General features: G+C 36.0%; 59 protein-coding genes and 1 riboswitch (1 of these 60 running past the window's edge). Of the genes, 24 read left to right on the top strand and 35 right to left on the bottom strand.

The features are described from left to right. Window positions 1-258 carry the 5' portion of a 5-(carboxyamino)imidazole ribonucleotide mutase gene (gene purE, locus CQ046_RS16310; RefSeq protein ID WP_105703297.1) on the bottom strand. 246 nt of this gene lie to the left of the window's left edge, so only the first 258 of its 504 coding nucleotides appear in the window; its start codon is at window positions 256-258; its stop codon lies beyond the left edge, outside the window. 237 nt (window positions 259-495) lie between these two features. Here purE and CQ046_RS16305 point away from each other — a divergent pair, with 237 nt between their 5' ends. Further along, window positions 496-1401, top strand: a complete 906-nt coding sequence (locus CQ046_RS16305) for a DMT family transporter (protein WP_105703296.1) — start codon at window positions 496-498, stop codon at window positions 1399-1401. Window positions 1402-1455: 54 nt separating this feature from the next. On the opposite strand, the gene CQ046_RS16300 is transcribed toward CQ046_RS16305, so the two are convergent. Further along, window positions 1456-2385 carry an alpha/beta hydrolase gene (locus CQ046_RS16300; RefSeq protein ID WP_105703295.1) on the bottom strand — a complete coding sequence of 310 codons (930 nt, stop codon included), beginning with the start codon at window positions 2383-2385 and terminating at the stop codon, window positions 1456-1458. 155 nt (window positions 2386-2540) lie between these two features. Between CQ046_RS16300 and CQ046_RS16295 the strand changes: the two genes are divergently transcribed. Together CQ046_RS16295 and CQ046_RS16290 are read left to right on the top strand one after the other, a co-directional pair. After that, entirely contained in the window at window positions 2541-3107 is a 567-nt protein-coding gene (locus tag CQ046_RS16295) for a hypothetical protein (RefSeq protein WP_105703294.1), read from the top strand. Between the two features lie 6 nt (window positions 3108-3113). Further along, window positions 3114-5237, top strand: a complete 2124-nt coding sequence (locus tag CQ046_RS16290; protein WP_105703293.1) for a cation:proton antiporter — start codon at window positions 3114-3116, stop codon at window positions 5235-5237. Window positions 5238-5555: 318 nt separating this feature from the next. Here CQ046_RS16290 and CQ046_RS16285 read toward each other — a convergent pair whose 3' ends face one another. Together CQ046_RS16285 and CQ046_RS16280 are read right to left on the bottom strand one after the other, a co-directional pair. Then, window positions 5556-6668 (bottom strand): 5-(carboxyamino)imidazole ribonucleotide synthase, encoded by a 1113-nt coding sequence (locus CQ046_RS16285; protein WP_105703292.1) that lies wholly within the window; start codon window positions 6666-6668, stop codon window positions 5556-5558. A 25-nt stretch (window positions 6669-6693) separates the two neighbouring features. After that, window positions 6694-7245, bottom strand: a complete 552-nt coding sequence (locus CQ046_RS16280; RefSeq protein ID WP_105703324.1) for a DUF1543 domain-containing protein — start codon at window positions 7243-7245, stop codon at window positions 6694-6696. Between the two features lie 97 nt (window positions 7246-7342). Here CQ046_RS16280 and CQ046_RS16275 point away from each other — a divergent pair, with 97 nt between their 5' ends. After that, window positions 7343-8173: a sulfite exporter TauE/SafE family protein gene (locus tag CQ046_RS16275; RefSeq protein WP_105703291.1), complete on the top strand. Its 831-nt coding sequence runs from the start codon at window positions 7343-7345 to the stop codon at window positions 8171-8173. Next, window positions 8173-8556 carry a DUF1634 domain-containing protein gene (locus tag CQ046_RS16270; protein ID WP_034699869.1) on the top strand — a complete coding sequence of 128 codons (384 nt, stop codon included), beginning with the start codon at window positions 8173-8175 and terminating at the stop codon, window positions 8554-8556. The genes CQ046_RS16275 and CQ046_RS16270 overlap by 1 nt, the downstream gene beginning before the upstream one ends. A gap of 6 nt (window positions 8557-8562) precedes the next feature. Here CQ046_RS16270 and CQ046_RS16265 read toward each other — a convergent pair whose 3' ends face one another. Both CQ046_RS16265 and CQ046_RS16260 read right to left on the bottom strand, forming a co-directional pair. Next, window positions 8563-8940 carry a VOC family protein gene (locus CQ046_RS16265; protein ID WP_105703290.1) on the bottom strand — a complete coding sequence of 126 codons (378 nt, stop codon included), beginning with the start codon at window positions 8938-8940 and terminating at the stop codon, window positions 8563-8565. Window positions 8941-8975: 35 nt separating this feature from the next. Then, the gene (locus CQ046_RS16260; RefSeq protein WP_105703289.1) at window positions 8976-9416 is read right to left on the bottom strand and encodes a nuclear transport factor 2 family protein; all 441 of its coding nucleotides are present in this window, start codon (window positions 9414-9416) and stop codon (window positions 8976-8978) included. A gap of 106 nt (window positions 9417-9522) precedes the next feature. Between CQ046_RS16260 and CQ046_RS16255 the strand changes: the two genes are divergently transcribed. After that, a complete protein-coding gene (locus CQ046_RS16255) occupies window positions 9523-10605 on the top strand; it encodes an endonuclease/exonuclease/phosphatase family protein (RefSeq protein ID WP_105703288.1) in 1083 nt (360 codons plus the stop codon). 43 nt (window positions 10606-10648) lie between these two features. Here the strand turns inward: CQ046_RS16255 and CQ046_RS16250 are convergent, their stop codons facing one another. The 10 genes from CQ046_RS16250 to CQ046_RS16205 all read right to left on the bottom strand — a co-directional run bounded on the left by CQ046_RS16250 (window position 10649) and on the right by CQ046_RS16205 (window position 20475). After that, window positions 10649-11707, bottom strand: coding sequence for a diphosphomevalonate/mevalonate 3,5-bisphosphate decarboxylase family protein (locus CQ046_RS16250; RefSeq protein ID WP_105703287.1), 1059 nt, complete (start codon window positions 11705-11707; stop codon window positions 10649-10651). 21 nt (window positions 11708-11728) lie between these two features. Continuing rightward, window positions 11729-13498 (bottom strand): AMP-dependent synthetase/ligase, encoded by a 1770-nt coding sequence (locus tag CQ046_RS16245; RefSeq protein ID WP_105703286.1) that lies wholly within the window; start codon window positions 13496-13498, stop codon window positions 11729-11731. Next, on the bottom strand, window positions 13495-14508 hold the full coding sequence (locus CQ046_RS16240) for an NAD-dependent epimerase/dehydratase family protein (RefSeq protein ID WP_105703285.1): 1014 nt from the start codon (window positions 14506-14508) through the stop codon (window positions 13495-13497). The genes CQ046_RS16245 and CQ046_RS16240 overlap by 4 nt, the downstream gene beginning before the upstream one ends. Before the next feature lie 257 nt (window positions 14509-14765). Then, the gene (locus CQ046_RS16235) at window positions 14766-15770 is read right to left on the bottom strand and encodes an MvdD family ATP-grasp ribosomal peptide maturase (protein WP_105703284.1); all 1005 of its coding nucleotides are present in this window, start codon (window positions 15768-15770) and stop codon (window positions 14766-14768) included. Beyond that, a complete protein-coding gene (locus CQ046_RS16230; protein WP_105703283.1) occupies window positions 15763-16719 on the bottom strand; it encodes an MvdC family ATP-grasp ribosomal peptide maturase in 957 nt (318 codons plus the stop codon). The genes CQ046_RS16235 and CQ046_RS16230 overlap by 8 nt, the downstream gene beginning before the upstream one ends. A 72-nt stretch (window positions 16720-16791) precedes the next feature. Beyond that, the gene (locus CQ046_RS16225) at window positions 16792-17019 is read right to left on the bottom strand and encodes a microviridin/marinostatin family tricyclic proteinase inhibitor (protein WP_105703282.1); all 228 of its coding nucleotides are present in this window, start codon (window positions 17017-17019) and stop codon (window positions 16792-16794) included. Between the two features lie 47 nt (window positions 17020-17066). Further along, the gene (locus CQ046_RS16220; RefSeq protein ID WP_105703281.1) at window positions 17067-17306 is read right to left on the bottom strand and encodes a microviridin/marinostatin family tricyclic proteinase inhibitor; all 240 of its coding nucleotides are present in this window, start codon (window positions 17304-17306) and stop codon (window positions 17067-17069) included. A 115-nt stretch (window positions 17307-17421) separates the two neighbouring features. After that, window positions 17422-18201, bottom strand: coding sequence for an alpha/beta fold hydrolase (locus CQ046_RS16215; RefSeq protein ID WP_105703280.1), 780 nt, complete (start codon window positions 18199-18201; stop codon window positions 17422-17424). 108 nt (window positions 18202-18309) lie between these two features. Beyond that, window positions 18310-19029, bottom strand: a complete 720-nt coding sequence (locus CQ046_RS16210; RefSeq protein ID WP_105703279.1) for a pyridoxine 5'-phosphate synthase — start codon at window positions 19027-19029, stop codon at window positions 18310-18312. Between the two features lie 177 nt (window positions 19030-19206). Next, a complete protein-coding gene (locus tag CQ046_RS16205; RefSeq protein ID WP_105703278.1) occupies window positions 19207-20475 on the bottom strand; it encodes a mechanosensitive ion channel family protein in 1269 nt (422 codons plus the stop codon). Window positions 20476-20808: 333 nt separating this feature from the next. Here CQ046_RS16205 and CQ046_RS16200 point away from each other — a divergent pair, with 333 nt between their 5' ends. Beyond that, on the top strand, window positions 20809-21300 hold the full coding sequence (locus CQ046_RS16200; protein WP_105703277.1) for a DUF456 domain-containing protein: 492 nt from the start codon (window positions 20809-20811) through the stop codon (window positions 21298-21300). 16 nt (window positions 21301-21316) lie between these two features. Then, window positions 21317-21826, top strand: coding sequence for a hypothetical protein (locus tag CQ046_RS16195; protein WP_105703276.1), 510 nt, complete (start codon window positions 21317-21319; stop codon window positions 21824-21826). Here the strand turns inward: CQ046_RS16195 and CQ046_RS16190 are convergent. The 3 genes from CQ046_RS16190 to CQ046_RS16170 form a co-directional block, all read right to left on the bottom strand. Further along, window positions 21813-22454, bottom strand: coding sequence for a uracil-DNA glycosylase (locus CQ046_RS16190; protein ID WP_105703275.1), 642 nt, complete (start codon window positions 22452-22454; stop codon window positions 21813-21815). The two genes, CQ046_RS16195 and CQ046_RS16190, sit on opposite strands and share 14 nt — an antisense overlap. 281 nt (window positions 22455-22735) lie before the next feature. Beyond that, window positions 22736-23299 (bottom strand): acyltransferase family protein, encoded by a 564-nt coding sequence (locus CQ046_RS24060; RefSeq protein ID WP_410493689.1) that lies wholly within the window; start codon window positions 23297-23299, stop codon window positions 22736-22738. A gap of 679 nt (window positions 23300-23978) precedes the next feature. Then, window positions 23979-24488, bottom strand: coding sequence for a GNAT family N-acetyltransferase (locus CQ046_RS16170; RefSeq protein ID WP_105703271.1), 510 nt, complete (start codon window positions 24486-24488; stop codon window positions 23979-23981). Window positions 24489-24647: 159 nt separating this feature from the next. Between CQ046_RS16170 and CQ046_RS16165 the strand changes: the two genes are divergently transcribed. After that, window positions 24648-26795 (top strand): endonuclease MutS2, encoded by a 2148-nt coding sequence (locus CQ046_RS16165; protein WP_105703270.1) that lies wholly within the window; start codon window positions 24648-24650, stop codon window positions 26793-26795. Window positions 26796-26891: 96 nt separating this feature from the next. On the opposite strand, the gene CQ046_RS16160 is transcribed toward CQ046_RS16165, so the two are convergent. Further along, a complete protein-coding gene (locus tag CQ046_RS16160) occupies window positions 26892-27587 on the bottom strand; it encodes a hypothetical protein (RefSeq protein ID WP_105703269.1) in 696 nt (231 codons plus the stop codon). Between the two features lie 304 nt (window positions 27588-27891). Here CQ046_RS16160 and CQ046_RS16155 point away from each other — a divergent pair, with 304 nt between their 5' ends. After that, complete coding sequence (locus tag CQ046_RS16155) at window positions 27892-28692, top strand: hypothetical protein (protein ID WP_105703268.1); 801 nt, start codon at window positions 27892-27894, stop codon at window positions 28690-28692. A 34-nt stretch (window positions 28693-28726) separates the two neighbouring features. Further along, window positions 28727-28907: riboswitch (cobalamin riboswitch) on the top strand. A gap of 116 nt (window positions 28908-29023) precedes the next feature. Further along, window positions 29024-29407, top strand: a complete 384-nt coding sequence (locus tag CQ046_RS16150) for an acyl-CoA thioesterase (protein ID WP_105703267.1) — start codon at window positions 29024-29026, stop codon at window positions 29405-29407. 52 nt (window positions 29408-29459) lie between these two features. Here the strand turns inward: CQ046_RS16150 and CQ046_RS16145 are convergent, their stop codons facing one another. Next, window positions 29460-30056 (bottom strand): HD domain-containing protein, encoded by a 597-nt coding sequence (locus CQ046_RS16145; protein ID WP_105703266.1) that lies wholly within the window; start codon window positions 30054-30056, stop codon window positions 29460-29462. 1 nt (window position 30057) lies between these two features. Then, on the bottom strand, window positions 30058-30759 hold the full coding sequence (locus CQ046_RS16140) for an XAC2610-related protein (protein ID WP_105703265.1): 702 nt from the start codon (window positions 30757-30759) through the stop codon (window positions 30058-30060). Window positions 30760-31278: 519 nt separating this feature from the next. Here CQ046_RS16140 and CQ046_RS16135 point away from each other — a divergent pair. The 5 genes from CQ046_RS16135 to CQ046_RS16115 all read left to right on the top strand — a co-directional run bounded on the left by CQ046_RS16135 (window position 31279) and on the right by CQ046_RS16115 (window position 35849). Further along, entirely contained in the window at window positions 31279-31608 is a 330-nt protein-coding gene (locus CQ046_RS16135) for a PadR family transcriptional regulator (protein WP_002977573.1), read from the top strand. A gap of 11 nt (window positions 31609-31619) precedes the next feature. Further along, a complete protein-coding gene (locus CQ046_RS16130; RefSeq protein WP_105703264.1) occupies window positions 31620-33341 on the top strand; it encodes a PspC domain-containing protein in 1722 nt (573 codons plus the stop codon). A 316-nt stretch (window positions 33342-33657) separates the two neighbouring features. After that, the gene (locus CQ046_RS16125; RefSeq protein WP_105703263.1) at window positions 33658-34254 is read left to right on the top strand and encodes a 1-acyl-sn-glycerol-3-phosphate acyltransferase; all 597 of its coding nucleotides are present in this window, start codon (window positions 33658-33660) and stop codon (window positions 34252-34254) included. Window positions 34255-34296: 42 nt separating this feature from the next. Continuing rightward, the gene (locus CQ046_RS16120; RefSeq protein WP_047378514.1) at window positions 34297-34725 is read left to right on the top strand and encodes a PaaI family thioesterase; all 429 of its coding nucleotides are present in this window, start codon (window positions 34297-34299) and stop codon (window positions 34723-34725) included. 155 nt (window positions 34726-34880) lie between these two features. After that, complete coding sequence (locus tag CQ046_RS16115; protein WP_105703262.1) at window positions 34881-35849, top strand: chorismate-binding protein; 969 nt, start codon at window positions 34881-34883, stop codon at window positions 35847-35849. Window positions 35850-36389: 540 nt separating this feature from the next. On the opposite strand, the gene CQ046_RS16110 is transcribed toward CQ046_RS16115, so the two are convergent. From CQ046_RS16110 to CQ046_RS16065, 10 genes are all read right to left on the bottom strand, one after another. After that, window positions 36390-36590 (bottom strand): hypothetical protein, encoded by a 201-nt coding sequence (locus tag CQ046_RS16110; protein WP_105703261.1) that lies wholly within the window; start codon window positions 36588-36590, stop codon window positions 36390-36392. 5 nt (window positions 36591-36595) lie between these two features. Further along, window positions 36596-37198: a MarC family protein gene (locus CQ046_RS16105; RefSeq protein ID WP_105703260.1), complete on the bottom strand. Its 603-nt coding sequence runs from the start codon at window positions 37196-37198 to the stop codon at window positions 36596-36598. A 44-nt stretch (window positions 37199-37242) separates the two neighbouring features. Beyond that, window positions 37243-38958, bottom strand: coding sequence for a BatD family protein (locus CQ046_RS16100; RefSeq protein WP_228406977.1), 1716 nt, complete (start codon window positions 38956-38958; stop codon window positions 37243-37245). A 23-nt stretch (window positions 38959-38981) separates the two neighbouring features. Next, window positions 38982-39725: a tetratricopeptide repeat protein gene (locus tag CQ046_RS16095; RefSeq protein WP_105703258.1), complete on the bottom strand. Its 744-nt coding sequence runs from the start codon at window positions 39723-39725 to the stop codon at window positions 38982-38984. 99 nt (window positions 39726-39824) lie between these two features. Continuing rightward, on the bottom strand, window positions 39825-40832 hold the full coding sequence (locus CQ046_RS16090) for a vWA domain-containing protein (RefSeq protein WP_105703257.1): 1008 nt from the start codon (window positions 40830-40832) through the stop codon (window positions 39825-39827). After that, a complete protein-coding gene (locus CQ046_RS16085) occupies window positions 40832-41824 on the bottom strand; it encodes a VWA domain-containing protein (protein ID WP_105703256.1) in 993 nt (330 codons plus the stop codon). The genes CQ046_RS16090 and CQ046_RS16085 overlap by 1 nt, the downstream gene beginning before the upstream one ends. Next, window positions 41817-42713, bottom strand: a complete 897-nt coding sequence (locus CQ046_RS16080; RefSeq protein ID WP_105703255.1) for a BatD family protein — start codon at window positions 42711-42713, stop codon at window positions 41817-41819. The genes CQ046_RS16085 and CQ046_RS16080 overlap by 8 nt, the downstream gene beginning before the upstream one ends. A 58-nt stretch (window positions 42714-42771) precedes the next feature. After that, window positions 42772-43635, bottom strand: coding sequence for a DUF58 domain-containing protein (locus CQ046_RS16075; RefSeq protein WP_105703254.1), 864 nt, complete (start codon window positions 43633-43635; stop codon window positions 42772-42774). Between the two features lie 53 nt (window positions 43636-43688). Further along, a complete protein-coding gene (locus tag CQ046_RS16070; protein WP_105703253.1) occupies window positions 43689-44147 on the bottom strand; it encodes a GNAT family N-acetyltransferase in 459 nt (152 codons plus the stop codon). Continuing rightward, window positions 44147-45151, bottom strand: coding sequence for an AAA family ATPase (locus tag CQ046_RS16065; RefSeq protein WP_089690154.1), 1005 nt, complete (start codon window positions 45149-45151; stop codon window positions 44147-44149). Before CQ046_RS16065 ends, CQ046_RS16070 begins: the two co-directional genes overlap by 1 nt. A 251-nt stretch (window positions 45152-45402) precedes the next feature. Here CQ046_RS16065 and CQ046_RS16060 point away from each other — a divergent pair, with 251 nt between their 5' ends. From CQ046_RS16060 to CQ046_RS16030, 6 genes are all read left to right on the top strand, one after another. Next, entirely contained in the window at window positions 45403-45876 is a 474-nt protein-coding gene (locus CQ046_RS16060; protein WP_089690152.1) for a DinB family protein, read from the top strand. A gap of 103 nt (window positions 45877-45979) precedes the next feature. Further along, a complete protein-coding gene (rlmB, locus tag CQ046_RS16055; RefSeq protein ID WP_105703252.1) occupies window positions 45980-46738 on the top strand; it encodes a 23S rRNA (guanosine(2251)-2'-O)-methyltransferase RlmB in 759 nt (252 codons plus the stop codon). A gap of 211 nt (window positions 46739-46949) precedes the next feature. Then, window positions 46950-47999 carry a DUF6263 family protein gene (locus tag CQ046_RS16045; RefSeq protein ID WP_105703251.1) on the top strand — a complete coding sequence of 350 codons (1050 nt, stop codon included), beginning with the start codon at window positions 46950-46952 and terminating at the stop codon, window positions 47997-47999. Between the two features lie 58 nt (window positions 48000-48057). After that, entirely contained in the window at window positions 48058-48288 is a 231-nt protein-coding gene (locus CQ046_RS16040; RefSeq protein ID WP_105703250.1) for a hypothetical protein, read from the top strand. A gap of 30 nt (window positions 48289-48318) precedes the next feature. Then, window positions 48319-50859: a YfhO family protein gene (locus CQ046_RS16035; RefSeq protein ID WP_105703249.1), complete on the top strand. Its 2541-nt coding sequence runs from the start codon at window positions 48319-48321 to the stop codon at window positions 50857-50859. Window positions 50860-50932: 73 nt separating this feature from the next. After that, window positions 50933-52225, top strand: coding sequence for a glycosyl transferase family 1 (locus CQ046_RS16030; RefSeq protein ID WP_105703248.1), 1293 nt, complete (start codon window positions 50933-50935; stop codon window positions 52223-52225). A 54-nt stretch (window positions 52226-52279) separates the two neighbouring features. Here CQ046_RS16030 and CQ046_RS16025 read toward each other — a convergent pair whose 3' ends face one another. After that, entirely contained in the window at window positions 52280-52939 is a 660-nt protein-coding gene (locus CQ046_RS16025) for a hypothetical protein (RefSeq protein ID WP_105703247.1), read from the bottom strand. Between the two features lie 113 nt (window positions 52940-53052). Between CQ046_RS16025 and CQ046_RS16020 the strand changes: the two genes are divergently transcribed. Continuing rightward, window positions 53053-54018 carry a YpdA family putative bacillithiol disulfide reductase gene (locus tag CQ046_RS16020; RefSeq protein ID WP_105703246.1) on the top strand — a complete coding sequence of 322 codons (966 nt, stop codon included), beginning with the start codon at window positions 53053-53055 and terminating at the stop codon, window positions 54016-54018. A gap of 93 nt (window positions 54019-54111) precedes the next feature. Here CQ046_RS16020 and CQ046_RS16015 read toward each other — a convergent pair whose 3' ends face one another. Both CQ046_RS16015 and CQ046_RS16010 read right to left on the bottom strand, forming a co-directional pair. After that, window positions 54112-55293, bottom strand: a complete 1182-nt coding sequence (locus CQ046_RS16015; RefSeq protein ID WP_105703245.1) for an MFS transporter — start codon at window positions 55291-55293, stop codon at window positions 54112-54114. A gap of 163 nt (window positions 55294-55456) precedes the next feature. After that, complete coding sequence (locus CQ046_RS16010) at window positions 55457-57130, bottom strand: glutamine--tRNA ligase/YqeY domain fusion protein (RefSeq protein WP_105703244.1); 1674 nt, start codon at window positions 57128-57130, stop codon at window positions 55457-55459. A 152-nt stretch (window positions 57131-57282) separates the two neighbouring features. On the opposite strand from CQ046_RS16010, the gene CQ046_RS16000 reads away from it, so the two are divergent. Beyond that, on the top strand, window positions 57283-57615 hold the full coding sequence (locus CQ046_RS16000) for a hypothetical protein (RefSeq protein ID WP_105703242.1): 333 nt from the start codon (window positions 57283-57285) through the stop codon (window positions 57613-57615). The last annotated feature ends 56 nt before the right edge of the window (window positions 57616-57671 follow it).

The following is a 57671-nucleotide window of genomic DNA, read 5'->3' as shown; positions in this document are numbered from 1 at the left end:
CAAAATCGGAACTCCAATTACCGGAAGTGTCGTACAGCTTGCCACCATTCCCGGAAGATGTGCTGCTCCTCCTGCTCCTGCTACAATTACCTTCAAACCTCTTTCGTGAGCTGTCTTTGCGTATTCGAACATTCTTTCCGGTGTTCTGTGCGCTGAAACTACAGTTAATTCGTAAGGGATATCAAGGCTTTTAAGAAAATTTGCAGCCTGTTCCATGATCGGCAGATCACTCTGACTGCCCATAATAATTCCTACCATCTTCAATTTATTAGATCTTCAAAGATAAAAAATAAAGCTGGAAGTTGGAAGAAGGAAGCTGGAAGTTCTTTTAAACTCAAACAAATATTTAGGTTTAAACTAACCTTACCATCATCCATTCAACTGGCAACTGGCAACCATTCCTGCCTCAATCTGTATCATCAAAAATTGAAACAACTGTACCCATCATAATTATTTCAAAACCTCTACATTTGTTTGTTACACTACTTATTGACGTTGAAAGATTATAAACTCATTTTTGCTGTTTTTACCGTTGCCATTGTTTGGGGAACGACCTTTTTAGCGATTCGTGTCGCTGTGGAAACAATCCCTGCATGGTTTGTAGCCGGAATCCGACAGTTTCTGGCTTCTATAATTATGCTTGTTGTTCTTCTTTCGAGAAAGGAATTCAAGTGGATTGGCTGGAAGAGCCTTGGATACCAGATTATTTTCGCTTCCCTGATGCTGGTGGTTGCCAATGGGATGACCACTGTAGCTGAAGAAACAGTTTCCAGCAGTTTGGCTTCACTCATCAGTGCCTGTTCCCCTATCCTTGTATTTCTGGGAAGTGTAGCTGTTGGACTGCAAAAATTTAGTTTGCGGGCACTCAGTGGTGTCTTGCTGTGTTTTAGCGGAATTCTCTTTATTTTTTGGGACGGACTTCAAGATCTTGCCAACCCTGATTACAGAATGGGTATGATCTTCCTTTTCTATGCTATCGCAGGATGGGCTTCCGGAACTATTTTCACCAAGAAATTGAATATTCAAAGCGGAAATATAACATTGAACCTGTTCTATCAGTTCCTGTTTGCAGGAGTGGTTCAGGTTATTTTTGCTTTTCTGTTTTCCGAAAATTATAACTTCGGAAACTGGACTCTTAAAAGTATCTCAGCAATGATATATCTCGCTGTTTTCGGTTCTGTAGCCGCTTTTTTTGCCTTCCATTATGCATTGACGAAAATTTCTCCGGTACAGGTTTCTATCCTTGCTTACATCAATACCATTATTGCCATATTTCTAGGCTGGCTGATTATGGATGAGAAAGTGACATCTAAATTCATCCTTGCTGCTGTAATGATTATTTGTGGTGTTTTTATTATCAATTACAAACCGGAGATGTTTAAAAGACAAAGGGTTGAATAATCGACATTTTTTAACCACAAAAGACACAAAAGTTTTTTAAGCTTCCATAAGAAATCACTGATCACTAGTATAAATCCCATTCACTTTTAACCATTTTAAAAACAACTCCTTCCATTCTCCAGTATTAGTTCCTTTTTTGCCCAATCCCCAGCCATGGCCACCTGATTGAAATAAATGCAATTCGGCAGGAACCTTATGGTCTTTCAACGCCTGATACATCAAAATACTATTTTCCACAGGAGAAATAGGATCATCTTCAGACTGAGCCAGAAAAGTAATAGGAGTTTGAGCATTCACCTGTTTTTCAACAGATAAATTAGCCTGATCCTGCTCATCAGAACCTTTCCCTAATAAAGATTTAAATGAATGAGTCGTATTATTGGGAGGCAGCATAGAAACTACAGGATAGATCATTGCGGTAAAATTGGGTTGGGCAGAAATCAAATCAATATCATCCTGAGGATGATAATAGACCGTATTGAATGTAGATGAAATATATCCTGCAAGATGTCCGCCAGCAGAAAACCCCAATACTCCTATTTTATTAGGATCTATTTTATATTTTCCAGCATTCTTTCTGATAATCCGTAAAGCACGCTGTGCATCTTGAAAAGGGACTGATATGTTTGCCCAACCTTCTTCCGGAAGTCTGTATTGAAGCTCAAAAGCTGTAATTCCCAAAGACTTCAGCCATTCGCTGGCAGGATAACCTTCTGATCCGGATTCAATGTGGGCATACCCACCACCACTGATGACAAGAATAGCTATTCCGTTAGGGTTTTGGGGTTGATGAATGATCAGTTTTGGAGTACTGATATGAGTGATTGAACCTTTGGCAGAAACAATACTTTCACCTCCAGGTCCGGGACCATCCGGAATTTTCTTCCAAAGATTAATGAAAGGCAATTGAGCTTGTGTAAAAAGTCCGTTTTGAGCATAAAGCAGGCTTCCAAAAAATAAAAAAGAGAAAAAAATATTTTTCATTCTATTCAATTTTACTATAAAAATAATATCAATAATCTTACCTAATCTATCCGGCTGTTTTTTAACTTATTAGATATAATTAAAATCAGATCCGCTTCTGTAGGGTTTTGTATTTACTTCATTTTCCTTATATTGTATACTCCAACCGATACAATATGCTGAAAAACACATTTTTTTTATTTCTGACCGCTTCTTTCCTTCTTGTAAGCTGTGATTATAAAGAGAAAGAAAAAAACCTGACAGACAGGGAGAAACAATTATTAGAAAAAGAAAAGATATTCGCGAAGAAAGAATCCGAATATCAGTCGCTTCTGAAAATGAGAGACAGTATTTTTGCCAAAAAAGATTCTGTAGTGATTACTGCTGTATGGCCAACAGAAATTTCCGGCCCATGGAATGGTAAAGTAATCTGTACAGAATCCAACTGCAGTGAATATGCTGTAGGCGACCAACGTACTGATCTTTGGGAATTCGATAATGATTCTACCCAGCCCATCACCAAAATTATCAACAACAATAATCTGGTACGGCTGTATACGGGCAAGTTTGAAAATAATGAAATCAGACTGTCCTTCAAAACCGATTCTACCGCCAAAAAGAATGTAGAAATGAGCGTTCTTCTTAATGATATTTCGGACAACAAGATCAAAGGAACAAGAACCATCACTTCTGATGGCTGTACCGCCAAGTTCTCTGTTGAATTAGTACGTTCCACAAAATAAACACTTATGATTTTACTGAGTATACACAACCTGAGTCTTCCTATAGAAGATCCGGTACTGAAGTTCCTGTTGGTACTGGTCATCATCCTTGCAGCACCATTGCTTCTTAATAAAATTAAAGTTCCACACCTTTTGGGACTTATCATCGCCGGAGCCATTATTGGTCCTAACGGATTCAATGTTTTATCCAGAGACAGCAGTATTGTTGTGACGGGAACCACCGGACTACTTTACATCATGTTCCTTGCCGGACTGGAGATTGATATGGGAGATTTTAAAAAGAACAAATGGAAAAGTCTCACCTTTGGTATTTATACCTTTACCGTCCCTTTTGTACTGGGATATCTGGGAGGATATTATCTTCTCCATTTCTCAATGCTGACTTCCATTCTGTTTGCCAGTCTTTTTTCATCCCACACCCTTATTGCCTATCCGTTGGTGAGTAAGTTGGGAATCGCAAAAAACAAAGCTGTTAATATCACCGTTGGAGGTACCATGATCACAGATATACTTGCGTTATTGGTACTTGCCGTGATTGTGGGGATGTCTCAGGGAGACGTTGGGACAGAATTTTGGGTTAAATTATCGGTCTCTTTTGTGGTTTTTGCTTTGATTGTACTCATTGTATTCCCTATTATAGGCCGTTGGTTTTTCAAAAGAGTGGATGATAAAATATCACAGTATATTTTTGTACTGGTTATGATTTATCTGGCGGCTATGCTGGCTGAACTGGCAGGTGTAGAAGCAATTATCGGGGCATTCTTTGCCGGATTGGCTTTAAACAGACTTATTCCTCACACCTCTTCTTTAATGAACAGAGTTGAGTTTGTAGGAAATGCCATATTTATTCCCTTTTTCCTGATCAGTGTGGGAATGCTAATTGATTTTAAAGTATTTTTCAAAAGCTGGGAAACCTTAGAAGTCGCCGGAATTATGTTGGTAGCGTCTATCGGGGGGAAATATCTTTCTGCGGTGGCTACTCAAAAAACCTTCAGGCTGACCAAAGAAGAAGGAAAACTGATTTTTGGATTAAGCTCTGCTTCAGCAGCGGCAACACTGGCTTCAGTAATGGTAGGATATAACATCATTCTTTCTGAAACTGAAACCGGAGAACCGGTAAGATTATTGAATGAACACGTTCTGAACGGAAGTATTTTACTGATCCTTATTTCGTGTACCATCTCCTCTTTCATTTCTATGGCAAGTGCTCAGAAAATTGCTGAAAGTGACAATGAAGATACCGTTTCAGGAAATACCCATGAGGAAGAAAATATTCTACTGGCCATCAACCATGAGGCCACTGTGGAGAGAATGGTGAATTTGGGAATTCTGATTAAAGCCCATTCCAATACGGAAGATCTTTTTGCCCTGAATGTCATCAATGAAGATAAAAATGAATCTTCGGTGAAGAATGCTGAGAAACTTCTTCATCAGGCAACAGATGCGGCGGCGGCGGCGGATGTTAAATTACAGTCCTTAAAAAGATATGACAATGATGTCATCAACGGGGTCAATAATGTGATTAAAGAACAGAAAATTACAGACCTTATCATAGGATTGGAAGGTGAAAAAGGATTCTCCCCTTCTTTTGTCTATAATCTTTACAACGGCTATCTTCAGAATGATGATGTGAATGTACTGGTTTATCACGCAGCTCAACCTCTTTCCACGATTAAAAAATATGCAGTGATGATTCCCGAAAATGCCCATCAGGAAGCCGGATTCTTCCATGCATTGCTGAGAGTCTGGAATATTGCCAGAAATTCCGGTGCTACAGTTGTTTTTTATGCTCCGGAAAACATTCTTGACATTCTTCAGAAAATCATTAAAAAAGCTAATATAGAAGCAGAATTCATTATCATGAATACATGGCAGGATGGCGAAAGAACCGCTGCCCAGCTGAAAGATGATGAAGCTTTAATTATTCTGATGGCAAAACGAGGTATGAAATCCTATATTCCAAGAATGAGACTGATTCCGGAACTTCTGAACAGGAATCTGAATGATAATAATTATCTTCTGATTTTCCCTTTCTCAGAATACGATAAAAACAGTCCGGAAATACGTTCTGTAGGAAATCATGGGGATTTTGTGGAGATTGGAAATGTGATTCAGAAGATTTTTAAGTAAGAGAAAGCTGGATGCTGGAAGAGGGGTGATGGATGTTATCGATGTGCAAATAATCGCTTTTTCTTAAATCATTAAACCATTCCAGTCAATAGGGTCGGGCTTTAGCCTGATATAAACAACATGCACCCATTTGGCTTTAGCCGAAACCTAAAAATAAGTTTTGGCTAAAGCCAATTGAATTGACAATTACTTGTATACAGGCTCCCTTCAGCTACGCTCAGGATAATAGCCGTTCCTATTGAATTGCTTATAGGACAATATAAAAAGGAGCTGTTTTTAATGTTAAAAACAGCTCTCTTTTTATATTTTAAACTGATATTACTCAGCAATCACTCTTACCATTCCTTTCACCTGTACAAGCTTTTCCATTAGCTCTTCTCTGGAATCTGCAAGGACGTTAATGTGTCCCATTTTTCTTCCCGGTTTGGTTTCTGTTTTCCCGTATAAATGGATATAGGTTTCAGGAAGTTGAAGAACATCTTCCATTCCTTCATAGATTACTTTTCCTTCATATCCTTCTGCACCTACCAAATTCAGCATTCCGCTGTAAGTAATAGCATCGGTATCCGCTAAAGGTAAGTTTTTTACCACACGGTACATCTGCTCAAATTGCGAGTTGGTATTTCCTTCCTGGCTCTGATGTCCCGAATTGTGAAGTCTTGGAGCAGTTTCATTCACCCATATTTTCCCTTCTTTATCAAGGAACAATTCAATAGCGAATAATCCCGGAGAGTTCACTGCATTTAAGAATTTTTCTGTGATAGAATCAATCTGACTCTGTACATCTTCTGTCAAAAGAACCGGACATACATTGAAATCTAAAAGGTTTAGCTTTGGATCAGCAACCATTTCCGTTACCGGGAAAATATTGGTTTCTCCCTTTTCATTTCTTGCAACAATGACAGAAAGTTCTTTCTCAATATCTACCAGACTTTCAATCACAGAAGCTTCTGTCCATAAATGCTGATAGTCTTCTTCTGTTTTGATCACCTGTACTCCTTTTCCGTCATAGCCTCCTGTATTCATTTTCTGAACAAACGGCAATGGCATGATGATCTTCTCATCACTGTTCCACACCACCTGGAATTCCGGGCTTGGAATATTATGAGCTTTATAAAATTCTTTCTGAAGGATCTTTTGCTGGATCGTTTTGATGATATTGGCATTGGGAACAACTCTTATTCCCTGTTGTTCAAGTTCTGCCAATGCCTCAGCATTTACATGTTCAATTTCAATGGTCACAACATCTTTGTCTTTTCCGAAGTTCAAGACTGTTTCGTAGTCATTAAAATTTCCCTGTGTAAAATACGAGATATTATGACACGGTGCATCGGAAGCCGGATCCAGAGTATAAAACTCATCATCATACTTTAGTGCACTTTGTATCAGCATTCTTCCCAGCTGTCCGCCTCCCAGAATTCCTATTTTCATTTTTTATTTTTATTAGATTTATTTCTTATTGAATTTTATCAATTTTTAAATAGCCAAGTCCCATCGGGTTCTCCTGATTTTCTTCCTCTGATTTGTGAAGAATGATAGAATATTTTTCTTTCATGTAAGCAGGAAGAATATCACTTACATTGAAAATATCATCAATATCTACTCCATGCTTATCATCAATATGGCTTACTGCTCCTTCAAATCCCATCGTCTGGTAAAATTCGGTAGCTTTTGCTCTTTTTACAATCTCTCCCATTGTCTGTCCTACCATCAGGTGCTGCTCATGAAATTCTTCAAAAAATCCAGGCTTATACCCTCCTAGATTGAGAAAAAACAGTTGATCTTCAGAAGAATTTTCTCCTTTTTCTACAATCTCCACTTCATATCCGTCAGCGAATTTTACTTCCTGATGACAATCCACATGAATTTTCCCTTCCGCTTCCTTCCAAAACGCCTTCATATCCGGAACAAGATCTTTAAGATTCTCTGCTATTCCGAAGAAAACATCATGTTGCTCAATGTTTCTTCCCTTAGGGGTAGCCCCAAGGATTACATAAAATAATTTCATTCTGTTTTTCATGCATGCAAAAATACGTTAAATTTATATTTTTCAAATGTTTGGCAGACTACTACAATAATTTTATATTTGTAACATTATTTGTAGTATGTCAGAAATCATCATACTCTTCCTTGGAGCAATTTCCGCTGGTCTTTTAGGTTCACTTACTGGTTTAGGAGGAGGAGTTATTATCATTCCTTTATTAACGCTGGGTTTCGGCGTTCCAATGCATTATGCTATCGGTGCTTCGCTCATTTCTGTGATCGGGACCTCATCCGGTGCGGCCGTAGCTTTCGTAAAAGAAGGTTTTACCAATATGAGAATCGGGATGTTTCTCGAAATAGCCACCACAGCAGGAGCTATTGTGGGCGCTCTGGTTTCAGGGATGCTTAACCCAAATACAATCGGAATTATTTTCGCCAGTATCCTTCTTTTAACGGTTATTTTAAATCTTAAGGGTAAACCGGATCACCAGGAACCTTTGGTAAAAGGAAGTTTGGAAGAGAAGCTAAAATTATACGGGACATTCCCGGATAAAGGGATTTTGAAAAGCTATTCTGCAAGAAATACCGTTCCCGGATTTTTGATGATGATGTTTGCCGGCGCCATGTCTGGTCTTCTAGGGATTGGTTCTGGAGCATTGAAGGTATTGGCAATGGACAATATGATGAAACTGCCTTTCAAAGTATCTACAACTACGAGTAATTTTATGATCGGAGTAACGGCAGTAGCCAGTGCACTGATCTATTTCCAGAGAGGAGAAATTATTCCGGTAATTGTAGCTCCGGTATTGATAGGAGTTGTAATCGGAAGTTTTATTGGTTCAAAAACGCTGATGGTATCAAAGACCAAAAAATTAAAAGTATTTTTTGCCATTGTTATTACCATTCTTTCTATTTACATGATGTATAACGGTATCAACAAAAGCTTCAGATAATGAAAAAGAATTTTACAGATGTAGATCTGAACCGCTCCGTAGGAAACCTTCTGAGACTGGGTGTTATTCTTTCTGTGGCAACCTCTCTGATTGGTTTTATCAAGTTATTTTTTGAGGGTTTTAAAATGCCCGAAAAATATACCAGTCTTGTGGTAGGAACCTCTTCCGAAAAAGTATGGGGCCATTTTTGGGATTCTCTGTGCAAAGGAGAAGGTACAGCTATTATTCAGCTGGGAATTCTTTTATTGATCTTCACGCCTCTGATGAGGATTGTTTTTGCTTTAATAGGCTATTTAAAAGAAAAAGACTACGTGTATGTAGTCATTTCTTCTATTGTTTTAGCAATTATGGCAGTGAGTTTCTTTGCAGGCTACGCCCACTAATTTATTTTACATTTCATAAAACTCTAACGGCAGCTGATCCGGATCCTGGGTAAAGAAAAATTCTTTTCCGGTGAATTCATCTATGCGGATTTCTTCACAGTTTAACCCTTTTCCTATCAGTTCATTCCTTTTTTCTGTAACATTTTCCACAGAGAAAGCAAGATGCCTTAAACCACATGCTTCAGGGCGTGACGGACGTTGTGGAGGATCTGGGAAAGAGAATAATTCTATTACATAATGATCCCCGATTGCCAGATCAAGTTTATAGGACTGTCTTTCTTCGCGGTATATTTCACGAATGATATTCAGATTTAGAATTTCTGTATAAAATTTCTTTGAAACAGCATAATCTGAACAGATGATTGCAATATGATGGATTTTCATTTTTTTATTTTAAACTACTTTTAAATTTAACTTTGTTATTGTATTTCTTTACAATTATCTTTTCTTCTTGTATCAATAATATATTGGATTTTCCATTCGTTATTCTGCTTTATTAGCTGAAAACTATTAGCTCCGCAATGTGATAATTTCCCTTTTAAATAAAAAGAATAAGGCGTAAATACACTGGCCAGGTTTCCATCCGTATGAACGGCTTCTACTATAATCCTTTCATCCAGATCTCCTTTTGAAAATTTTGAAACCGAAGCTACAAATTCCTGTATGTTATCACTTTTTACAGTACCGTCTTTAGTGATGGTCTGAAGAACCGCATTCTCCGCAAAAGCGGATTTTACCAACTCAGAGTCTGCATTTTTCATACCAAGGAACAGGTTTCGGATAGATTTTTCAATATCTTTATTCTGCTGACCGAAAGCTGAAATACTGATCAGCAGAAACAGTGCGATAATTTTATTCATAGAATAGATTTAGATAAATAAAAATAGATAAAATAAAATTTAAATTGATTAACAAATTTTAAAAATCATTCTTAAATTGTGATCAAAATTATTTCATAGCTTTTATATGTGGATTATTTATCTGACTTTGGCCATACTTCTTCTGGTCATGACAATACTGCCAAAAATTCAGCATTCTCACTGGATATTCAGAGTTCCTGAATTTGCTAAAATACAGGTTACTTATCTTATCCTTTTCACTTTTATATTAGGTCTTTTTACCGATTCGGAAGAACATGTATGGTATTATCAGGGTCTTCTGCTGGTTTTGTTTGTTCATCACAGCCATACTCTCATCAAATATACCCGTTTTTATCCCGTAAAAAGACATAGACAGCGTCATAAATCTTCTGATAGGCTGCATTTTATTTCTGCCAATGTGTATCAGTTCAATAAAGAGTATGAGAAATTCATTGGACTTGTTAAAAAGCATAATCCTGATTTTTTCATGACTATGGAAAGTAATGGCGACTGGGAAAAGGCAATGCGATCTTTAGAAAAAGAATATGGTTATCAGCATAAGGTAACTCTTGAAAACACCTACGGCATGCATTTCTATTCCAGAATTGAAATCAAAGAAGCAAAGACTCATTATTTCGTAGCTGATGATATTCCAAGTATTGAGGTACATATGAAAACAGCTGATGGTTTTTCTTTTGTTTTCTTTGGAGTTCACCCGCCGCCGCCAAGTCCTACAGAAGAAGAAACATCAAAGGAAAGGGATGGTGATCTTCTAAGCACAGCCAAATGTGTAAAAGACATCAAAAAACCTGTTATTGTAGTGGGAGATTTCAATAATGTTGCATGGTCAAGATCATCTGTGCTTTTCAGAAAAACAAGCCATCTGATAGATCCGAGAATCGGGCATTCTTTTGTTTCTACTTTTCATGCAAAATACCGTCTTTTAAGGTTTCCTATCGATCTGATGTTTCACAGTGAAGATATTTTCATTAAACAGCTGAAGACATTGGAAAATTTTGGTTCAGACCACCTCCCGGTATATTGTGAGTTTTTCATAGATCATCACAATGATGAACAGGAAGAGCTTATAGAAACAGCAACTGCTGAAGAAAAAGCAGAGGCTGAAATCATGATAGAGGAAGGAAAGAAAGAAGATGGAGATCGGGAAACTGTTGTTACTGAGGATTAAAAAAGTGGGCTAAAGCCCACTCCTATTGAATATTTATTCTTATTTAAAATCTCATTATATCCTTCACTACTCCATTCTTTTGAGTGTGCTGTAATAATTCAGCTTCAATAAAGGCTTTGATCTGTTCTTCCGACCCATTATTTGGAAACAGAAGGTGAACATTGGCTCCGGCATCCAGCGTAAAGAATAAAGGAAGACCGGTTTCTCTTCTGAAGTCCCAGATTTTATTAATGACTTCCAATGTACCTGTTTTCATCAGGATAAAAGCAGGATCGCTCATCATCATCATAGCGTGCAGCGTAAGTGCTTCATGTTCTACCAGTTTGATAAAACGTTCCATATCTCCACTCTTCAGTATGTCTTTTATGGGAACGAAATTTTCCCTTGCCTCCTGAAATCTTCTTTCTGCATAGGGATTGGTATTCATTAAGCCATGTCCTACTGTTGAAGAAACACTTTTCTGGCCTTCATGAATTAACAGAACCCAATCATTAAAACTTTTGAAAACCTCATGAACTTCACTATCCGGATACTGTACTCCGAATAGATCTGAACTTCCTTCTACCTCATCACTTTCTCCCCACACAACAAGCCCGTTATATAAGCTTCGGCATGCACTTCCACTTCCTAATCTTGCTAAAAATGAAGCTTTTCTTAAAGATTCTTCTTCAGATGTTTTTTCTGAAAATGAAGCATCCAATGCCATCAGGCATTTTGCAATGGCTCCAAATCCTGAAGCCGAGCTTGCAATCCCGGAACTGTGTGGAAATGTATTCTCTGTTCTGATCATATATTTTCCTTTTAAAATCCATGGAAGGTACTGCTCTATATTTTTGAAATATTTCTCTATTTTCTCAGCAAATTTTACTTCCTCATTTCCAGACAGGAAAGTTTGTACTGAAAAGGGAGCATCCGCTGTAAATTCCATTGATGTATTGGTTTTACAGTGGTTCAAAGTATAACTGATACTAGGATTAGCAGGAATCTGATTGTCATATTTCCCCCAATATTTAATCAGGGCAATATTAGACGGACAGCTTTCTGAAACCGTTTGTGAATGAATATTGAAATTTTCTTTTCCTATAAAATCTTGTGTCGTCATAGTTTAATTTAAGTGTATTATTTAATACATCTTCTCTATAATATCTGCGTATTTTTTGATCACTACATTTCTTTTGACTTTCAATGTAGGAGTAATTTCTCCTGTATTGATATCAAATTCTGCCGGCATTAAAGTGAATTTCTTCACTTTTTCATAGTCTGCCAAGTGATCCTGTAATTCTTTAATTTTTTCTTTGTAAAGGTTGATTACCTCTTCATTTTTTACAGCATCTTCCCAGTTGGTAAAAGGAATATTATTTTTCTTGATATAATCCTGTAAAAACTCGAAATTAGGAACAATTAGCGCTGAAACAAACTGTCTTCCTTCCGCAATCAGCATGATTTGCTGAATGAAATTATTATTGGTCAGAAGGTTTTCGATTTGTTGCGGAGCAATGTATTTTCCGTTGGAAGTTTTCATCAGGTCTTTGATTCTGTCTGTGATAATCAGGTTTCCTTTCTCGTCAAACTTTCCTGCATCACCGGTTTTGAACCATCCGTCTTCTGTAAATACGTTCTGGGTTTCTTCAGGTTTATTGTAATACCCTTTCATGATTCCGTTTCCTCTGGCTTGGATTTCATCATTTTCTCCGATACGCATTTCTACTCCCGGAAGTGGTTTTCCACTCGTGCCATGTTCAAAGTGAGTCAAAGGAAAAAGAGTCAATGTGGCTGTAGTTTCTGTTAATCCATATCCAACGGTTACGTGAATTCCTACTGATTCAAAAAAGCGGGTAACTTCCGGTGACAATGATGCTCCACCACAAGGTAAAAACCAAAGTCTGCCACCCATTTTATCTTTAATTTTGCTGAAAACCAACATATCTGCAACAGATTCTTTGAGTTTTAGCCCAAAAGGAATCGGTTTTTCATTTCTTCTTAGTTCAGAAGTTTCCCATCCGGTTTTAAGCGCCCAGTCAAAGATTTTTTTCTTTAATGATGAACCTTCTTCCGCTTTTTCCAAAACTCCGGCATATACTTTCTGGAAGAATCTTGGTACGGCACACATGGCTGTAGGTTTTACTTCTTCCAGTGCTTTGGCTATGTTTTTCGGGTCTTCCAGGAAATAAACACGAGCACCTCCATAAAGGCTCAATAGACTCCAACTTCTTTCAAAAACATGGCTTAAGGGTAAGAATGCCAGTGAAAGTTCTTCTTCAAAATTTTTAAACTTAAAAAATTCGAAATGAGAGTCGAATGCTTTGATGAAATTTCCGTGGGTAAGCATTACTCCTTTTGGGGTTCCGGTGGTTCCGGAAGTATAAATTAATGTTGCGGTATCATCATTTTCTTTCTTACAGATCTCCAGCTTCGGTGAAGCTTTTGCAATAAAATCTTCAAGATAAAAACTGTTGAATTCTTTCTTGATCCACACTGCTTTTTTGGAAACAATAATTGTTTCCAGGTTGTTTTCTTCTTTATGTAAAAACTCAAGACAGGCGTCATACTGCATCTGATTTCCTACTAAAACAACTTTAGCTCCGGAATCGTTAATGATATGTTCTGCCTGCTCAGCATTATTAGTAGAATAAATAGGTACCGTAATAGCACCAATCGCCATTGAAGCCAAATCCATGATCATCCATTCGGACGAATTATCTGAATAAATAGCAACTTTGTCATTCTCCTGAACTCCGGATTCTTTTAATGCATTGGCTGTTTTAAAAATAATTTCACTGAATTTTTTCCAGCTCAGCTCTTTCCAACCAGCATCTTTCTTTTTAAATCCGATTGCCCCTTTTATAGGATGTTTTTCTACATTTTTAAGGATAATTGCCTCTGCAAGATTCATTTCTTCAGCTTTTTGTCGTTAATATAATTATTCAGGTGAAAGTCTATACTTTCTTTTACTGGAATAAACTGATAGTTCAGCTTTTCTTTGACTTTGTGATTGGAAATGGTGTTGAAAGAAGAAATGGCCTCAATATTTGATTTGGTAACCATTTTCAGTTTCGGGATCAGCCATCCGAAAAGGGTGTTGGCTATTCTTCCGATATTTAATACAGATTGTGAAAGAATTCTGGCATCTTTAAGACCAAGACGGGTTCTGACCTGTTTTGCAAGGTCGGCATATCTGTTATTTTCAGAGACAATAATAAAACGTTCTCCGAAAAGGTTATTGTCCATTAGTCCAATAGCAGTATTGGCGACATCTCTCACGTCAACGTAAGCAGAACCTCCTGAAAAGGTAAAACTATTGTCTTCAAAGGTAGAGAAAAGTTCACCGCTGCTTTGAGTCCAGTTTCCGCTTCCTACAATCATTCCAGGATTGATAATGATAGTATTAAGACCTTCTGCTGAGGCTCTCCATACTTCCATTTCGGATAAATGTTTGGAAATTGCATACGCTGAGTGTTCCAGCTTTGGATTAAAGTCAGATTCCTCATCCAATTCTCCTTTATCATTGTAATTATCAAGAACGGCAACAGAGCTTACATGGAGAAACTTTTTAACATCTGATCCTTCACAGGCAAACAAAAGATTCTCTGTACCTTTGATATTTGTGCGGTACATTTCTTTTTCATCTTTCGGATGGAAGCTTACTTTTGCAGCACAATGATATACCTCATCTACGCCTATCAGCGCAGTTTGCAAAGAATCGAGGTCATCAAAATCTACGTTTACCCATTCAATTTTATTAAAAAAATCGTCAGGATTCTCCGTATAAAAGCTGTATGAATGCTTTACTTCGTTTATATTGCTGCCCGGTCTTTTGGAAGCACGTACATGTTTCCCCTTCTTAAGAAGTTCCAGTACAATTATTCTTCCAAGAATTCCGGTAGCACCCGTTACAAAAATCATTAATTATTTTCTTGATTGCTGACTAAAATATAACAATATTTTCTATCCGGCAATTTTCAGGTTATTGTAAAAATTCACCCGAAAAACTGCTTTTGCAAATTTGCGATTTTTAAAGCATAATTCAGCTTAATTTAACCAATATTATCATTCTGAAAACAATAAATCTGGAAATTTCAACCATAGTACATGATCAAAATTAAAAGTCCTGAAAGCATTTACAGCTTTCAGGACTTTTATGCTCAAAAAGCCTATTATTTTTAAGCTATTACTTCATTATTTCTTCTTGGTGCTTTGTCGCAAAGAACGTCTGCAATGCTTTTGGAAATAAGATTCCCTTCTGTAAGATTATCCAGCCAGAAAAACTCTCCTGCTGCATTGATCTCGATGAAATAATACTCGTCTTCAGGGGAAACAATCATGTCTATCGCTCCGTAATCTACGTTATAGATATCAAGAAGTTCAAGCAGTTTTGATTCTACATCTGCCGGAAGTTCTGTTCTGTTCCATTTATCAATAAGATTAACTCCATCTTTTCTCCAGTCTATTTTGGCATCTTCAGACTGCTGGGAATCTATTTCGAATGCATAGACGTCTCTTCCCACAATGGTAATACGAAGCTCTTTTTTCTTTTGAATCATTTGCTGAAACTGCATAGGACAGTACAATAGAGAATCCAGTTCTTCCAGTTTATCTTCGCGGACAACATTGGTAAATACTACATTTTCTACACCGTCTTCATAAATGGCAAAACCGGTTTGCATTTTAGCCACGACATTTTGATGTTTTAGGATAAATTTTCTGGCTTCCTCAGGACTGTTTGTAAGACAAGTTGCAGGAATAGTCAGCCCTAATTTATCTGCAATTTTCAATTGTTCTTCTTTGCTGTCAAGTCTTCTGTAAACACTTGGTTTCCCTAAAGAATATGCGTCTACCGATTCGAAAAACCCGAAAAGCGTATTTCGAATCTCGCCCATTGCTGCTCCGTAAAATTTAGTATCCATCTCTTCTCTTAATCCTTTTCCAATATTGTAAGCTCTTCTGTACCAGATGGCTGAAATATCGTCCAAACGGTGTTTTGCTTCAGGTGTTTCAAGATAGCTTATCCATTCTCCATCCTGGAAAATAGTGGACAATTTGTTTTGTAAAGGATAAACATCAACATCAAAACGAATGACTTCACAATTATTTTTTTCTATGTATTCTGTTACTTTTTCAATAGAAAAGTTATCTGCGGTATGGGTAATAATTAATATTTTATTCATGGAAATTGATTCTTTTGATAAGGTTATCGGCAATTCTTTCTGCAATGGGAAATTCCAGTTCTTTCTGTAACATTCCCCACTCTCCCTGTGGATTCACTTCAAGGAAATAGTAGGCTCCGTCCCTCCCTTTGATCATATCAATGGCTCCTATATACAATCCCATTTCGTTCATCATAGAAGTGAGATTCGTTTTGACAGCATCCGGAAGTTCATAAACGGACCAAAAATAGCCTTCACGAGCTACTCTCCAATCTACATTTTCGCTGTTATTGATCTTTCCTGTGAAAAATTCACCGTCTACATAGACAATTCTCAGCTCATATTCTTTATCAATATAAGGCTGGAAAATCATTGGACAATACGCAATATCAGAAAGGTGTTCTAAGGATTCCTCTTCAATAACAGTAGTGGAAATCATGTTTTCCCCTGACATTGTTTTGGCTGTTACTCCATGAAGTTTAGCTATGGCTTTTCCCTGACAATATTGATAGAAAAATGTTTTTATTTTTTCATCATCATTAGAAAAGATCGTTTTGGGAATAGTTAAGTTATTTCTCTCTGCTACTTTTAGCTGAAATATCTTATTTCCGTCAATCTTCTTCTCATTTTCATAAGGATTGATCCAGGGAATATCTTCTAAAGCTGTCAGCAGATTGTATCGAAGGCTTCCATATTCTTTCAGGAAGATTCTTTCATAGTCCTGATCCAATTCTTCGGGAGTACTGATTCTCCAAGCTTTTCTGTGCCACACTCCTTTGATGGTATCGGAATGGATGGTATTTCCGGACTCATCCGTTAATTCGAATGAGTCTTCATGAATACTGATTTTCTGAAGATGATTCAGACGGTCAGAATTCAATCTGAAATACGGAATATTTTTAGAGGTCAGGTAGTCGAAAAAAAGATCGATATTATAAAAATCCTGTGAATGGGTGATGCAGAGAATCATTTGCCGGTTGTATTAAAAAGGGAAACTTAAACTTTAAGTTTCCCCTATTATTTTAAAAATATTCTACTGTTTTTATAGCGGAATAATGATTGTATCATCATCACCATCAGATGGATATTTCAGCGTGTGCATCATATCGTCTTTTGGAGAAGTTACAGTATCTACAGCAGGTTTTGTGATCATATCTCTTTCTGGAATTGAGATAATACCTGTTCCTCCTTTTACTGTTTCAGGATCCTTTACCTGTTTTTCTAAGAATGACGCGAAAAACGGCTTCTTCTTTGAGTTGTTGCTTTTCATAATGTTTTAGTTTTGGTTTGATATATAATTTAGCTTAAGCTATATATTTATTCTACTTCTAAAACATCCTCATCTCCGTCAGAAGGATATTTCATCGTTACATTGTCATTATCTGGTGTTGTAACACCGTCTTGAAGAGCGGTTGTTATTTGGTCCTTGATTATTGACGTAATCTGATCTGCAAGTTTGGAAGTTGCAGCTCCTCCTTTTACTGTTTCAGGGTCTTTAACCTGTTTTTCCAAGAATGTCGCGAAAAATGGTTTCTTTTTTGAATTTTTGTTTTCCATAAGTTAATATTTTTATTGTTTTGACAATTCCAAAGTACAAAAATTTCAACTCATGGAGAAATAATATTGATTTTTAATAAAAATTTAACATAATATAAAAAATCAAAGGATAAAATTAATTCAATCCAAGAAACTCCTTAACAACATTTGCAAAATCAATCGGATTTTCGGCCTGTACCCAATGTCCTGCATTTTTTACTGTTACCACCTTAGCTTTAGGGAACTGTTGTTTGATTCCAAATTCGTCCTGTGGCAGGATATAATTGGATTTTGCTCCTGCAATGAATAAAGTTTCACCATCAAAAACACCGAATTTAATAGCATTGGAAACAAATTCAGTATATTTTTCTGATAATGTTTTAAGATTGAATCTCCAACCCAGTTTTTTATTGTCATCCCAATACAGATTTTTCGTTAAAAACTGTACAGTAGATCTTTCCGGGATATATTGGTTCAAAACTGCTTCTACTTCATTTCTTGAGTTTACAGTATCGAAATCAACAGTTTCAAGCGCTTTGATAATTCCCTGATGGTGAGGTGGATATGCTTTGGGCGAAATATCTACCACAATGAGTTTATCAACACGTTCAGGATATTTTATAGCAAACTGCATTACTGCTTTTCCTCCTAATGAATGTCCTAAAACGTGTGCTTTCTGAATTCCGTAATGATCCATATAGCGGGCAATATCGTCTGCCAGATCATCGTGGGACATAGTATCGGAGTGAAAGCTTCTTCCGTGGTTTCTAAGATCAATCAGATGCACCGGAAGATACTCTCCCAGATCCTTTCCGAAACTTCCCCAGTTGTCAAGCATTCCAAATAATCCGTGAAATACAAGAAGCGGCGTATTTGTAAGATTTTCGCCGAATATTTTTGAATTTAAAATTTCCATTTTTTTAGAAGTTAGAGGTGAGAAATCAGAAGTTAGATAAATCAAGCATAATCTGTTTATGCTATTTTAAATATAATTGAAGTTGACTAACTTCTAGTTTCTTATTAATTACCATTTTGCCAGTCTCTTCAAATAAGCCTGAACAGTATTTTCCAATCCCATATAAAGTGCTTCTGAAACTAAAGCATGCCCGATAGATACTTCCAACAGGTTTGGAATGGTATCTGAAAAGTATTTCAGGTTTTCTAAACTCAAATCATGCCCGGCATTGATTCCCAATCCGAAATTGGTAGCTTCAACTGCGGTATCGTAATAAGGTTTTATAGCCTGTTCTTTATTCGTAAGATAATTTTTTGCGTAAGCTTCGGTATACAATTCAATTCTGTCTGCACCTGTTTTGGCAGCATATTCTACCAGTTCCGGTAAAGGATCAAGAAAAATGGAAGTACGGATACCTGATTTTTTAAATTCTGAAATGATCTCTGTAAGGAAATCAAGGTGTTTTTTTGTATCCCATCCTGCATTGGAAGTAATAGCATCATCAGCATCAGGTACCAAAGTTACCTGCTCCGGCTTCACCTCTAAAACCATATCAATAAAGCTCTGATGAGGGTTTCCTTCAATATTAAACTCAGTCGTAACCAACGGCTTCAGATCATAGACATCTTTTCTTGTGATATGCCTTTCATCAGGTCTTGGATGGATGGTAATCCCCTGTCCTCCGAATTCCTGAATTTTTACAGCAGCTTCTGTAATACTTGGGGTTTCACCTCCTCTTGCATTTCTTAACGTCGCAATTTTATTAATGTTTACGCTTAGTTTTGTCATTTTTTATTTTAGATGTTAGATATGAAATGTCAGAAGCCGGAAGTTTGGGGCTGGAAGTAAATCCAGACTTTGTAATTCTATTGGTCTTCCACATTTATGATCATTTAAAAATTTAATTAAAATTTATATAAAAAGGAGCTTAAACTTCCAGACTTCTTCTTCTGTCTTCCAGCTGTTCTACACCTTAATGCTTACCTGCATCACCTGAAGTTCAAATTCTTTTGAAGCCACCAATAAATGGTCAAAAATATCTGCCTGAATCTGCTCAAAACGTTCCCATTTGGAATCATTGGCAAAACAGTAGACTTCAAGAGGCAGTCCTTGCGGAGTTATATCAAGTTGACGAACCATTCTCGTTCCGTTTTTATCGATGTCCGGATCATTTTCAATATACTTCTGTGCATAATATCTGAAAACACCGATATTGGTAAGCTGCCTGCCATTCACGACCTTATCCTTATGTTCCAGGCTTTCTTTTTCTTTTTTGATCTCTGATGTTCTTTCTTCAAGATAATCTGAAATTAAATTGATTTCCATTAAACGCTCCACATCTTCATCCGTCAGAAATTTAAAAGAATTGATATTAAAGTAAATTGATTTTTTTATCCTTCTCGTATTAGATTCTGACATCACCTGCATGTTCTTGATCTCTGTGGTCATCAGATCATACGTTGGAATGGTAGAAACAGTTTTATCAAAATTGGTGATTTTGGTAGTCAAAAGGTTGATTTCTGTAATATTTCCTTCAATACTGTATTTTGGAATGCTTACCCAGTCTCCTACTTTTAAATTTTTCGAAGTTGCAACGTGAAGTCCTGTTACAAATCCTAAAATGGTATCTCTGAAAACAAGTACCAAAACCGCTGTAATAGCTCCAAGACTTCCTACAATAGTAGTTCCTTTAATCCCGAAAATAACACAAAGTCCTACGACTGTAAATATGAAAAGCCCTAAAATCTTTACAGTTTCTGAAATAGCATTCAGCGCCATAATCTTATAGAAATCCTGTTTGATACTGAAATAATTTCTGAAAGCAGTCAGTGATCTGTACAGCATTCCTGCCAACATTAATACCAATCCCAAATTAATACATCGTATAATAAAAATGGTTGTTTTGGGCAGCGCATTTTCCGGAAATATAGATCCCTGGATACCAGCAACAGCAATTAAAGCTGCAAAATGAGCTACAGAATTGGTGATTTTGGCCTGATAAATAGATTTTAAGATGGGAAATTTCTGTTCATTATGAAATAATCTGAAGACAGAATTGATAATGAACTTAAAAGCAAAGTCAGTAATGAAAAACAGTACAAGAAGTAAGCTCAGTTTTACAATAATATGAAAAACCCAGTCCAGCCCGGTAGGTGAAATCTGGGTAATATAAATGTAAAGCTGCTCGCTCAGCTCCTGTATAAAGTTTTTAGTTTCTTGTAACTGGTCATTCATTACGGCAAATTTATGAAATTAAGAATCATCATTTTACTATTCACAATCAATTTTCATCCCAAAAAAGATTCAAGGGAAGATATTTGATAAAAATTTTTCCAGAATTGAATTATAAAATGTCAAATCTTCTACAATCCCAATTATAAGTAAAAAATTAACCGTAAATGACAATTATCTGTTATTCCACAACTATACCAGCAAAAACATCGGCAAGGCAGGACCCATTCTTGAATGCGTTATCCTAAATTTGTAATAAAATTTTATAACTCAGTTCTCAAAGTGGCTTTTTATAAGGCCACTTTTTTTATATTGCATCTATATTAAAAAAAAAGAATGGATACAACAATTATTAATATTTTCTGTCTTATTCTCTTATTTGTAGGAATACTGGGAACTTTCCTCCCTGTTTTACCCGGTCTTCTACTGAGTATTTGCGGGCTCCTGATCTATAAATTCGGGACTGATGCAGATCTTCCTATGATCTACATCTGGGCTTTTGGAATTCTGACAGCAGCTTCTGTAGTGCTAAGCTATGTAATTCCTGCAAAAACCAACAGAAAATATGGAGGCACCCGTTGGGGAAGTATCGGTTCTGTAGTGGGAACTATTGTGGGAATATTTATTCCAATTCCTTTAGGTTTTCTTGTGGGAATGTTTGCAGGTGTATTTATTGGTGAATTACTTCACGACAGCAAGGATATGAATAAAGCTTTACAATCTACCAAAGGAGCACTTATTGGATTCATTTATGGAACAGGATTCAGTTTTGTAGTAGGAGTGGCAATGTTTTTGGTTGTACTTCTTAATATGTTTAACGTCATTTAATTAAATATTAGAAACTATGTTCCATAAAGCTATCATACTCAGTCTGGGAATATTTGCATTAACGGGATGTGATGCCCAAAAGAAATCTAAGGCAGCTACAAAAGCTTCTCAAGTACAAACCAATCCAAAAGCTATGAATTCTAATGATCAGAAAGACGGAATTGTATACCTTAGTGAAGGTGAGAATAAATTTCTGAAAGAATATCAGATGAATGTAACTTTTAAAGGGGTTTCTGAAGACAGCCGATGTCCTGAAGGAGTTAATTGTATCTGGGCCGGAGCCGCTCTTGCTCAGGTTGAAGTAATGGGAACCTCTACCCGACCTACTATTCTGAATCTTGCCAGCATAGATTTTCCAGGAAGAAATTACCGTCAATCAGCAGAATTTAACGGATATATTATTACCTTACAGGATGTGGCTCCTTATCCTAAACAACAGGAAGGAACAACAGCACTAGCAGGAAAATATAAAATCGGAATTACGATTAAAAAAGCAAGACAAATAATAGATTCTACCACGAAATAGGCTTTTTCCCTTTGGAAACAAGATATTCATTAATTTTTGAGAAAGGCTTGCTTCCAAAAAAACCTCTGTAAACAGAAAAGGGTGATGGGTGTGCCGATTTCAGAATAAAATGTTTAGCTGGATCTATGAGTTCAGCTTTTTTCTGTGCAAAAGCGCCCCATAATACAAATACCACATTCTCTTTTTTGTCTGAAATTTCTTTAATGATAAAATTGGTAAACTTTTCCCAGCCAAGATCTTTATGAGAATTTGGAGAATGAGCACGAACGGTTAAGGTTGCATTCAATAATAAAACACCTTGTCTTCCCCAGTCATCAAGTTCTTTGGAATTTCTTACTACTCCCAGATCATCTTTTAACTCAATAAAAATATTCTTAAGTGATGGTGGTGCAGTAACCTGTTCAGATACAGAAAAGCATAAACCATTCGCCTGGTAGTCATTATGATAAGGATCCTGGCCAATAATTACCACTTCTACATCATCAAAAGCCGTTAATTCCAATGCTCTGAAAATCTGATTTTTGGGAGGAAAAACTTTTGTTATTGCGTATTCATTTTTCACTTTCTCCCAAAGGGTTGTAAAGTATTCCGTACTCTTTATCGGGGCTAAAATTTCTGTCCAGGTCATACTGCAAAAATAATAATATTAAAATAAGTGATTCCACTATACTTTAAATATTTTCACCTTTCTTTCAATCAGCATATATGAGAAATAAGATAGTAATATTGAGAAGGCTATGAGTAATATATTATTAAGATGATAAGAGCTTACAATAACAAAATTCTGTTTTTTCACAATATAGTGGATGATATATAATGAGTAAGAAATATTCCCTAAGAAATATACTGCTTTGGTTTCTAAAAAAGTTTTTACAAGACTACCTCTTTCCGAATACAAATGTTTTATAATCATTGCTGATAGCAAAGGAATAAAGAATAAACCTTTTTCCGTATAGAGTAATAAAAAAATAAAACTACAACTCCGTATAGAAAAAAATTGCTCTTCTTTACCTTTAATTCCGGCAAGAAAGCAATACCAATACCCAGAAAATAAGATGATACTGTTCTCACTAAAGAGATTTTACCAAAACTTATATCAAGGTAATTTGAAGATCTGTCTATGTTAAATGGTACATAATCAAAATACGGATATGTTGCATAATGAAGAATAGCTCTTAAACCTAAACCAAAGATGATAAGGAACCAACCGTTAATTTTATATCGAATTATAACCCAGAGAATAAAAGGAAATATCAGATAACATATCCATTCTGTACTCAAAGACCAATATACAATATTTAATAAATAATTATGATGGAAAAAGCACTGTACCAATAGTGCATTAATTAAAAAAACTGGTAAAGAAGGATTTTTTGCAATAAAAAGAATAGTAAAAATAACTGAGAAAAAATAGACAGGATAGATCCTGTTTATTCTTTTTTTATAAAACTTCTGTACCCCGTCAAAAGACAGATGCTAAAATTTTTCCGAGTAGGATATAGTTAGCATAAAAGCACTGAGTACAAAAAAAAATATCTACTGCTACATATCCTTTCCTCACCAAAGGCTGAATCCAAAAATAATTAAAATAACTGAAATGAAAGAACGTGACCCATAGTGCTACAATACCCCTAAGTCCAGTTAATGATTTAATTTCATGTTTCATATAAAAAATTGATTGAAAACCTTACTATCTTAGGCCTTAACAATCAATATATACTTTGGTTTAATAATTAGTAACATAATTATTCTATGTAAGGACTGATAAAGACTAGTAATTCATTGAATTTCCAGCGACAATGTACAATTTATTATGAATCAATTAACCATAAAAGAAAAACGTTCTAAAAATAAATCAAAAGAAATAAAAACTTAATTGAAGTAAAATACATGTCTTATATTTAATCAATTAAATTCATTTCTTTTAGAAAATAAAAAAACGTGAATAATTAAAAAGTAACAGAAAAAAAGCAAAAGATAAGTAGAATATATATGTTTTTCTAAAAAATTCAGGCTTATATATCATTAGATAAATCAGAATTTCCACTCACAAAAAACTAAATATCTACATATTCTTAGAAAACAAAAAATTAGTTCTTAAACCTATCTAATGGAAGTTGACGAAGTGGCACTTCAAGCTCGTAAGTCTTTGTTACGTATTCTTTTTCAAACTAAAAATAATATTATCCGGAAAACCTTCATCCTTTTTTCCATTCAACAAAATAAAATCATGCTTCAAGAGAATTCTTTTTGAATTTTCATTGAATGTATTGGTGATGGCTACAATTTCCTCTAAATGCAGTTCATTAAAACCAAAATCTAAAACCGCTTTCAAAGCTTCGGACATGATTCCCTGTCTGTGGTATTCCGGTAATAATTCATAACCCACTTCTGCTGTTTTTCGATCTTCAGAAAAATTCCAAAGACAAATGGTTCCGATAAGACTGGGCTGATCTTTTAAAGAAATCCCCAAATAAATGGTTTGATTGTTTTTGGTTTTTTCTTTAATGGTTAAAATAAATTGAAGAGCATCGTAGTTATTTTTCGGTGAATTTCTTAGCACAAACTGATTAATCACTTCATTGCTTCGAATGCGCAAGATATCTTCAACATAGCTTTCGTTGATGTCTCTCAGTAATAATCTTTCGGTTTCCAGTTTCATAACTCAAATGTAATAAAAAGAAATAGCAACACTTTATTTTTTTGACATTAGTAACTTTTAAAGAAAAAGTAACTTTAATAATCATCAAATTCAAAAGTAATTTATTCTGTAAATCTCTCAGATATACGTAATAATCAAAATTCTCACTAAATTTGCACTGTGTATATAGATAAAGAAGATTTAGACGAATTAGAGTTTCCGCAATTGCTCGCGGAAATCTCCCCATTTGCGTATTCTCCAAAAACAAGAGAAAAAATTCTTCAACTTCGTCCGATGGAAATTGACGAGGCGGAACTTTCATTAAAAAAAACTTCAGAATATCTCTCGAGTTTTGAAAGTTCAAATGCGATTCCGTTTGATGAATATGAAGATATTGAAAGTGAGCTGAAATTGATGCTGATTGAGAACTACCGTCTGGAAAACACTGCTTTCATCAAAATAAAAACCATCACGGAACAGATCGGAAGACTTCAGAAATTCTTCCCTACCATGCCGGAAACATTTCCAACTTTATTAGAAGAGGTTTCTGTATTAGAATTCAGAAAGGAGATCATTGATAAAGTAGATAAGGTTTTTAACCGTTTTGGTGAAGTAAAAAATGAAGCTTCCCCCGCTCTGAAAGGGATAAGAACTGAAATCCAGCTTGCTAAAAAGGCAATTCAGGAAAATTTCAACCGCGCCCTTACCACGTATGGACAGAGTGATTTTTTGGATGATATCCGGGAAACAATTATTGATGACCAGAGGGTTCTGGCTGTAAAATCAGGATTTAAGAAAAGGGTTGCAGGAAGAACATTAGGAATTTCCAAAACGGGTTCTATTACTTATATTCAGCCGGATAGTGTTGTAAAGCACTATTTTAAACTTCGGGAAAATGAAGAGGAAGAGAAAAAAGAAATTGATAAAGTTCTCCGTAAGCTTACTGCAGAACTGGCAGAATTTCAACCTCAGCTATGGAGATATCAGGTTTATATTTTTGACCTTGACCTTACGAGAGCGAAAGCGAAGTTCGGTGAACTGATCAACGGTGTTCTTCCGAAAATCAATCACCACAACACGCTGAGATTAAAAGATGCTTATCATCCTCTTTTATGGTTAAGAAATAAGATTGAGAACAAGATCATCCATCCACAGACACTTACCTTAACGGATCATAACAGGATTATCTGTATTTCCGGTCCGAATGCCGGTGGAAAATCAATTACCCTGAAAACGGTAGGATTATTACAACTGATGATTCAGAGTGGTATCCTTGTTCCGGTTCATCCGAAATCTGAAATGTTTTTCTTTGAGAAAATCATGACTGATATTGGTGATAACCAGTCCATTGAAAACCATTTATCAACATATTCATCAAGATTAAAGAAAATGTCCGGAATCATCCGTGAGGCTGATGCTAATACGCTTTTATTGATTGATGAATTTGGTACAGGTTCTGATCCTGAGCTTGGAGGTGCCCTCGCTGAAAGTTTCATGGAGTTTTTCTATGATAAAAAGAGTTTTGCTATTATCACTACGCACTATACCAACATTAAGCTGGTGATAGAACAACTTCCCAATGCCCAGAATGCAGCCATGCTCTTTAATGAAGAAACATTGGAACCGATGTATAAACTGGAAGTAGGACAGGCAGGAAGTTCATTTACTTTTGAAGTTGCGGAAAAGAATAAAATTCCAAGATTCATTATTCATTCTGCCAAGAAAAAGGTAGAACATGATATTGTTAATCTTGATAAAACGATTGTAAAACTGCAGCAGGAGAAATATGAAGTTGAAAAATTAAAATCTGATCTTGCCGAAAGAAAAGAGTCTGTAGAAGATAAACGTGATAACCTTCAGAAACTGAATGATCAGCTTCAGCAGAAACTATTCAATTTTCAAAAACTGTATGAAGAGGAACACCGTAAACTTCAGTTTGGAAATAAGATTGAGGCATTTATCGACAGCTATACCAAAGGAAAATCCAGAAAGGATGTTGTAAAAGATTTTGTAAAGCTTCTTGAACAGGAGAAATTCAGAAAATTAGGCAGTGATAAAGATGAAACAAAACGCCTGCAGGTTGTGAAGAGAAAAATCACTCAACAGCTGAAGAAAGATGATGTGATTGAAAAAATTGCCAAAACCAATGAAAAACTGGAAGAAAAACGTAAAACCGACCGTGCCGTTTGGATGAAAATCGGACAACGTGTTCGTATTACCGGCAGTACCAGTGTAGGAACCATCGAAAAGATCTCCCGAAACAAGGTAATTGTCAATTACGGAACATTCAAGACTACAATTGATGCAGAAGAATTGGAAAGAATATAAAAAAGTTGTAGTGTAATATGTAAATTCCCCTAAAAGCAGTTAATTGTTTTTAGGGGAATTATTAAATTTTGAGTATGCTTTCTTTTGACGAAAAGATTAATTTATCTTCTCTAATGATAATCTGGCCAACCTAAAAGTTTTAGCTGATGATCCGCTGTAATTATAAAGTAATCCTGTTAGTTTGATTACATCTCCAGCCTTTAAGGTCAGAATTTTAGATGAAGTTAATGTAAATTCATTATTATTTAAACTTCCGCTTGCCAATGCCCCAATTGAAGTAAATGATGCAGGACCCTGAAGATCATCACCTACATATACATATGTCCCAAAAAAATAGGATGACGGTATAGCTCCATTAACTTTAAGAGCAGATGTAAAAGTAAGCAAATAGTCACCTGCCATTCCAGCCGGAACAACTAATGTATTACCCGATCTCCAGTTCACTAAAGTACCCGTACCAAGGCTCATATCCAAATCTTTATGAACGTTATTTGCAGGTACAGTAACCTCCTCTCCACTTAAAAGGGCATTATATCCAACAACAGTACTCCCGTTATTACCATTAGACCATACAGGAGGTTTTCCCGGGCCTCCGGAAGTAAGTATCTGCCCTGCTGTCCCAGCGCTTCCGGCTGTAGCAGCATCTCCACCTACATTTAATTCATTGACAACCTGCAATGCTCCATTGACATGGAAAGTTTTTTGCGGCGTTGGAGTTTTTATCCCTACTTGGGATAATAAAATTCCAGGGATCAGTAAAATACTTGAGAAAAATAATTTAATTGTTTTCATCCTAATCGTATTGTGTTAATTATATTATGCAAAATTAGGCTTAAAAAGAAAAAAGAAAGAAAAATAAGCATAGAACAAAATCTATATCTCAAACAAATCACCAATTAATTGAAATAATACTAAAAATAAATTAACATTAGAATAGTATTCTTGTAATTATATGTGTTAATCAAAAACTAATACGACAGATCATATCTTTTATTAATTAAGGGTATTTTATAAAAGATAAATGATCTAAAAAGATCAACTATGTTTAAATTCACAACGTATTTAATTTATATATTTGAAGGATTAAAAAATTTCCATGATGACTCTCATAAACAAAGCATTCTATTTATCCGCTATCAGTATTTTATCTATAGTCTTTGTAAAAGGCCAGAATAAAGTTCCTTTCGGAGTTGTAAAAGCTGAAGAGGGATATGCCAATGTACGTGTTCATAAGGACAACTACAGAAAAATTGTAGACAAGATCCGTATGCGTAAAGGCGATGTATTTGTTTATGTAAAACCGGCTCCTGGAGAAACAGAATGGATATGGATCAAATATCCTGAAAAGCAGGATGACGATAAGCCTTTCGTACGCTATGAAACTCTTGATAAAGAAGGAATGGTAAATAAAGAGCGTATTGCCTATATTGATCAGCTTCCCGCATACACTCCTTCTAAGTCTAAAAACGGAAAATCACTTATTTTCACAGATAATTCTGATCCCAAAGTTCCTACAGCTCAAAGAAGCAAAGTAGTCATTGATATCTACCCTTCTAATGCAGGATACCGTAAAAAGGAAAAAGATGCAGAAGGAAAACTTCTTACCATTGATAAAGTAAAACCATGGGGAATAGGAAATGACCTTCCCGAAGGGATGACCGAGATCAAATCTATCAGAGTGCAGCAACCTGGAAGAGGATCTGTGTTTGTAAGAGAAGCCATCAAAAATATGTTCCAGCCTACAATGGATTTTGAGAATATTGGTGTAACCTCTCTGGACAACGACAATATCTTTCTTTATATGATCAATGGCTCAGGAGAAAACAGATATACTACCCTTTGGACCATCAAGAAAGGAAGAGTGATCAGCCAGATTATTTACCATAATCCGGAATAAATTCATTATTTTTGCCCCGAAAAGTTTTTAACGCTTATTCATCATAGAAATTGGTTCTGCATCACTGCAGATTAAAAGGGAACCGTGTGAAAATCACGGACTGTCGCGCAACTGTAAGTAACTGTAATCTTTATCAAAGATCCACTGTGCGAGGCATGGGAAGGAGATTAAAGATGTTACAAGTCAGGAGACCTGCCTTTTTCTTAAACAAGTAACTTTCGCGATTTGAAGTTGGATTGATCTGATGGATTGTCTCAGGAATTCTCTTGATTCCTGTTATTATTCTGTTGTTTTAATATCGTTTTCATTTCGCTTTAATTAATAATGATATATGACTACAGAAGAAAGAATTAAAGCATCCGAAACCAGTATCTTTAAAGCGGTTTTCCCTAACACAACCAATCATTACGATACCCTTTTTGGTGGTACGGCTATGCAGCTGATGGACGAAGTAGCTTTTATTACTGCTACCAGATTTGCAAGAAAAAGAGTGGTAACGGTAAGCAGTGATAAGATTGATTTCAAAAAACCTATTCCTGCCGGAACCATTGTGGAGCTAATCGGGAAAGTTTCATACGTGGGAAAGACCAGTATGAAAGTAAATGTTGAAATCTACACCGAGCAAATGTATTCCTACGAAAGAGAAAAAGCCATTGTAGGTGATTTTACTTTTGTAGCGATTGACGAATTCAAGAAACCAATCCAAATACTATAAATAATAAAGCATCGGGCGGCCTTTGGCCGCCCGATGCTTTATTGTATGTTCGTTAAAGTGATTTGATCACTTTTTCTGTTTCCAGACTTCTGTTCAGTAATATATCAAAAGCCTCTCCCATTTCATCCGATGCTCTGCTGATAGCATTTTCAAGCATATTCCGGATTTGTTTTTCTGTAACACCAGCCTCCGTCCAGCTTTTTCCTGAAGTGTGGGAATTTAAGATAAACGGCATAATTCTGTCAATTCCACACGCAAAAACAGCATCCGGTGTTTTCTCATCTTCAAACTCAAGCCATAGATTAAAAAATTCTGTACGCAAAGGTTCATCCAGTATTCCGAAGATCTTTTGGGCAGATGCTTTTTCCCTTTCAAACTTTCCTACCATTGCTTTTTCGTCAAAAATGAAAGTATCTCCGGCTTCTATTTCTACCAGATCATGAATCGAAAGCATTCTTATCACTCTTAACAAATTAATATCTTCACGATTTTTAGCATACGGATAAAGAATCTGTGCCAGAATGATGATCTGCCAGGAATGTTCCGCTGTGTTCTCTCTTCGGGAGTCATCTGCATTATAATTTCTTCTCTGGACATTTTTAAGCGCATCTACTGCCAGGATAAAATCGATCTCTTTCTGAATTTTCATCTTACTTCTTATTTCTGTTATATTGATCTGAAGGATATACCTTTGTTTTGGTAATCCATTTATTATTGATTTTTTCTTTGGTGGTTACTTTTACGCGGTCTTCAACAGTCATATCTTCTTCTTTTTCAAAGACTTTATCAAGTCCTTTATTCGGAATCACGGCATATTCTGTTGTAAAAAGATCACAGCAGCCGGACTTTCCGTAAGAAATAAGACGTTTGCGTTGGGCATCCACATCAAAAATATCAAGACCATTTGAACCCAGTTCTGTAAGCTCATCACTTTTTACAAAGCCCATTCTTGTTTTGTTGAAGACATATACATCATAAGATGCACCGCTATAATTTCCCATATTTCCGTTTCTTATTGCCACATCTTCTGTTCCATCGAAATTAAAGTCATCGATAATCACTGCCCGCTGATCTTTTGAAAGAGGAATTAATTTCCCTTGAACCATTTTTTGACCTTGTTCCGCATATAAAACAAGATCCTCAGAAACAAAAGTCTGTACTTTGCTGTTTTTGTGATCAAACAACTCCACAGTTCCTTTTCCGCCACATCGGTCATCATAGCATTCTTCTATCTGGATGACAGCATCATAACTCTTCGATGCGTTTTTAATCTCAAACTGATATTGTCCGAAACATGCAGACCCCAGTAAAACAAAAGCCGGTAAATGCTTATTCTTATTGAATAAATTCATGGTAATAGTAAATGATTTAGGTGTTTTTTCCTAACAAAAATACAAATCCTACTACCGATCTCAAAATTCAAAACTTATTTACATCTAGATACAGTCTTTAAATAAGAAAAAAATTCGTTTCTGAGGAGCTGTTTCCCGCTATACGCTTATACTCCTCGCTTCCTCCCTGAATCCTTCCCGCTGTGGGGTAACCGCTGCTATCCGGGCTATGATATGAGTAATCGGTAATAAGCAATAATTAATAAATAATGATTTTTCTCCTCTGCATTTCTTCCAATTTTATTTAAAATGTAGAGATTTTTTAGACATTTTCCACTCAAATTCATTTTCACAAAAATTCACATATAAAATTATAAAACTGATTATCAGTATTTTATATTATTTATTTTAAAAATTTCACTACTTTGTATTGCATAATACCATTTTATTTACATATCTTTGTAATGTAAAATTAGAATAGGCTCAACTAGCTAGGAGCATTTTTCTAAAAATATAACTAATTAACAAAACTTATCAAAGATGAATACCGAAAATACCAAAGCGCAAATGCGAAAAGGAATTCTGGAATTCTGTATTCTAAGTCTCATCAATAATCGCGAAATGTATGTTTCTGATCTTATTGACGAACTGAAAAAAGGAAAACTGGATGTAGTGGAAGGAACCCTCTACCCTCTTCTTACAAGACTTAAAAACGGAGAGTTTCTCTCTTACAGATGGGAAGAATCTACAGGAGGACCACCCAGAAAATATTATCAGATCACAGAAAAAGGAAAACTTTTCCTGGATGAACTTCTAAATACATGGAATGAGCTGACAGCGTCAGTAAACCAAATCACCCAACAAAATTAAAAAATAAAGCTATGAACAAGACACTCTCAATAGGACTCGCAGGTTTTTCTTTTACCATAGAAGAACACGCATATATAAAGCTCAGCGATTACCTGAATGCTCTGAGAAGCTCTCTGGATGCTTCTGAGGCTGATGAAGTAATGCATGACATAGAAATAAGAATGGTGGAAATTTTCAAAGATTCTTTAGGAAAACGTGAAGTGATCAACGATACCGATGTAGAAAAGGTAATCGCACAGATCGGAAGCCCTGAAAAAATCGAAGAACAGGAAGAAGCTTATTTTTCTGAAAAAACATCTACCAGAAATTACAATTCAGGAACCAACTATACCGATAAAAAACAATTGTTCCGTGATCCGGAAAAACAAAAAGTAGCAGGTGTTTGCGCAGGTTTAGCTCAATATGTAGGAATGGATATTACTACCATGAGAGCAATCTGGCTGGGAATTTTCGTATTAGGAATTTTCACAGCAGCCATCTCATCTTCACTGATCGGTCTTTTATATGTAATCCTTTGGATCGTACTTCCAAAAGCTGAAACAGCAGCAGATTTCCTGAAAATGCAGGGAAAGCCTATGAACTTCGACAATCTTAAAAATGAGTCTAATAAATTGGTACAGTTTGCCAATGAATCTACTCAGAGGGTCGGAGAGATATATAATGAAAACAAGCCTTACATCAACAATGCAGGAAGCGGAATCTGGAATGTATTCAAGTACATCGTAGGAGGATTCTTCGTATTGATGGCGGTAGGAAGCATTATCGGAGTATTTGTATTATTTGGCCTTTTCGCAATGGATACAGACTTCCCGGGAGCTAATGAAATCAGATTTTATATGGATGATCAGGGACTTGATAAAGTATTGGCAGCCATGATGGTCATCGGAAGTTTAATTCCGGCAATCCTTTTCAGCTTATTAAGCATCAAGATCTTCTCTCCAAAAACAAAACTGAGAAATATCGGATGGGTAATCGGAGGTTTATTTCTTCTTCTGATCGGGTTAGGAACTTACTTTGGACTAAGCATGGCTAAAAAGAACATGATCTACAAAGGAAATAAAGAAGATGTAGAAAATGTTGCCATCAACACGACTTCAGATACGGTGTATGTAGATGTAAAACAGATCAATATTCCTCAAAACTTCAAAGCTTACGACAATGATATTTATTCTGATAAGAGATCTGTTTACGAAGAAGATTATATTTCAGTAGATGTAACCAGAAAACCGGATATCAAAACCCCTTATCTGATCATCAAAAAGGAAGGAAATGGTTATAATTTCCCTATCCAGCTGATGGTTCCTGTAGAAGTTGTAAACAATAAAGTATTACTTCCAAACTATGTAAAATATCCATATGAACACAGATTCAGAGACTACAGCGTAAATTATGAGCTTGTAGTTCCGCAAAAAACCATTGTTATCTCAATGAAGAAGAACGATATCAATATGGATGGAGACTTAGACGGAGACGGCATCAATGATAACGATCAGGACAGAGATGAAGACCACAACGGTGTTAGAATTGAAAAAAATAAAATCACGGTGAACGGTTCCAGTATCGAATACAACTCTGATGATCAGGACAGCATCATCGTAAACGGTAAAAAAGTTCCGAACAACCAGGCAAAGAAAGTAATTGATTCTGCAGTGTCCAATATCAAGAAAATAAACAAAGATGTGGACATCAAAATCAAAGACGGAAAAAACGAAATTTCCATACAAACTAAATAATTAACTTCAGAGAGTGGTAGAAGGTGTGGGTGGATGGCAACCGTTTGAAATTCACACCCTTCTTCTCTCAGAAAACTGAAAATAAAGCCTTATTTAGTTTCTTATGTAAAAAAAAAGGTTTAATTTCGTAAAGCTAAAATTTAATAACCAACCAACCAAAAACACATCCTTATCATGATACAATTTGCAATGGAATTCGTAATGAAAATCGTAGATTTAATTAGCGGTTTGTTTTAAGAGCGATAATATTTCAATATATTTGTAAAGTATAACCAAAGTTTGGTTATACTTTTTTTGTTTTTAATCCAAGAAATCTATGAAAAAACTGATAGGCAAAGCAATGTTAAAAGTATTAGGCTGGAAAGTCGTTCTACAGGGCGATGTCAACAACCTGAACAGGTGTATCCTTGTGGTAGCACCGCATACCCATAATATGGAGTACATTTTAGGAAATTTCGCCTATTGGTCACTGGAAAAACCTTTGAAAATCATCATTAAAGATGCTCATACCAAAGCATGGTACGGAAGCCTTGTAAAAGGTCTCGGAGGTATTGGTATCGACAGAAGCCAGAAAAATGATCTGGTAAATTTTGTAGCCAACCAGTTTGCAAAAGAGGATTTCAGCCTTGTTATTACTCCGGAAGGCACCAGAAGCTGGGTTCCGAAATGGAGAAAAGGATTTTACCACATGGCACTCGCAGCAAAAGTTCCTATCGTACTGGCAGCAGGTGATTTTAAAAGAAATATTGTTTATCTGGGCTATACTATTCCTTACGAAAGAATAGCTTCCGTTCCTTTTTCAGAAATCATGCAGGAAATTCAGGAGTATTATATCAAAAATGACATTACCCCTAAAGTTCCGGAAAACTGGAATCCTAATATTATGGGAACAGAGCTAGAAGCTAGAAGCTAGAAGCTAGAAGCAAAATTAATCATCATTTATCAATTATAAAAAATGAAAGGTCAGACAAAAGAAGAAATATTAGCATTCATCAATAACTGGGGAGATGTAACACTTGCCAAAACTCTTGAAATAAAATTCATAGATATTGATCTCGAAAATGAAACCCTTACCGCAACAATGCCTGTTCTTCCAAGAACTCATCAGCCGTTTGGGATTATGCATGGAGGAGCAAGCTGTGTTCTGGCTGAAACGTTAGGGTCAAGCCTGTCTAATATCTTTATTGATGGAGAAAAGTATTACGGAGTGGGAACCAATATCAATTCGAACCATTTAAGAAGCAAAAAGGACGGAATTGTTACTGCTACGGCTCGTTTTATCAGAAAAGGAAAAACAATGCATGTATCAGAAATTGAAATCCGTGATGAAAAAGGAGTTTTGATCAATCATACGACAATGACGAATAATATCATCAACAGATAAGTTACACAACATAAAAAATCAGGAGCTTAAAGTAAATTTAAGCTCTTTTTATTTTGACATCTTTAAGACTAATAATACCTTTGTAGAAAGGAAAATTGTACCCGAAATTAAGCCTTATATTTCTGGTGATGATTTTCAAAATTCCTTCATAACTCATGATTTATTTCAAACTTCCTTTCAACGAAAAATTACTGTCTGCAGATCAAAAAAGCATAAAAAATGCAGTCAATCTTTTTTCTTATAACGGCTTAGATCAAATAAGTTTCAACGGAGATATTTTTGAAATAAATCCCACTGAATTTGACCATGCTCTGATCACCAGTGAAACACTGAATGATGACACCACAGACTCTCCCGCTGAAACCAAAGAAGAATATTGCAATACGTTACAGAAGGTCATTGAAGTAATCAAAGAAAATAATCTGCCAAAGCTTGTTTATTCGAGAAGGAAAATCTTTACAGATTTTAATACAATCAATTATAGAGAGAGTTTTAAAAACCTGTGTAAATCTTATCCAAATGCTTTCAGATATCTGTTTAATGATGGTCAAAATGCATGGATGGGAGCTTTCTCCGAAGTTCTGGGAAAGTTTAATAAATCAACTCACGAGTTTGAAACGATGGCTCTTGCCGGAACTCTTCCTGTATCTGAGGAGTGGTCTGAAAAAGAAATTGAAGAACAGAAGCCCGTTACCAATTATATCCAGGATATTCTTAAAAACTATTCTGATTCCATAGATCAGTCAGAAACCTATGATCATATTTCAGGCAATATAAAGCATTTGCGCACAGATTTTAAAACGACTATTCAACCGGAAGATCTGGACAGAATCATTCAGGATTTACACCCTACTCCAGCTGTTTGTGGTATTCCAAAAGATTTCTGCAATGAGAATATCCGTAAGTATGAGAAATTCCCCCGCGAATTTTATGCTGGTTATATTAAGGTAGAAACCGAAGACAGCATTTTATATTTTGTGAATTTACGTTGTGCAAGACTTTACAAAGATTCTGTGCATGTGTTTGTAGGAGGTGGAATAACCGCTCAAAGCAATCCGGAAAAAGAGTGGAGAGAAACGGAGCTGAAATCTGAAGCGATATTGAAAAACCTGGTTGTTTCTTAAATTATATTGTTTTTACTTATTAATTAAACCACAGATTGCGCAGATTTTCATAGATGTTCGCGCATATTTTTCTTTGCTGAGTGAAACGCCATTGTGAACGAATTTACGACCACTCATAAAAAACCTTTGTGAGTATTGCGAATAAGTTTTGGCTAAAGCCAATGGAACTCGTATCTTTTTTGTTTGAAAGGGCTAAAGCCCATCCCTATTGAATTGATTTTCAAAAAAGCTACAGATATATCTTACATATTAATATTTGCTGAGTGAAACGCCCTTGCGAGCGATTTCAATGCTATTTATAAAACTTTGTGAACATTGCTTTGTAAAATAGGTTTTGGCTAAATCCAATAGAAATTCATACCTTATTTTAAACGGACTAAAGCCCGTTACTATTGAATAGAAAATCCAATATTGTATTTAATGACAGTACACAATTCATAATTCATAATTCATAATTCCTATCCCCTAATCTCTACCACCTAAAAAACAAAAACCTCCTTCAAAATGAAAGAGGCTTATATCTATAATGAAATATTCAATTTATTTCTTTACACCGATTCTACTCCAGGTATCCATTACGAAAAGTAAGATAAGACCTATTGCAGCAGCACCAGCTGAAAATGCAAATCTAATGTTATCTTCATCTCCTAAGATATCTGTTGCTTGCCAGTTGATAGCATAAAGATTGATGGCGATAAATACAATAAATAGTACTAAAAATACTTTATAAAACTTCTTCATGACTCTTAAAAATTAATATAATTCTGCACCAACTGGGCAAAATTTGCGGTGAATAATTTAATTGAAATTGCCAAAAGGATGATTCCGAAAACTTTCTGCAGGATCATCAAAGTAGCATCTCCAATTTTCCTTTCCAGCCATTTCGCCGATTTCAGCACCAAATATACGAAAATTGTATTAAGAACTATTCCGAAGATAATATTAATATCATGAAATTCAGCTCTAAGAGATAGTGCAGTTGTTAATGTTCCAGCTCCTGCAACCAAGGGAAATGCGATGGGTACAATAGATGCAGCCTTTGCTTCTGTTGTTTTATTAATTTCAATTCCTAAAATCATCTCCAAGGCTATGACAAAAATCACAAAAGCTCCGGCAATAGCGAAGGAATTGACATCTACTCCAATAAGCTTAAGGATCTTATTTCCTACGAATAGAAAAACAATCATAATAGCACCAGCTGTGATTGCTGCTTTTCCTGCTTCAATCTTTCCAAATTTCTGCTGAAGGCTTACTATAATAGGAACTGAGCCGACAATATCAATAACGGCGAAAAGAACCATGAAGCTGGTAACGATCTCTTTAATAGAGAAACCATCAAAAATTTCCATCTCTTTGTAATTAAAAATTTCGCAAAAATATGAAAATAAACTGATTATTTGCTAATTTGTGAATATAAATTAACAATTGTTTTCAAAAGTTCTTCAAGAGCATCAGTAGATTTTACAGGATTGTATTTTTCCATCTGAACTTTCTGTTGCAATTTGCCATATTCTTCTGCCAATGAAGATCCTTTATGTTTTTCAAGAAAAGTCTTAAACTCCGCAGCAGAACCCTGGAAATACTGACTCCTCACCTCCTGATCCAATTCTTCCAGTGTTGCAAAGAACTTTTCATACTCTTCGTTATCTTTAAGATTTTCCAGATATCCGAAATAATCATTGATATCCGTTTTCAGTAATTCTCTGATTTCTTTTTCTGTTTCAGCCACTGAACCTAAGGGTTTTGCCGGTACAGTTTCCCTAACTAATGTACGTTTTTTTTGCCAATTTTTAAATAATAAATAAGCAATAAACAAACTTACCAGAATGGCAATATTAGTTAAAAGGATACTCCAGTGGAATTTGCTTTTTTCTTTTACTTTAAAGGAAGTGGTCTTTAAAACAGGAGTATTTACCGTCTCCAGAAGGTTATTGGTATACTCATTTACCTTTTCAACAGTAGAACGGGCTTCCAGGATCTGATCATGAGAAAAAGCGTTCAAATTCAGTGTTTTTTGTCCCAGATCTACATATTCTTTGTTTTCAGGATCAAAGAAAGCAAACTGTTCTGTTTTAATGGAAATTGCCCCAGATTTATTTGGAATAATCACATAATTAGCCAGAATTTCACCTTTCATTCCTGTGGTTCCCGGAGAAACCTTTGCTGTGATTTTCGGAGCAAAAACTTCATAGTCCGGAGAGGCCGCAATTTTAGGAAGTTCCATATTCGGTAAGTTACCTTCTCCTGAAACTTTCACTACCACATTCAAAGGTTTTTTTGCTTCCGGTTTTTCTTTGGAAGCGTTATATACGTTTACATTGAAATTTCCAACGGCATTTTTAAAGTATTCCGGAGCACCTTCCGGCAGTTTTCTTACATTGATTTTTACTTTATTGGAAACAATTTTGGTTTTATTTGAATAAGTACTTACAGAAGCAGATACTCCCGGAACTTCCACATACCCTGCTTCATTTGGAAATACCATGAACATCGCCAATACCTGCGAAGGCATATTTCCATATCCGGACGGATCTATTTCAGATTTATCAAAATTGATAGGATGTACATTGATATTATCCTGCTCAGGAAGGTGAATATTCTTTACTTTTCTAAGATTATCCATACTTCTTGAATAAACCCTTAAAACAGCAATAGTAGGCTGGTCCTGATAAACATCACGATCATCAATCTCCATATTCAGATAAACATCACCGGATGTGTTGGCAGCGAGTGATCTTCTGTCTACAATATCACGGATATTGACATCAAAAGGTTCTGTTTTGTAAATTTTATTGTTGACAGTAACCAGAACTGAACCAATTTTTATTTTCCCTTTTTTCTTAGGTTCAAGGGCAATTCTGGAGACTTTTTGGGTAATTAAAGTATTGGTAGCGGGATCAATCACGGTGTTGGTAACAGATCCACTTCCTATAATATTAAATTTTGAAAGATCCGGAAGCTGGAAACCTGTCTGCTGTACAAGGTCGGTTCCGTTCAGTTCAAGAACAATAGTAAGATTTACAATATCTTTCCCGGCATACTCGGATTTATCAGCATCCAAAGTAAGATTTACCTGTCCGTAAGTAATTACGGATGCTAGGGTAAGCAATATGTAAATCAATTTGTGCTGCATCACCAATCTTTCTCGTTGCTTTCAGGCATCGAATAAGAATTTTTATTTAAAATTCTTCTGGCGGTTTCTTTTTCTTTCTCGTTTATTTTATCTAAGATCGCATTTTCAAGATTCTTCGGCATTTTGCCTTCATTATTTTGATTCTGCTTAGGATTATCACCCTGGTCACTTTTGCCCTCATTTTGTGGGCCGTTACCTTGATCCTGCTTTTTGTCTTTGTCGCCTTTCTGATCATCACCTTTGTTCTGATCATTTCCGCCGCCACCTTTTCCTGAGTTATTTTGTTCGTTTTTTTGCTGTTGTTTTTCTTTTTCTTTCAGTTTGGCAATCTCATAGTTTTTTCTGGTTACCTCACTATAGGGATCCTGCTTCAACGCTTTTTTATAATAATCAGCTGCTTTTTCCGGCTGATTCATTTGCATATAAGCATTTCCTAAGTTATGATAAGCGGCCGTTTTATCAGGAAGGGTTTGTGAAAGTTTTTCAGCTTTTTCAAACTCAGCCTTTGCCTCTTCATATTTTTTACTTTTATATAGTGCATTCCCCATATTGTAGTGAGCGGTAAAATCTTTATCATTAGATTTTATCGCTTCCATGTATTTTGAGGAGGCTCCGTCATAATCTTTACCGTCAAATTTCTGATTACCTTCATGAACTAAATTCTTATAGCTTTCCTGCCCAAACAAAATGCCTGAGAACGAAATGGCAACAATAAACGATAAAAATATGATTTTAGTATTCATCACTTGCAAAATTATTCCTTTATATGTTAAGAAACAGAGTTTTATTTGTTAAAATCGGTTAAAGTACCTGTAGAATTTCTTCTATAAACAAAGGGAAATCTATACATTAAAATCTTTTTTAGGATTAAAAATATAAATTAAAAAGAAAAACAGAAGAGATACTGCTAGAAAATATTGATAATAATGATTGGCATTCTGTGATTTCACTATAGTTTCAGCACCTACAGATTTTTTACTCATCGCATCTACAATTCTATCCGGAGCTTCATTGATATTATTCCCGTCAATATAAGTTCCGTCTGTAGATTCTGCCATTTTCTTTAAAGCCTCTGTCTGTCTTTTTGAAATAACTGTTCCTCCATTGGCATCGGTTTTATATCCCATCAGCTGTCCGAAAACATATTCCGGAACCGGAGCACCTTCATCAGTACCAACTCCTACAGAAGTAACGCTTATTCCTTCTTTATTAGCCAATCTGATGGCGGCATTATCATTTCCTTCGTTATCTTCACCATCGCTCAGCAGAATTATTTTTCTGGAGCCTTTACTTACATTTTTAAATTTCTCAACAGCAGCCTGCATTCCTTTGAGAAAATCTGTCCCTTGAATCTGCATAGAATTGGTTTCAATCCCACTGATATAAGTTTCTGCAGAATTATAATCCGTTGTTAAGGGCATGATAGACATCGCATTTCCTGCAAAGATGACGATACCCACTTTATCATTATTCATTTTCTTCATGGTAGCCAGCATCAGATTCTTAGCTTCCGTAAGACGGCTTGGATCTATATCTTCCGCATTCATAGAATTGGAGACATCCAGCATGAAGATCACATTATTTAATTTCTGAGTACTTTTTACCTCTTCGGAGCCATTCAGAAGATCAATAATAGAGAATATCAGAAACAATGTTCCCAATAAATATAAAGCAGGAAATAACTTTGTAAATCCCGAACTTTTTTCAAATAAATTATCATGAAACTGGCTGCCTGCAAAAATTTCTCTCTTCTTGTTTCTCCATTTTAAAAAACGGATCAAAAAGATAGCTAACAGCGGCAGAAGCAACAGTAAAAATAAATACCAATAATTTCCTAAAGACCAACTCATCAGCTTAAAATTTTATAAAACACCCATCTCAACAATGCATCCAACACCAACATAGCTAATGCCATCCAAAGGAATATTTTGAAATATTCTTCATAATTATACAGCTTGGAAACCTTCACATCAGATTTTTCCAGTTGGTTGATCTCATCGTATACTTCTTCCAGACTGCTGTTCGAGGTTGCTCTGAAATACTTGCCACCTGTAGTCTGTGCTATTTCTCTCAAGGTATTTTCATCAATGGTAACCTCCGTTTCTGTAAAGATAAGATCTCCAAAGATGTCCTGTGATGTAGGCATCAGGGCATAACCGTTGGTTCCGATTCCGATTGAATATACTTTTATATTATTATTCTTTGCCAGTTCAGCAGCAAGCTGTGGAGGAATAGCATTCTGAATATTGCTTACTCCATCCGTCATCAGGATGACTACTTTACTTTTGGCTTTGCTTTTAATCAAATGATTCACTGCTACGGAAAGACCTTCTCCGATAGCTGTTCCCGGCTCAAGACCTGCAGAATTCAGGTTTTTAATTTCATCAATAACCACCTGATGATCCGAAGTGACAGGAACTTTTGTAAAAGCTTCCGCAGCATACGCCACCACTCCTATCCTGTCGTTGGGACGTTTCTGAACAAATTTTACCGCAATATCTTTAAGTGCAGTAATTCTGTCCGGACTTAAATCCTTGGCCAGCATACTTAAAGAAACGTCAATAGATAACATAATATCCACCCCTTTTGTATCATCTCTGTCCTGCGAAACCGTAAATGTTCTCGGTCTGGCCATCGCAATAATCAAAGCTGAAAGAATAATATACTTTGAAATTTTCAGTAAAAAAAGCACACCCTGGATTCCTCCGCTGTGATCCATATTTTTTATGGTAGGCACTTTTATACCTTTTCTTTTGCGTTTCCCGGCATCTTTAATTAAAAGTGGGATAAACAGCAGAAAAAGCAATAAGAACCACGGACTGTAAAACTCAAAATTAAACATCCTTTCTTAAGTTTTCGAATTCTAAATCTTTGGATGATCTTTTCACAAAGTCTCTGATATTGGCAAAATCTCTCTCCATAGTTTCCTGATCAGGGAATGTTTTGGCAAATTTCACCAGGTCTCCCCTCAGGAATACATCTTCTATGATTTTTTCATTGTCCTGCGAGATGGTATTATTCTTTTTCATGACATCAATAAGGTCATCAGTAAGAAGTACATCTGCAGGAAGGCGGTATTGTTTTGTGATAAAGGTTCTGGAAATATCGATCAATTCTACATAGAACGAACGGAAGTTTCCTCCTTCAATGTATTTTTTCTTTTTAAGAGAATCCAGTTCTTTCAAGGTCTGATTGGTTGCCACAACCGGAGTGCTCTTCGATTTTCTTCCCCATTTCACAAACATGATAATAGCAATAATGAGTGCAATGGCTGCCAATACCGCAAGAATATAAAACTTATAAAGCTCCCAGTAATCTTTAGCTTCAAGTTTCACCTGCTTATTATTCATGATATCATTAATCTGATCTGCTTTTTGAGCGGTATTAATGACATCTATTTCGTAAGGAATGGTTTTAAGTATTTTATCTCCCACTTTGAATTCCAGTTCCGGAATGGTAAATTTTCCTTCTTCAAAAACAGCAAATTCAATTTTTCTTTCGTAGGAATTGGCAGTCTGCCCAATGCTGTCTTTGGTTTCTTCAAAATGAAAAGGGAGCAGCTCATTTTTGGCTGCTGAAGTTACCTGCTGCTCGTTAAGGTTATCAATCTTTATGGTAAGATGATTGATTTCTCCTAAGGCAATGGTTTTCTTTTCTACGTTAGAGGATAATATCTGTGAAAAAGCATTTGCACAGATCAGGAAAGATAATATTAAAAGTATTTTTCTCAATGTTAAAATAATAAAGGCAGACGCCTCATGTTTTTAAGTTACGAACTGAGTCCGATGTTTATTTTTTCTGAAAGTAATTATACAATAATTTTGAATAATCTGAACCTGTATTAATATTCATAAAACTGGCAGAGCTGTTGGCAAAGTCTTCTTCCAGGGCTCTCAGTTTTTGTTTTTGTTCTTCCGCAAAAGTATACCGCCATCTTGCACTGGAAGTATTGGCCCATATTTCCTTTCCGGTTTCCACATCATACAAGCGGGCATATCCTACGTCAGGAATTTCATTATCCTTTTCATCATAAATCCTCATTCCCAGCAGCTGATGTTTCTTTGAAGCCACTCTCAGCATTTTGGAATCATATTCATCTTCAAAATCTGAAAACAGAAAAACCAGAGATTTCCTTTTAAAAATCCCCATCATATATTCCATGGCTTTGTCTATTTTAGATTCTGCGGGAACATAATCTGCCGTCAGAATATTACTGATGATAGAAAGAATATGCTTTCTTCCTTTCTGAGGTGGGATTACTTTATATACTTTATCAGCAAATAGAATCAATCCTACTTTATCATTATTTCCAGCTGCTGAAAACCCTAAACTGGCTGCAATTTCAGCTACATATTCTCTTTTCAGCTGAACTTTTGTTCCATAATCCATGGAAGCGGAAATATCTACAAGAATCATCATCGTCAGTTCCCTTTCTTCTTCCATTACTTTTACGAACGGTTCACGGAAACGTGCGGTTTTATTCCAGTCGATTCTTCTGATTTCATCTCCAAACTGATATGGACGGACTTCTGAGAAAGTCATCCCTTGCCCTTTAAAGGCACTATGATATTGCCCCATCAAAGCAGCCTCCGTCTTTTTTCTGGTACGGATTTCAATCTGCTTTACTTTTTTTACAATATCTTTTATCTGCATAGACGAATTCAAGGTTTAAAATTCAAAGTTTAATGTTGAGTGTGGGTTTCGGGTTAATCTTGAAACTCAATGGATACATTCGACCACTCGTTATCAAACTTTGTATTGTATTTTTTATAAAAATTGATGGCTGGTTCATTCCAGTTCAATACCTGAAAGACCATTCCACTGTAATTATGGGTTTTACCATATTCCAGTGTAGCATCAAATAATTTTTTTCCTATTTGTTTTCCTCTCAGCTTTTCCGTTACTACAAGATCTTCAAGGTACAATCTTCTTCCTTTCCATGTTGAATATCTGTCATAATATAATGATATCCCCACAATCTCTCCTTCATATTCTGCCACAAAAGCACCCCACACAGGAGAAGCTCCAAAGCCGTCCTGGGTAAAATCATCCAGCGTTACCGTCACTTCATGCAGTGCCTTTTCATATTCTGCCAGTTCTCTGATTAAATCCAGCATGGAAGCACAGTCCTCCTGAACTGCCTTTCTGATTATCACATCACTCATTACGGTGCCTGGATTTTTGCTAAAATTCTGTTGATGATCTCTTCTGTTGTCACTTCCTCAGCTTCAGCCTCGAAAGTTAAGCCCATTCTGTGTCTTAATACATCTTTCGCCAATGCTTTTACATCTTCAGGAATTACGAAAGCTCTTCCTTTCAAAAATGCATAGGCTCTTGAAGCAATAGCAAGGTTAATGGAAGCTCTTGGAGAAGCTCCGAAACTGATGTAATTTTTAAGTTCAGAAAGACCATAATTTTCAGGATAACGTGTTGCGAAAACCATATCCAGAATATATTTTTCGATTTTCTCGTCCAGATAAATCTGGTTGATCAATTCTTTTGCATCTACAATATCCTGAAGGGCAATCACTGGCTTCACTGTTGGCTGATGTGACGTTGAAACCATTCTCATGACCTGTCTTTCATCTTCGAAAGCCGGATAATCAATAGTACACTTCAGCATGAAACGGTCACTTTGTGCTTCAGGCAGCAGGTAAGTCCCTTCCTGATCAATCGGGTTCTGCGTCGCCAATACCAAAAACGGTTTTGGAAGCTTCATTGTTTCATCACCAATTGTCACCTGTTTTTCCTGCATTACCTCCAAAAGAGCCGACTGTACTTTTGCCGGTGCACGGTTGATCTCATCAGCTAGCACAAAGTTGGCAAATACAGGTCCTTTTTTTATGGAAAAATCATTGTCTTTGATATTAAAAATCATGGTTCCCACTACATCCGCAGGAAGTAAATCCGGGGTAAACTGGATCCTTGAAAACTCACCATGAACAGCATCAGCCAATGTCTTTATCGCAAGAGTTTTAGCCAATCCTGGTACTCCTTCCAAAAGAACGTGCCCATTCCCAAGAAGCCCTACCAAAAGTCGGTCTATCATATATTCCTGTCCAATAATAACTTTGTTGATTTCCTGTCTCAGAAGAGAAAATAAGTAGTTTTTTTCCTTTACTTTTTCCGTCAATTGGCGGATATCTTCAGCTTGATATATCTCTGACATAGCTTGATTTAAAATAAGTGGTAAATTTCTGATAAATACTTGCATTAATCAACACAATAAATGCTATTTTTGAGTTAAAGTTTGTTAAATATTCCAGTATTGATGCAAGGTCAAGAACTGCTGAAGTCTTAAAACTCAACAGGATTATCCTATTTTTTCATAAAAATATATAAATTTTGCTTTAATCACCCGCTCAAAAATTGTCATTTCCAGTTTATTAAACTATTTTTGGTGATTAAAAATTTCGCAAAATGAATTATCATTTTCAAGCGCACAGACAGGTAAGAAAGAACCTTTTAGACGTACTTCAGAACACCTCTCATGAAGATCTGATTCTGATTCCGGATGGTTTCAATAACAATATCTACTGGAATATTGCACATACTGTTGCTACACAGCAGCTTCTGCATTATTACCTGAGTGGAAACCCTTTCCGTATTGATAAATACTGGATTGAAACCTATAAAAAAGGTACTTTACCCAACTTAAATGTTCAGAAATCTGAAGTAGAAGATCTTGAATTTTTACTGACAGAAACTTCTAAGATTTTAATGAAGGATTATGACAGTGATTTCTTTTCAGACTATACTCCATATACTACTAGTTTCGGAATGGATCTGAAAAGTATTCAGGATGCCATTATCTTCAACAACATGCACGAAAGTCTTCACTACGGGTATGTGCTGGCACAGAAAAGAGCAATTTTAGGGGAAAAAGGGAGATAGTGAATTTTGTTGCGCAAGTCAATGGTCAAATGTGAATACACATCTGCCAGATCGACTTACAAAGAAAATTCACATTTTACAACTCACTATTTAAAATAATAAGATGACAGATAAAAAAGACGATTTTATTTTCGGGCTACGTCCCGTGATTGAAGCCATTGAAGCAGGAAAAACTATTGACAAGATCTTTGTGCAAAATGCACTTCAGGGTCCTATTTATGCTGAATTAAAAGCAATTTTAGCTAAAAATAAAATCCGTCCCAATTATGTTCCGGTTGAAAAACTAAACCGTTTTACAAGAAAAAACCACCAGGGCGTGGTTGCTTTTATCTCGGATGTACCGTTTCATAAAGTGGAGGATATTGTTCCGCAATTATTTGAACAGGGGAAAACTCCTTTTCTTTTGATTTTGGACAGACTTACTGACGTAAGAAACTTCGGAGCGATCTGCAGAACGGCAGAATGTGTAGGAATTGATGCCGTTATCATTCCGGAAAAAGGGGCAGCTCCTATCAACTCTGATGCTATAAAAACTTCTGCTGGAGGGATTTATAACATCAAAATATGTAAAGAAAACAACCTGGCACATACTGTAGATTTCCTTCAGCAAAGCGGAATTTCGGTATATGCTGCCAGCGAAAAAGCTCAGAAATTAATCTATGATGTGAACTTCACAGAGCCATGTGCAATTGTAATGGGAAATGAAGAAACCGGAATTTCTAAAGAAGTTTTACATCATGCTGACGAAAAAATAAAACTTCCTATTGAAGGAAAAACTCAATCTCTGAACGTATCTGTAGCATGTGGAGCAATTTTGTATGAAGCGGTAAGACAGAAAATGACCGTAATACCCAATCCTTAAATCATGAAAATATACTTATGAAGACGGCACCAAAACCGTTTATCATACCCGAGGTACATTTGGATTTTCAAGCGTCCTTCAGATCTATCCGTCGAAGAATATGGGCGTTGTAGCATTATCCAAGAATCGAATGGTGAATCTCAGGGAAAACTGCAGGATATTGCAGACAGTATATTAAGAAATAGTAGTAAAAAATAAAGTAAAAAATCAAATGAAGAACATTGCAGCGCTTGCGCTTATATCATCAATAGCTCTTATATCTTGTAAAAAAGAAACAGCAAAAATAACGAAAGTAGATCCTAAAACCGGAAAAACAGTAACGGTAGAAGTTCCTGCTGATTCTGTAGCGAAAGTGGCAGAAAACCCGGCAATCAAAGACTCTGCAGGTGTTATTACTCAAACTTTTAAGCTTGAAAAAGGAAAGACTTATCCTCTTACCACGTATCAGAGAGATGTAAAAACGATGACAGATCCTCAGGGGAAATCTATGACTGCAACCAGCGAGTCTACAGATGAAATGAACTTTGTAGTAAATGATATTAAAGGGAATGTATATGAAATGACTCTTAATCTTGTTGCGAAAAGAAATTCTCAGTCTGCACAGGGAAAAACAGTTGTGGTAGATACAAAATTACCTATTCCTAAAGAAGATGATCTTAAAATGATCTGGAATGTAAACAAAGCGCTTACCGGAAATAAACTAGTCATGAAAATGGATACAAAAGGTAACGTAATTTCCATCACAGGGTTTGATGCTGTTTACACAAAAGTTTCCAATGCAGTAGGTACCCTTATCAAAGATGCCAACCAAAAAGCAAGTGTAGTAGCAAGCCTTAAACAATCTTTCAACGAAAAAGTATTGAAAGACCAGTTCCATAAAAACCTTATGATTATTCCTAAAAAAGGAGTAAAAATTGGGGAGAAATGGTCAACTTCTGAAAATGCTGATCCAAGCGGAAACGTAAAAGTAACATCCAATTATGTAATGAAAAGCTTAGGAAACGGAGCTGCAGAAATTGCAGTAACCGGAGGTATTCCTAAGAAAACTGAAAAGAAAGCTCAGGGGCCAATCACCCACAGCCTGAGTAGTGAATTGGTTCAAAACGGAACCATTAAGTTTGACGAAAGCACAGGATGGATTACCAATCAGAATATTACCGTAAAAACGACACAGATAGAAACTATTTCAGATGGAAAACAATCTCAGTCTATGAAAAGTGTTTCTAATTCTTCTGTAATGGTAAACCCATCTGCTAAATAACTGAATTAAATGTATTCCGGGTTTAAAGTTTAAACCCGGAACTTTAAATTTTAATATTATGAAGTACATTCTTGAGTTAGTACTCACTGCCATTATAATTTTCTTTGTCTGGAACATTCTGAAAAGAATATTCTTCAAGACATTTTATAGTTACCGTTTTAATAATAACAATCAAAACAACGGACAGCAGGATATACAAAACTCGAATAAGAATAACAAACAGAACCTTAAATGGGATGCAGAAACTGTAGACTATGAAGAGGTGAAAGAGAGTAAGGACAAAAGGTAAAATTCCAAGAAATAAAAGATAATAACCAGCATGGCAAAAAATAAAAACTTAATTTATATTGCAGCTTCATTAGTAGTATTTATAGTTTTAGCATTTTTATATTCCACTCCTGTATTTACGGGAAAACAGCTTTTTCAGCATGATATCGTTCAATACAGAGGAGGAGCAAAAGAACTGCTCGACTATAGAGCCAATACAGGAAATGAAACCTATTGGAGTGACTCTATGTTTGGGGGAATGCCGACTTATCAGATGGGAAGCCAATTCAAAGGTGACATCATCAAAAAAATCGACAGTAATCTGAATTTCCTGCCAAGGCCGGTCAATTATCTCTTCCTGCTTTTTGCAGGTTTTTTCCTTTTGGGAATGGTAGTGGTCAGAAACTGGAAGTACGCACTCCTAGGAGCCACTTTCTTCGGGCTTTCGACCTATTTCTATATTATTATTGCAGCCGGACACAATGGTAAAGTAAATACCATTGAATATTTTGCACCGTTGCTAGCCGGAATTTTGCTGGTTTATATCAGAAAACAATACATCTGGGGATTCATCGTCACAACCCTTTTCATGGGGCTGCAGATTGCTGCCAATCACCCGCAGATGACGTATTATCTTTTCCTTGCACTAGGATTTTTATTCTTGTCTGAATTGATCAGAGCTATCCAGAAAAAGACACCAATGAAGCATTTCCTGATCTCATCGGGAATTATCGCTGCTTCATGTATTATCGGGGTTGGAATGAACTCACAGAGAATCATGGCCAATTCCGAATATGTAAAAGAAACAGTTCGTGGAAAACAAATTTTAGATAACGACAGCCATACTTCAGGGAAATCCGGAATGGATAAAGAAAGTATGCTTATGTGGAGCTACGGACAGCTTGAAACCTTAAACCTTTTTATCCCAAGATTAATGGGTGGAGGAAGCCAGGAACCGGAAGGAAAAGAAATGATGAGCAAAGTTCAGGAACTTGTTCAGGAAAATGTAGGTTCACAGGCAGAAATGGACAGAATCTCCAAAGGCTTTGGTGGAATGACATATTGGGGAGACCAGCCGGGAACTTCAGGACCTGCTTATCAGGGAGCTATTGTCTGTTTCCTTGCAATATTAGGATTTTTCTTTGCATCAAAAAAATACCGTTACTGGATTTTAGGAGCCTCCATTCTGACAATTTTACTGGCTTGGGGAAGCAATTTTATGCCTTTATCCGACTTCTTCATTGATTATGTACCGTTCTATAATAAATTCAGAGCACCATCTTCTATTTTAGTGGTTGTAGAACTATTATTCCCTCTGATTGCTATTTTGGGATTATACAGATTCTTCACAGACGAAAAATTGACAAATGAATACAAACAAAGGATTCTCCTGTACGTAAGTGGTGGAACTTTAGGATTGTTATTGATTCTTTTAGTCTTTGGAAAATCGTTATTAGGATTCTCAACTGAGAGTGAAAAGACTTATTTCCCTCCTTTCCTACTCGATTATCTTGTAGATGAAAGATATAAATTATTCAGAATAGATGCTATAAAAGCATTCATCTATGTAGCCATTACAGCGGCAGCATTATTCTTAACTTTAAAGAAAAAGCTTAATCAGAATATTGCTTTGGTAGTAATCGGAGTCGTGAGTTTATTTGATCTTTGGACGGTAAACAAACGTTACTTAAACGATGAAAACTATGTAGATAAAATCTTTGCAGAAAACCCTTTCCAGACAGAAAGTTCAGATCTTTTGGCTGAAAAAGTTCAGGGAAATCCAAATCTGGAATCTATTTTAGCCAATGTCAACATCAACAAAACATTGGAGACTATCGCTGAAAAAGATAAGACTCACTACAGAATTTACAACCAGACTTTGGGAGTAACAAGTGAAACCAATACCTCTTATTTTAAAGCTTCCATTGGTGGTTATCACGCTGTAAAATTAAGAAGATATGATGATGTTCTGAATGAATACATCAATAGTATAGACAGTGTAAAAACCCCTAATGTATTAAACTTATTAAATGCTAAATACCTTGTTTTCGGAGGTCCTGATCAGCCACAGGTTGTTCCAAATCCAAAAGCCAATGGAAATGCATGGTTTGTAAGTGACCTGAAGTTTGTAGATAGTCCTAATCAGGAAATTAAATCGATCGGAACTATCGACAACAAAAAGACAGCAGTTATTGCTTCATCTGATAAAGCCTATTTTGATGGTAAACCAGTTCAGGCAGACTCTACAGCATTTATCAATCTTACGAAATATCAGCCTAACGAACTTGAATTTAAATCCCAGTCGAAGACCCCTCAATTAGCGGTATTCTCTGAAGTGTATTATCCTCACGGATGGAAAGTGCTGGTAGATGAGAAAGAAGTTCCATACATTAAAGCAGATTATTTACTTCGTGCAGTGCATGTTCCGGCAGGAAATCACCATATCAGAATGGTTTTTGAACCGGAAGTGATTGAAAAAGGGAAATGGGTTTCTCTTCTTTCATTCGGGTTATTTATTCTATTGGCTGCATTTGGAATTTTCTGGATGAATAAGAACAAGAAAAAAGAGATTGTAGCTGAACAAAAAGCGTAATGAAGAGATAGAGTGAGATTCTTCACTGCGCTCCGCTTCGTTCAGAATGACAAAGACCATTTAAGCTAAGAAAATGGAACAAAAGAAAATATTGATTATCACCTATTACTGGCCTCCTGCGGGAGGTCCTGGTGTTCAAAGATGGCTGAAGTTTGCAAAATATCTGCCAGATTTCGGCTGGAAACCTATCATCTATACTCCGGAAAATCCAAGTTATCCATTGCTGGATGAAACGCTGATGAAAGATGTTCCTGAAAACATTGAAATAGTAAGAACCAAAATCTGGGAACCTTATCAACTGGCTGAAAAACTGAATAAAAGCAATAAAAAATTTAAGGCCGGACAATTTGATGTAGGAAAAAATCAAAGCTGGAAATCCAAACTTTCAATCTGGGTGCGAGGTAATTTTTTCATTCCTGATGCCAGAGTCTTTTGGGTAAAACCTTCCGTCACATTCTTGGAAAAATACCTGAAAGAAAATAACATAGATACCATTGTAACATCAGGTCCGCCCCACTCGCTCCATTTGATTGGTTTAGGATTGAAAAATAAAATACCGAACCTGAAATGGATTGCCGATTTCCGTGATCCATGGACAGAGATTTCTTATTACAAACATCTGAAATTAACCAAAAGCTCGGATAAAAAACACCGTCAGCTTGAAAGCGCTGTATTTAAAAATGCAGACATCACGCTGGCAACAAGTTATACCGATGCTGAAAACTTCAGAAAAGCAGGAGCTAATGCCGTTTGCATTACGAATGGATTTGATGAAAGTGATTCGGACGAAAAAGCGAAAGGACAAAAGGGTGAAAATAAATTTACACTTAGTTATATCGGAGTTTTAGAGCAACTTAGAAATCCGGAAAATCTATGGAAAGCACTTGATGAACTGATCAAGGAAAACGCTGATTTTGCAGATGATTTTACATTGAAGTTTGTAGGAAGAATAGATGATAAAATTCTGAGTGCTATTGAAAATTCGAATTTAAAAAATCATATTTTGAATCTTGGATATCTGGCTCATGGTAAAGCGGTAGAAGAAATGCAAAATTCTGACATGCTTCTTATCACCAACTTCCCAAATGAATCTTCAAAAGGAATCATCCCCGGAAAAATATTTGAATATCTGGCTTCAGGAAAACAGATTCTCTCCTTCGGGCCTGAAAAAGCTGATGTGGCAAAAATTCTTGAGGAAACACAGGCAGGAAAACACTTTAATTATAAGGATACAGAAATGGTAAAAAAGTTTATTCTTGAAAAATTTGAACTTTGGAAAAATGGCAGCCTTCTCAAAAACACTCAAAATATTGAACAGTTTTCAAGAAAAAACCTTACCAGCCAATTGACTGAGGTTTTGAAATAAAAAAAAATGGAAGTTAGAGGCTGGAAGTTTAATTCCAGCACCTGCTTCTTGTTTCTATATCGTCCACTGATCGTTCAAAACAGCAATCAGATAATATTTACCCTGAAATTCTTCAAATACAAAACGAACCGTTTTCCAGTCCATATTACCATATTTTTCGGTTCCTTTAATATAGTTTTCAGTGAAGTCATCTTTAGGATAGATTTCCTTTAAATTATTCAGAGAATTACCTCCACCAATGAATTTATTAACTGAATATTGTGACGTAGTAAAATCTTTAGAAAATACCCATTTACTAAGATAATCGTTGATCGTCGCTTTATAAGGATCACCCGAACCATCGTGTGCCCCCCATGTAAACAAGGTTTTGGTAGGTTGATATTTCTCAAAATCTGCTTTAGAAAAATGTTTATCTTCTTTTACATCCACATAAGCATACATAGAAAAGCGAACTCCTTTTTCAGGGTGAATCAAAGAGGCAAAAGTGGTATAATCTTTATCTTTTAAAGCTTTTAAAACCTCATCATTGGTCTGTTTTAAAACAGCTTCTTTATTAACGTTATTTTGAACGGTTCCAGCACTGTCAACTTTATTCTGTGCAATGGAATCAATTTGATTGGGAACAGGTTTGCCAGCCTCTTTTTTACAGGCTGTAGCAACACTGAGAACTAATACTGTACTCATAGCTAATAGAGGAATAATTTTCTTTTTCATATGATAAGTTTTTTTGGTGGATAAAAAGAGTACCAAAACTGATGCCAACCGCTATAATTCATAAATGATAAATGATAATTCATAATTTACAATTTCAGCCGTACCTTTGTTGTATGGAAATTTTGGACATTCTCATTATCGGAGCCGGGCCTATCGGCCTAAACTGTGCTATTGAAGCTCAAAAAAACAACCTTACTCATTTAATCATAGAAAAAGGAACCATTGTCAACTCACTGTACAATTATCCTTTATACATGCGCTTTTTCTCTACTGCTGAAAAACTGGAAATTGATGAAATTCCTTTTATTTCCGCGGCTCCCAAACCGGGAAGACAGGAAGCTCTGGAATACTATCAGGGAATTGCCCGACAGAAAAAACTAAATATCAACCTCTATGAAAAGGTATTGAATGTTTCAAAAAATGCTGAAATATTTGAGATTAAAACGACAAAAGCAACCTATTTGGCCAAGAATGTAGTGATTGCAAGCGGATTCTACGATATCCCAAATCTTATGAATATTCCGGGTGAAGATCTTCCGAAGGTCAAACATTATTATACCGAGCCTTATCCCTATGCAAGGCAGAAAATAGTGGTAGTGGGATCAAGCAATTCTGCTGTAGATGCAGCTCTGGAAACCTATAGAAAAGGTGCTGAGGTAACGATGATTGTCCGTCACTCTGAGATTTCCAAAAGTGTAAAATATTGGGTAAAACCGGATATTGAAAACAGAATTGCAGAAGGAAGCATTAAAGCTCATTTTAATGCAGAAATGATAGAAATCAAAGAAAATACTGTTATTTTTAAAGATGAAAAAGGAGAAATTCATGAAATTGACAATGATTTTGTACTGGCCATGACCGGATATCTTCCCGATTTTGACTTCCTGAAAAATTCAGGGATCGAACTTAATGGCGACTGCCTGAATCCGTTTTATAATCCCGAAACAATGGAAACTAATATTTCCAATCTTTATCTTGCAGGTGTAGTATGTGGAGGAAAAGACACGCATCTTTGGTTCATTGAAAACTCTAGAATTCATGCGAATATGATTATCAATTCTATACTTTCTAAGTCTTAATTATAAAAAGTAATGCATAGTAAAAGTTTCGGGCAATTTCTACGAAATTGCCCGAAACTTTTTTAAATTCATGAATCAAAAGTATGATATCTCTTAGATCCCATCTTCTTCCACTTTATTTTTATCCTTAAGCATCCATGGAATGATAAAGTAAAAACCTATGGCAATAGCCACTGCCAATACTCCTGTTCCAATCCATAATATACTGAAGCCTAACTTTTCAGCAATTAACGTTCCTATATAAGGTGTAACGATGAATGCTATAGAAAAAGAAATTCCATTCAATCCCATATAAGCTCCTTTATTATTCTCTCCGGAACGCAATGCTGTAATGGTTGACATAAAGGGAAGCGTCCATATTTCTCCTACACAAAGTAATGTCATGGACAGCACAAGGGCAATCATACTGTAATCAAAAGCCAGCATTGCATAAGAAACACCACACAGGAAAGTTCCGAACAGCATTGTAAAAGCTAAAGTAAAATACTTCTCAGCTACCTGTACCAACCCCATTTCCAGCAATACAATCAAAAATCCGCTATACCCCAGGATATATCCGATATTTTGCTGGCTCAAATGCGCTGTATCCTTATAAAATATGGTCAGAGTACTGAATAACTGGAAGAAACATATAGCAAACAGCATACAGAACGCACAATAAATCAAAAACTTACTATCGCGGTATGGAGAGCTTTCTTTCTTAAATACAACCTCTTCTTTTACTGTCTTAGCTTTCTCTTTCGCTATTCGTGCACGATCCTTGAAAAACCAGATATACATCAGTCCTGCCAGCAAAGCAGCCAATGCATTGCTGAAAAAGAGAAACTCATAAGAAATAGCCGAAAGAATACCTCCCAAGGCCGGCCCGATAGAAAATCCCAGATTGACAGCCATACGGTTTAAGGAAAAAGCTCTGGTAATATTTTCAGGCTTTGCATATTTAGTGATCGCGACCGAGTTGGCAGGACGAAAAGTTTCGCTTACAATACTCTGGGCTAAAATAATCCCAGCCAAACCAGCTTCTGTTGTAAAAAGCGGAATCATACAGAATAAAGGGACACTGAGAAGTAAGCTCAGACTCTGTACCCTGTACTCTCCTATTTTATCTGTAATCATCCCTCCCAGCCATGATCCGATGACCGAGCCTATCCCAAAAAAGCTCAGTACAATTCCAGAATTTTCAATACTAAAATGCAAATGATTCGTCATATAAACTCCCAGAAATGGAAGTACCATAGAACCGGCTCTGTTGATGAGCATTACCAACGCCAGCATCCAACTCTCCTGCGAGAGTCCTTTGAATGAATTGGTATATATGTTTATTAATTTCACAATTTCCTAAGTTTTAATTATTTGATTTTGTTTAAGTTTCTTTTAAACAAAAAAACAGGACTTAAAAATTAAGCCCTGTTTCATTTATCTTGTATCAATAAATTTCTTACTCTGGCTTATAAGAGTCTTTTAATGTCACAGTTCTATTGAACACAAAATTTGTGTCCGTAGAATCCTGATCTTTTGTAAAATACCCAATTCTCTGAAACTGTAATGGCTCACCAACAGCAACCTCTTTCAGGCTTGGTTCAGCAAATCCTTTTACCGTTGCTACAGACTCAGGATTGATGAAGTTTAAGAAGTCTACATCTTTTTCCGCATCAGGCTGTTCTACTGTAAACAAGTGATTGTAAGTTCTCACTTCTACAGGAAGAGCATGTTTTGCAGATACCCAATGTAAAGTTCCTTTTACTTTTCTTAAACTTTCCTCTGTTCCGCTTCCAGATTTACTCTTCTCATCATACGTAGCGTAGATGGTAGTGATCTCACCATTTTCGTCCTTCTCTACTCTTTCAGCTTTAATGATATAAGCAGATTTTAAACGAACTTCACCACCTAATTTAAGTCTGAAGAATTTATTGTTAGCTTCTTCTTTGAAGTCCTCACGTTCAATATACAGTTCTCTTGAGAATGGAACTTCTCTTGTTCCTGCATTTTCCTGTTCAGGATTGTTTTCAGTCTCTAACCATTCTTCTTTATCTTCAGGATAGTTTTCAATCACCAATTTTACAGGATCTACAACAGCCATCACACGCTTAGCTACCTTGTTCAGGTCTTCACGTACACAGAAGTCAAGCAATTGGATTTCGATAAGGTTTTCTCTTTTTGCTACCCCTACTTTATCAATAAAGTTTCTGATAGAAGTTGGAGTATATCCTTTTCTTCTCATCCCAGAAATGGTAGGCATTCTAGGGTCATCCCATCCGGTTACCACCCCTTCGGCTACCAGTCTCTGAAGCTTTCTTTTGGAAGTAATCATATAGGAAACATTCATCCTTGCAAATTCTCTCTGTTTGTTTTTAACCCTTCCATCTTCGTAAACCTGATCCAAATACCAGTTGTACAAAGGTCTGTGATTTTCAAACTCTAAAGAACAAAGTGAATGTGAAATTTGCTCGATATAATCAGATTCCCCATGAGCCCAGTCGTACATTGGATAAATTTTCCAGGCTGTACCGGTTCTGTGGTGAGGCTTATTCAAAATTCTGTACATAACAGGGTCACGCATATTCATGTTGGACGAAACCATGTCGATTTTTGCACGAAGAGACATTGAACCACTTTCAAATTCTCCGTTTTTCATCCTTTCGAATAAATCTAACGACTCTTCAACAGGACGGTTTCTGTATGGAGATTCAATTCCCGGTTCTGCAGGATTCTTTCTTTGTTCAGTAATCACTTCAGACGGCTGCTCATCTACATAAGCTTTTCCTTCTTTAATTAACTGAACTGCCCAATCGTAAAGCTGCTGGAAGTAATCGGATGCGTACAAAACTTTATCCCATTTGAAACCTAACCATTCAACATCTTTCATGATAGAATCTACGAATTCCTGCTCTTCTTTTTCAGGGTTCGTATCGTCGAAACGAAGGTTTACGGGAGCATTGTATTTTTCACCAAGACCGAAGTTGATGCAGATCGCTTTTGTATGGCCTACATGCAGATAACCATTCGGTTCAGGTGGAAAACGGAAACGGATCTGATCTCTTTTCAAACCGTTTGCCAGATCCTCTTCAATAATTTGCTCAATAAAATTGAGTGATTTTTTTTCTTCTTCCATTAAAGTAGCTTTTATTTTTTAGCAAAAAAAGTTTTACAAAGTTACGGAAAAATAAGCGTTTGTAAAAGTGATAATTTAAAAGCCTTATCCATTGTATTTCAGGAATTTTCACTAATTTCGAAAAGCTAAAACCATTGTAACCTTTTACCATCATGGGCGTTTATATCTTAAGCAACCGGAAAATTATTCGTCATAAAGGTGAAAAAATAGACTCTTTTTCCAATGATGAATACTCAATTCCTAATTTCAGAATTGCCAAATGTGATTTTGACAATTATCAGGAACCTACTGCACAGGCCAAAAAGAAGAAAGACTACACCAACAGGAATATCTTAAATTATAAGCTCTTCTCTGAACCGGAAAAACAGGGCTATGAAGAAGTTTTAGATGTTTTGCTGAGCGAAAAAGGAATCAAAAAATCCTCTCTTACGGCCAATAACCTTGGCGGAACCCAAAGAATGTTCGGTATTGTTAAAATAAAATAGATTTTATATTTTTGGAATAAAAAAAATGGATTGTCCAAAATGCCATAGTTCTTCTA

This window comes from Chryseobacterium sp. MYb7 (assembly GCF_002979455.1).
Lineage (GTDB): Bacteria > Bacteroidota > Bacteroidia > Flavobacteriales > Weeksellaceae > Chryseobacterium.
This window is presented reverse-complemented; position numbering and strand designations above follow the sequence as displayed.

Coding starts and splice junctions, on each gene's coding strand:
- CQ046_RS16145 (WP_105703266.1), bottom strand. CDS start 30,056: ATGAAAATTCAGAAAGAGATCGATTTTATCCTGGCAGTAGATGCGCTT.
- CQ046_RS16205 (WP_105703278.1), bottom strand. CDS start 20,475: ATGAATGACCAGTTACAAGAAACTAAAAACTTTATACAGGAGCTGAGC.
- CQ046_RS16095 (WP_105703258.1), bottom strand. CDS start 39,725: ATGAATACTAAAATCATATTTTTATCGTTTATTGTTGCCATTTCGTTC.
- CQ046_RS16085 (WP_105703256.1), bottom strand. CDS start 41,824: ATGTTTAATTTTGAGTTTTACAGTCCGTGGTTCTTATTGCTTTTTCTG.
- CQ046_RS16160 (WP_105703269.1), bottom strand. CDS start 27,587: ATGAAAACAATTAAATTATTTTTCTCAAGTATTTTACTGATCCCTGGA.
- CQ046_RS16250 (WP_105703287.1), bottom strand. CDS start 11,707: ATGACGACACAAGATTTTATAGGAAAAGAAAATTTCAATATTCATTCA.
- CQ046_RS16245 (WP_105703286.1), bottom strand. CDS start 13,498: ATGAATCTTGCAGAGGCAATTATCCTTAAAAATGTAGAAAAACATCCT.
- CQ046_RS16010 (WP_105703244.1), bottom strand. CDS start 57,130: ATGGAAGAAGAAAAAAAATCACTCAATTTTATTGAGCAAATTATTGAA.
- CQ046_RS16215 (WP_105703280.1), bottom strand. CDS start 18,201: ATGGAAATTTTAAATTCAAAAATATTCGGCGAAAATCTTACAAATACG.
- CQ046_RS16090 (WP_105703257.1), bottom strand. CDS start 40,832: ATGAGTTGGTCTTTAGGAAATTATTGGTATTTATTTTTACTGTTGCTT.
- CQ046_RS16255 (WP_105703288.1), top strand. CDS start 9,523: ATGTGGATTATTTATCTGACTTTGGCCATACTTCTTCTGGTCATGACA.
- CQ046_RS16125 (WP_105703263.1), top strand. CDS start 33,658: ATGAAAAAACTGATAGGCAAAGCAATGTTAAAAGTATTAGGCTGGAAA.
- CQ046_RS16065 (WP_089690154.1), bottom strand. CDS start 45,151: ATGTCAGAGATATATCAAGCTGAAGATATCCGCCAATTGACGGAAAAA.
- CQ046_RS16140 (WP_105703265.1), bottom strand. CDS start 30,759: ATGAATTTATTCAATAAGAATAAGCATTTACCGGCTTTTGTTTTACTG.
- CQ046_RS16035 (WP_105703249.1), top strand. CDS start 48,319: ATGGCAAAAAATAAAAACTTAATTTATATTGCAGCTTCATTAGTAGTA.
- CQ046_RS16220 (WP_105703281.1), bottom strand. CDS start 17,306: ATGGAAAACAAAAATTCAAAAAAGAAACCATTTTTCGCGACATTCTTG.
- CQ046_RS16240 (WP_105703285.1), bottom strand. CDS start 14,508: ATGATTTTTGTAACGGGTGCTACCGGAATTCTTGGAAGAATAATTGTA.
- CQ046_RS16060 (WP_089690152.1), top strand. CDS start 45,403: ATGAATTATCATTTTCAAGCGCACAGACAGGTAAGAAAGAACCTTTTA.
- CQ046_RS16040 (WP_105703250.1), top strand. CDS start 48,058: ATGAAGTACATTCTTGAGTTAGTACTCACTGCCATTATAATTTTCTTT.
- CQ046_RS16020 (WP_105703246.1), top strand. CDS start 53,053: ATGGAAATTTTGGACATTCTCATTATCGGAGCCGGGCCTATCGGCCTA.
- CQ046_RS16000 (WP_105703242.1), top strand. CDS start 57,283: ATGGGCGTTTATATCTTAAGCAACCGGAAAATTATTCGTCATAAAGGT.
- CQ046_RS16120 (WP_047378514.1), top strand. CDS start 34,297: ATGAAAGGTCAGACAAAAGAAGAAATATTAGCATTCATCAATAACTGG.
- CQ046_RS16070 (WP_105703253.1), bottom strand. CDS start 44,147: ATGAGTGATGTGATAATCAGAAAGGCAGTTCAGGAGGACTGTGCTTCC.
- CQ046_RS16110 (WP_105703261.1), bottom strand. CDS start 36,590: ATGAAGAAGTTTTATAAAGTATTTTTAGTACTATTTATTGTATTTATC.
- CQ046_RS16210 (WP_105703279.1), bottom strand. CDS start 19,029: ATGACAAAACTAAGCGTAAACATTAATAAAATTGCGACGTTAAGAAAT.
- CQ046_RS16195 (WP_105703276.1), top strand. CDS start 21,317: ATGTTCCATAAAGCTATCATACTCAGTCTGGGAATATTTGCATTAACG.
- CQ046_RS16135 (WP_002977573.1), top strand. CDS start 31,279: ATGAATACCGAAAATACCAAAGCGCAAATGCGAAAAGGAATTCTGGAA.
- CQ046_RS16170 (WP_105703271.1), bottom strand. CDS start 24,488: ATGAAACTGGAAACCGAAAGATTATTACTGAGAGACATCAACGAAAGC.
- CQ046_RS16270 (WP_034699869.1), top strand. CDS start 8,173: ATGAAAAAGAATTTTACAGATGTAGATCTGAACCGCTCCGTAGGAAAC.
- CQ046_RS16075 (WP_105703254.1), bottom strand. CDS start 43,635: ATGCAGATAAAAGATATTGTAAAAAAAGTAAAGCAGATTGAAATCCGT.
- CQ046_RS16150 (WP_105703267.1), top strand. CDS start 29,024: ATGACTACAGAAGAAAGAATTAAAGCATCCGAAACCAGTATCTTTAAA.
- rlmB (WP_105703252.1), top strand. CDS start 45,980: ATGACAGATAAAAAAGACGATTTTATTTTCGGGCTACGTCCCGTGATT.
- CQ046_RS16285 (WP_105703292.1), bottom strand. CDS start 6,668: ATGAAAATAGGAATTCTGGGAGGCGGACAGCTGGGAAGAATGCTGATA.
- CQ046_RS16230 (WP_105703283.1), bottom strand. CDS start 16,719: ATGATTCTCTGCATCACCCATTCACAGGATTTTTATAATATCGATCTT.
- CQ046_RS16260 (WP_105703289.1), bottom strand. CDS start 9,416: ATGAATAAAATTATCGCACTGTTTCTGCTGATCAGTATTTCAGCTTTC.
- CQ046_RS16275 (WP_105703291.1), top strand. CDS start 7,343: ATGTCAGAAATCATCATACTCTTCCTTGGAGCAATTTCCGCTGGTCTT.
- CQ046_RS16235 (WP_105703284.1), bottom strand. CDS start 15,770: ATGAATAAAATATTAATTATTACCCATACCGCAGATAACTTTTCTATT.
- CQ046_RS16030 (WP_105703248.1), top strand. CDS start 50,933: ATGGAACAAAAGAAAATATTGATTATCACCTATTACTGGCCTCCTGCG.
- CQ046_RS16115 (WP_105703262.1), top strand. CDS start 34,881: ATGATTTATTTCAAACTTCCTTTCAACGAAAAATTACTGTCTGCAGAT.
- CQ046_RS16280 (WP_105703324.1), bottom strand. CDS start 7,245: ATGAAATTATTTTATGTAATCCTTGGGGCTACCCCTAAGGGAAGAAAC.
- CQ046_RS16290 (WP_105703293.1), top strand. CDS start 3,114: ATGATTTTACTGAGTATACACAACCTGAGTCTTCCTATAGAAGATCCG.
- CQ046_RS16295 (WP_105703294.1), top strand. CDS start 2,541: ATGCTGAAAAACACATTTTTTTTATTTCTGACCGCTTCTTTCCTTCTT.
- CQ046_RS16130 (WP_105703264.1), top strand. CDS start 31,620: ATGAACAAGACACTCTCAATAGGACTCGCAGGTTTTTCTTTTACCATA.
- CQ046_RS16025 (WP_105703247.1), bottom strand. CDS start 52,939: ATGAAAAAGAAAATTATTCCTCTATTAGCTATGAGTACAGTATTAGTT.
- CQ046_RS16225 (WP_105703282.1), bottom strand. CDS start 17,019: ATGAAAAGCAACAACTCAAAGAAGAAGCCGTTTTTCGCGTCATTCTTA.
- CQ046_RS16200 (WP_105703277.1), top strand. CDS start 20,809: ATGGATACAACAATTATTAATATTTTCTGTCTTATTCTCTTATTTGTA.
- CQ046_RS16155 (WP_105703268.1), top strand. CDS start 27,892: ATGATGACTCTCATAAACAAAGCATTCTATTTATCCGCTATCAGTATT.
- CQ046_RS16045 (WP_105703251.1), top strand. CDS start 46,950: ATGAAGAACATTGCAGCGCTTGCGCTTATATCATCAATAGCTCTTATA.
- CQ046_RS16300 (WP_105703295.1), bottom strand. CDS start 2,385: ATGAAAAATATTTTTTTCTCTTTTTTATTTTTTGGAAGCCTGCTTTAT.
- CQ046_RS16015 (WP_105703245.1), bottom strand. CDS start 55,293: ATGCTGGCGTTGGTAATGCTCATCAACAGAGCCGGTTCTATGGTACTT.
- CQ046_RS16105 (WP_105703260.1), bottom strand. CDS start 37,198: ATGGAAATTTTTGATGGTTTCTCTATTAAAGAGATCGTTACCAGCTTC.
- CQ046_RS16265 (WP_105703290.1), bottom strand. CDS start 8,940: ATGAAAATCCATCATATTGCAATCATCTGTTCAGATTATGCTGTTTCA.
- CQ046_RS16190 (WP_105703275.1), bottom strand. CDS start 22,454: ATGACCTGGACAGAAATTTTAGCCCCGATAAAGAGTACGGAATACTTT.